Consider the following 56,376-nt stretch of genomic DNA (forward strand, 5'->3'; position numbering starts at 1 on the left):
GTGGTGGGGAGCTGCTGGAGCCGGTGCGGTTCGACGAGGAACTCGCGTGAACGTTGCAGCACGCGTTCCTTCTCGGAGATCCGGTCGGCGCTCCTGCCCCACTCCGTGGACGCGGTGAGGTCGCCCGCGAGGTCGGTGGGGGCGTCGTCGTGGCCCTCGTGGCCGTCCTCGACCTGGGCGATCGTGGAGGTGTAGCCGCCGTCGAGTCCCGGCAGCGTCTCGCTGATCGTCTCGGTGAGCTGGGCGAGTTCGAGCCGGTGCTCGGTGCCGACGTGCTCGCTGGCGACCCGGGCGTCCTCGGCGTTGCCGAGCCGCATGAACGCCACCGCCGCGTGCCCTCTGCCGAGCCGCTCGCGTACGGTCGGCGTGAGCGAGCGGTACGTCAGGACGAGCCCGGTACGCGAGGTCTCGCACGCGTCCATGAGCCGGTCGAGCACGTCGCCCCGGAGCTTGTCGGCGCCCGCCACGATGATCGTGTGGTACCAGGGCCGGTCGGAGGCGGGCGACTGGCGCAGGATGTGGGTCAGGGCGGTCGCGACGTACGTGCCGAGCACCCGGTTGCCGAACACGCCGGCCTGGCGGTCCATGCTCACCACGCGCAGCCGGGCGGGCGGCAGGCGTACCGCCTGGGTGCCGAGGGTCTCCAGCTTGCGTAACTGCGACTCCAGCGCCCACGCCCGCTCGATCACCACCCGGTCGCTCACGCCGCGGCCGAACAGCGTGCCAATGCGTTCGAGCTGGGCCGCGGTGATCAGGCCGAACCGCAGGTCGTCGCGCGGGTCGCCCACCTGGGCGAGGGCCCGCAGGGCGGCGGTGACCTGGCTGATCGTGGCGTTCTCGCCGAGCACCTCCAGCACGCGTTCGAGGATGGCGTTGTCGAAGCTGAGGTCGCGGGTGGTGCGGTGCTCCTCGCTGACGCTGACCACGTGGGCGAGCACGTCGGCGAACGCCTCGGGCTTCAGCGTGGCGCCGAGGTCGAGCTTGGGCAGGTCGACCGGCAGCACCCAGACCAGCGGCTCGTCGCCGCCCTTGCGGGCCAGCTCGATGAGGTCCTTGGCGATCGCGCCCTCCGACAGGTCGAGCACGGTCAGGTGGCCGCCGCTGTAGAGGCGGGTCGCGCCGAGCAGCGTGACGAGCGCCGACCAGCCGGGCAGGGTGCCGCCCGCCACGTCGATGCGGTCGATCTCGTCGGGCACCGCCACGGCGTACCAGGTGAGCTGTTTGTCGTGGCGGTCCTTGGCCTCCTGCCACTCGCGGTAGCGCCGGGCGTGCTCCTCCTGCGCCTGGAAGAGCTCCTGGTCGCGCTGCCGGCGCAGGCGTTCGTCCCTGGCCTGCTGCTCCTGGACGCGGTAGCGGACGGCCCGGTCGCCCTGGACCAGGGCGTAGCTGCAGATGCCCGCGACGCCGCCGGCCGCGACGAGCGCGACCGCGGCGAACTGCCAGGCGAGGTAGCCGGTCAGCGCCACCGCGAGGATCAGTACGGCGAGGATCAGCATGAACAGGCGGACGAGCCGTACCGGGCGGTTGAGCATGTCCTCCTGGAGGCGCTCGCGGCGCAGCAGCTCGGCGTCGGCGGCGTCGGGCTCGGACGGGCCGGCGCCCTCGGCGGGTGAGGGGCGTTTAGGGGGCGGCCCGGGATCGGGATGCAGCAGGATGTACTGCCAGCCCAGGTAGATGCGATCTGCCTGGAGCTGGGCATGCTCGGGATGCACGTCCGTCACGTGACCCTCCGGCTGCCGATATGTCATTAGGGGTGAGACGGGCCCTTTCCGCTCCGTGACAGCGTATGAGCTATACCCCCGGTAGCGGCAGGGTTCTCGGCAATTCCGCCATTCCGACGGGAACAATGCGGCAGATGGGACAAGCGATACCTATTACCATCCTTTGCCATGACGGAACCCGCCGGCAAGAGCCCTGAGCGGCGCACGCGTCCGGTAGCGGTGCCCGTGGCCGCCGTCCTGGTGGCCGCCGCCGTCGGCGTCACCGCATGGCTCGGCGGTCTGGACGACCGCCCCGAGCCGCCGCCGCAGCAGCTCAGGCCCGGCCAGCTGCTGGATCAAGGGTCGTTCGCCGTACGGTTCGTCGAGTCGAAACTCGTCGTCGAGCGCGCGAAGGACGACTTCGGCACGGACAAGCGCTACCTCGACGTGGTGCTCAACGTGACGAACAAGACCGACGAGACGGTCAACGTGGGCAGCCTGCCCTCCGGCAAGAGCTCCGGCTTCGGTTTCGGCAGCTCGTTGCTGACGATGACCCCGCACATCCCCTCGGAGTGGGGCGGAGAGCTGTTCGTGCTGTCCAAGGGCGTCAAGTCCGCGCAGCTCCACCCGGCGGTCCCCGCTACTGTGGTCGCCCGCTACGAGCTGCAGGGCTCGGCGCAGCCGCCCGACCGCGTCAGCTACGAGCTCGGCGCGTTCGAGAAGCTGCACAACGGCCTCGAGGACACGTCACGGTGGTTCCTCGAGACGGAGGGCGAAGCCCTGGAGGACGTGGAGAACCACAAGGTCGTCGCGACGATCACCCTGCCGGTCGAGTCACAGGGGGCCTGATGACCACCACCGAACTCCCCGCCAGCCCGCCGGTTCGGCGCGCGCCGGAGCGCCGTCGCGGGCGCGCGGCCGCGGGGCTGCACGTCGTCGTGGGGCTGGCGCTCGCCGCCGGGGCGATCTGGGTCCAGAGTTTCGACCTGACCGGCGACGAGCAGGCCATGCCGCTCACGTACGTGGGCGCGAAGGGCGAGGACGTCGACGCGGGCCGCTTCTCGGTACGGGTCGACAAGGTGTCCACGGCCAAGGCGGTGAAGGCCCTGGACGACACGGTGGCGACCGACCAGCTCTTCCTGGTGGTCGACGCCGCGGCCACCTCGCCCCGGACACCGCTGCACCTCGGCATGCCCACGCTGCTCACCGCCGACGGCAGGAGATTCGCGGCGACCGACAAGGTCAACAAGGACAGTACGCTCGCCTACTACTGGATCCAGCCCGGCTGGTGGTCCAAGGGCCGGTTCGTGTTCGAGGTGCCGGCGTCGGCGCTGCCCGGCGCGCAGGCCGTGTTCGGGCTGCCGGTCGCCGGCCTGTACACCGAGCCGCTGCCTCCGGAGGCCCAGATCGACCTCGGCATCGACGACGCCACCGCAGAGCGCCTCAGCTCCGCCCCCGCGGAGATCTTCGACCTGAACGAGAAACCATGAGCCAGAACGAGCCCGGGCGCGACTGGTTCGCCCCTCCCCCCGGCCAGCCGGACAACGAGCCGGCCGCGCCTCCCCGGCCCGTCCGCCCGCCGCAACCCCCGCGCCCGCGACCGCGCCGCCGACGGACCTTCCCCGACCAGCGGGTGTGGCCGCCGCCCGCGCCCGCCGAGTCGGTCGAGGGCGCCACGCAGCCCTTCCCCGCCCTGCCGGACACGCGTCCGCTGCCGCCGCGCGCGCCTGGCCCCGTCGGCGGGGTCGCCGAGCCGCCGCCGCGCCGGCCCAGGACCCTGCTCATGGGGGTGGCGGCGGCCGTCGCGCTGGTGCTGGCGGCCGGTGCGCCGACCGTGGACGCGTACCTGTTCTACAAGGGCGGCCAGCCGTCCGACATCGTGCACACGGTCGCGGCCGGCAAGGAGAAGACCTTCGAGCACGTGTCGTGGCAGGCGTCGATCGAGACCATGAAGGCGCCCCAGCCGACCCCGCCAGGACGGCAGTGGGTGAAGATCGTCGTCACCAGGAAGGGCGTCGACGCCACCGGCATCAGGCTCACCGGCCGGCCCGAGCTGGAACTGCGCGACCGCGCCGGCCGCGCGTGGGCGGTGGAGATCACCGAGGACGACGTGGCGATCGACGACGCCGTGGTCGGCAAGCCGTACACCTACACCGCCAACGCCGTGGTGCCCGAGGGGGTCGCCGGCGAGGTGGAGCTGCGCCTGCGGCCCGACACCACCTACCGGTCGGACACCCCGACCGACCAGCTCCTCGCCGTGCCGACCGACCCGGCGGAGCAGGAGAAGGCCAAGCACAAGGACGTGCTCGTGTTCAGGCGGTGATGTCCTCGCCGCGCAGCCGCGCCCGCGTGGCCGCGATGTCGAACGAGGCGGCCAGCACGCAGTACACGAGACAGGTGTGCAGCAGCGCCCAGAGGAAGCCGAGCGGTTTGCCCAGCACGAGCCACAGGAAGGGCACGTCGGAGCCGATCAGCGTGCGGACGGCCCGGTCGAGGTACTCGACGCCCACGGACACGCCCACGTAGAGCAGGCACGTGAAGCCGAAGAGCGCCATGCCGCCACGGAAGGTGATCCGGAAGGCGTTGAGCACGGGCACCCAGCGGTCCCTGATGCCGCCGACGAACCGGTCCACCGCCTGCTGGGTGTAGTCGTGGGTGCGCTCCAGCCGGTCGACTCCGCGCTCCAGCCGGGTGCCGCGCAGGGCGCGGCGGGTGTCGGCCACGGACGCGCCGAAGATCAGCGCGGCGATGGCCAGCCAGGTGAGCGGCTCGACCAGGGCCCGCGTGACGTGCGGCCAGACGTCCGCGGCCCAGTTCCAGAACGCCTCCCAGCCGGGGACGTTCTCCTTCGCGTGCTCCCACGCGTCCGTCGCGACCCCCACGACCTCGCGGTGCGAGGTCCAGTCGCCGCGCAGCTGGGCGAACGCGCCGATGGCGTTCAGGCCGCAGAAGACGAACGCGAACTCGGCGAAGGCCGCCGCGACCCCCGCGAACCGCCCCGAGCCCTTCTCCACCATGCGGGAGAAGAGCACCCGCAGCCCGAAGGTCACCACCATGGCGACCAGCGAGACCTTCCAGTCGAGGCCGATCAGCCCCATCCCGTACGTGATCTTCTCGTCGGTGCCGTTCGCCACGTTGTTCAGCAGGGGCGTGTAGAAGTCGTCGTCCAGGTTGTGGAACCTGTCCATGGCGTAGAAGTCGGCGGCGTCGCCGTAGTAGAGCTCCCAGGCGAGGTAGATCGCCGCGAAGGCGGGCGCCACGCGGTCGAGCGCCCCCCAGAACCTCTCGTCCTGCTGTCCGTCGCGTCTGCGGGCCGCCGTCTCCCACAGGGCGCCGCGCAGGGCCAGGAACATGCCGGTGGTGACCGTCATGGAGATGAGGATCACGACCGTGACGAGCGCCGTGGTCGCGACCAGGCGGGCCTGCCACCAGGAGCCGTGCGAGATCTCGGTGGCGGCGTAGAGCACGACCCAGCGGGCCAGCTCACCGGCGGAGAACCACAGGACGAGCGGCAGCGCGCACCTGCCCGCCAGGCGCATCGCGTGCAGGGGGAGCGCATACGGTGACGGCAGCCGCTGAGCCGGCGCAGGCCCAGGTCCTGCGGGTGACACCACGCCTGTCGAACCGGACATCCGTGGAATCGTAGCGTTACGCCACCTTGCAGCGCACCCGTACCGGATGTCACGAACGCGAAGGCCCGCGTCCAGGAAGGACGCGGGCCTCGTACGGAGGTACGGCCGTCAGACGGCGACCGCGAGCTGGGCGACCTCGCCCAGCTTCGCCTCGACCTGGACGTCGCGGGTCACGCCGCCGCCCGCGATGATGCGGACGGTCCAGTCGCCCGGAGCGGCGAAGAAGCGGAAGACGCCCTCGTCGGACACGACGACCTCGCCGGTGAACTCACCGGAGTGGTCGAGCAGCCGCGCGTAGGCGGTGCCGGCGCCGGTCACCACGCCCTGGATGACGGCCTGGTTGGTCAGATCGATCCCGGCGGGCAGCGCCACGGTCTGCTCCGGTGCGCCGCATCCCTGTGCAGGTGTGGTCATCGTGCCTCTCCAAGCTCGATCGGCACGCCCACGAGCGAGCCGTATTCGGTCCATGATCCGTCGTAGTTCTTCACGTTGTCCTGGCCGAGCAGCTCGTGCAGCACGAACCAGGTGTGCGCCGAGCGCTCGCCGATGCGGCAGTAGGCGATGGTGTCCTTGCCGAAGTCGACGCCGGCCTCCTGGTAGAGGGTCTTGAGGTCGTCGTCGGACTTGAAGGTGCCGTCGTCGTTGGCAGCCTTCGACCAGGGGATGTTGCGGGCCGTCGGCACGTGGCCGCCGCGCTGGGCAGCCTCCTGCGGCAGGTGGGCGGGAGCCAGCAGCTTGCCGGTGAACTCGTCGGGCGAGCGCACGTCGACCAGGTTGAGCTTGCCGATCGCGGCCACGACGTCGTCGCGGAAGGCGCGGATGCCGGCGTCCTGCTCGGTGGCGACGTACTGGGTCCTCGCGCGCTCGGCCACGTCGCGCACCAGCTCGCGGGAGTCGAGCTCCCACTTCTTGCGCCCGCCGTCGAGCAGCTTCACGTCCTGGTGGCCGTAGAGCTTGAAGTACCAGTACGCGTAGGCGGCGAACCAGTTGTTGTTGCCGCCGTAGAGCACCACGGTGTCGTCGTTGGCGATGCCGCGGTCGGACAGCAGGGCCTCGAAGCCCGTCTTGTCGACGAAGTCGCGGCGGACCGGGTCCTGGAGGTCGGTCCTCCAGTCGACCTTCACGGCGCCACGGATGTGGCCCTTGTCGTAGGCACTGACGTCCTCGTCGACCTCGACGAGGACGACCTTCGGGTTGTCGAGGTTGGCCTCGACCCAGTCGGCGTCCACCAGGGCGGCAGAGCGGCTCATTGAGAAACCTCCGTTGTGGCAGCGGGTAGCAGGCGACGGACGAGCAGGTACATCTCGCAGCCGAGGCAGAATCCGAAGGCTGCGTTGAGGAAGGCGGCGAGGAGTGCCGCGGCCGTGGCCACGAGGGCCAGCGGCGTGATCCCGGCGAGGTATCCGATCAACCCCGCGACCCCGAAGACCAACCCGACGCCCTGCGCGAAGCGGGGCGGACGGGAATCCTCGGTGTACGTCGGAGCGCTCCTGACCACCGCCATGAAGAGCAGCGCGTACGGCGAACGCCATACGACTCCGCACGCGAAGACCAGGACCTGGAAGGTGAGCAGCCCTGAACTCCCCGTCACCAGGACGGCGGCGAGAACCAGGGAGGTAACGGCCGCGCCGAAGCGCAGCGCTCTGGGGTCGGCACGCATCGCGGATGCTCCTGAAGGCTCGACGGGAGCGGAACGGATGTCCGCACGATCGTCCTCAGGCAGCGGGACAGAGCGCAGTGGCGACGCGGCAGAAATCAACCGCGCGTCGCTTGGTCAGCAGCTCTGTCGATGGTCCCACGGGGACGAGATTACTCGGCGTCTCGCCATCTGTCACATCTCGTCCGGTTGCTGAGATGGAACGGACGGACCGGGTCACCGGTCCTCCGACGTCGCGCCGGCCAGCGCGACCAGCACGTCCGCCTTGCGCGGCAGGCCCGCCGCCTGCTTCACCACGGCCCCTGTCGAGTCGAGGACGAGGACGGTGGGCGTGCGCACGACGCCCAGCCGGCGCACCAGGTCGAGCCGGGACTCGGCGTCGATCTCGATGTGGCTCACCCCCGGCACGAGGGCGCTCACGTCGGCCAGGATGCGCCTGGTCGCCCGGCACGGCTGGCAGAACGCGGTCGAGAACTGCACGAGCGTGGCCCGCTCGCCCAGCACGGCGCCGAGGTCGTCCGCCGACAGCCGCGTGCCGTCGCTGTCGCGTACGCGTCCGTCGCGGCGCAGCCTGATCACCCCGATCGTCGTCGCGAGCGCCGGCGTCGCCGGCGCCACCCACCAACCAGCCATCGTCGGGTGCAACCGCGCGGGCGCGCGATTGCTTCCCTACCGCTCCACCGGGATCTCGACGAGCAGGGCGCCCGTGCCGTCGACGACCTCGAACCTGTCGATGTCGCGCAGGGCGAGCGTCGTCCGCAGCTGGTAGGCGGCGTTGTCCTGGTAGCCCGCGGCGCCGACGACCCAGCTGCCGCTGGTGTCGTGCCGGCCGTCGCGGGCCACCACGACGAGCCGGCAGTTCGTGCCGGACGGCACCCCGCCGACCACCACGCCCAGCTCCGTGCCGGCCGCCGCGGGGAAGGCCGTCACGGTGGCGGTGTAGCCCTTGGGCCGGTTCGCTCCGGGGAACTCCTGGCCGGCGACCGCCTGCAGCTGCCGGTCCTCGGCGTTCGGCGACGGCACCGCCTTGCGCGCGAGCGTCTCGGGCGCCTGGTCGGCCTGGAAGGCGCGGCTTTCGGGCGCGGGCGGCGCCGAGGCCGCCACGACCGACGTCGAGCCGCCGCCGTGCGAGCTCTGGACGGCCGTCCACACCGTGCCGCCCGTCACCAGGACGGCGGCCGAGGCCGCCACGGCCAGCAGCGCGCGGGCCCGCCTCGTGCGCCTCGCGCGGTCGCTCAGCAGCCGCTCGAGCACCTGGCGCGGCGGGCTCGCCACCAGCTCGACGTCGCGCTCCGACACCTTGCCCAGGAAACCCGCCACGCCTTCGAGGTCGAGCAGCTCCGCCCCGCACGCCTCGCAGGTGGCGAGGTGCAGGTCGACCTCGGTCGCCTCGTCCTCGTCGAGCGCGCCGAGAGCGTGCGCGCCCAGCGCGATCCTGACCTCCTCGCATGTCATCACGGCGCCAGCCCCCGTTCCTCGAGCGCCAGTTTGAGCGCGCGCAGCGCGTAGTACGTGCGCGACTTGACGGTTCCTGGCGGTATGCCGAGCGTTTCCGACGCCTCCTTCACCGACCGTCCCCGGTAGTAGACCTCCTGCAGCACGTCGCGGTGCTCGGGCCGCAGCGCCGCCAGCGCCTCGGCCACCGCCCACGACTCGACGGCGCGCTCCAGCTCGTCCTCGGCCGGGACGACGGCGAGGGCCTCGTCGCCCGTCTCCGGCGGCCGGGACCTCCTGGCGCGATGCTGGTCGACGACGAGGTTGCGGGCCACCGTGAACAGCCACGCCCTGATCGGCCTTCCGGCCAGGGCCTCGGGATGCCGCCAGGCCCTCAGCAGGGTCTCCTGGACGACGTCCTCTGCCCGTCCTGAGTCATTGGTCAGTCGCAGGACGTAGCCGTACAGCGGCCCGGCGTGCTCGTCGAAGAGGGTCTTCACGAGTTCCTCGTCGGCGGTGCCCGCTGCGCTCACATCCCCATCACGTACGGCGGGGCGAAGCGGTTCGACCTCATCCACGAATCGGCACGTCAGTCGCCGTGGCCGTGAACTCGAGGCCCAGCGGCACGCTCCTGACCCGGGTGAGGCGCACGTCGAACGGTAGACCGTCGAACGGCAGGTCGAAGGTCATCAGCTGGGCGACCGCGTCGGGCACGCCCTCGACCTTCTCCGCCCGCAGTCTGATGCGGCCGTCGGTCACCTCGACGCGCATCGTGGCGTCGATCTTCAGCTTGTTCGCCCCCACCATGACCTCTCCCGACGCCGTCAGGCGCCTCCCGTCGCTGCCGATCTTGATGCCGTCGGGCGCGAACCTGTCGAGGGTCTGCTTCGTCAGCGTGCCGCTGACGGTGACCCGCCCGGCCCGGACGTCGGGACGGTTGCGCAGGATGTCGCCCAGCGGCGCCGTCACGTCGTAGGCCACGCCGCGCAGGTCGCGCACCGGCACACCACCGTACGTCAGCGTGCCGAGGTCGAACCGCACCTCCGGGTAGTGGCCGGAGAGCGCCTGGGTGAGGAACGGCACGCCCTCGATGGTCACCGTGGGCGTGCCGCTGAGGTCGGCGCTCGCGGCGATCCGGTTCGCCAGGTCGCGCTGGACCCCGGCCACGGCCACGCGGTCGAGCGCGACAAGGACGAGGATGAGCACGATCAGGGAGATGATCAGCTTCCGCATGGGGCTCCTGCTTCGGGCCGGGGGTGGCTGGGGTCACTCATTCCCGCGCGGGGCGCGCGTTCACCCGTGTCCGCCGGGCGCCGCGCGTCCGCCCAGCCTCCCACTCAGCCTCCCGCGAAGGGCGGCAGCACCTCGACCGTCACCCCGTCGGCGAGAATCACCTCGTCATGGGCCCTTTTGCCGACCGGGGCGCCGTCCACGAGGAACGAGCAGCGCTGCACGACGCGGGCGAGTTCGGCGCGGTCCTGTGTGATTTTGCTCATGAGATCGCGCAGGGTCTCCGCGTCGAACTGTTCCTCGGGAACACCGGCCGCATCCTTGGCCGCGGCCCAATAACGTACCTTTCCTATGGCCATGCCATCCTCACAATCTATATAGGCCTATTGTGCGTCCGCCTTAACGCATTCGTTTCAGCGGACGGGGTGTTCACCTGCTGGTCACGCAATGAGCGCTCCATACTCGTGGGATATCCTCACGGAGGGACCTGGGCAACGTAGCCCCCGGGTCCCTGCGCGTTTGAGGAGGCCGTGATGAGCAATCTGCTCCTGCTGACCAACGCCCTCGAGCCTTCTTCGGAGGTGCTTCCGGCGCTCGGTCTGCTGCTCCACTCGGTCCGCGTCTCACCGGCGGAGGCGTCCGCCCTCATCGACACCCCGCCCAGCGACGCGGTGCTCGTCGACGCGCGCAAGGAGCTCGCCCACGCCAAGAGCCTGTGCCGGCTGATCCGCACCACCGGCATCGACTGCCCGCTCCTCGTGATCGTCACCGAGGGCGGGCTGGCCGCGATGACCAGCGAGTGGGGCGTCGACGACGTGCTGCTCGACAGCGCCGGGCCGGCCGAGGTCGAGGCCCGCCTGCGCATGGCCACCGGCCGCATCTCGCAGGCCGCCACCGGGGACGTCCCCGACGAGATCCGCAGCGGCGACCTGACCATCGACGAGGCGACCTACACCGCGCGGCTGCGCGGCCGGGTGCTCGACCTCACGTTCAAGGAGTTCGAGCTGCTCAAGTACCTCGCCCAGCATCCCGGACGGGTCTTCACCCGCGCCCAGTTGCTGCAGGAGGTCTGGGGCTACGACTACTTCGGCGGCACCCGCACGGTCGACGTGCACGTCCGGCGACTGCGCGCCAAGCTGGGCAACGAGTACGAATCCCTCATCGGCACGGTCCGTAACGTCGGCTACCGCTTCGTTCCCGACCGCGCCGACACCGCCAACGTCTGACCCCCGTTTCGAGCCGTCGAGTCTTAACCCCGAATTTCCCCCATAAAGCGTAAATTCCTGGAATGCAGCCGAGCTCAGTCGAGCAGGCCGCGGCGGTAGGCCTCGGCCACGGCGGAGGCGCGGTCGCGCACGTCGAGCTTGGCGTAGACGTGCAGCAGATGGGTCTTGATACTGGCCTCGCTGATGAACAGCCTGGCCGCGGCCTCCCTGTTGGTGGCGCCGTCGGCGACGAGGCGCAGCACCTGGAGCTCGCGCGGGCTGAGCCCGCCTCTCGCGGGTTTCCTGACCTGCCCGACCAGCAGACCCGCGACCGAGGTCGCGAGCACCGTCTCCCCACGATGGGAGGCCCGTACGGCTCGCAGCAGCTCGTCGGTGGGCGCGTCCTTGAGCAGGTAGCCGGTCGCCCCCGCCTCGATGGCCGGCAGCACGTCGGAGTCGCTGTCGAAGGTGGTGAGCACCAGCACCCTGATCTCCGGCGCGCTCTTCCTGAGCCGCCTGATCGCCTGCACGCCGTCCATCTCCGGCATCCGCAGGTCCATGAGCACGACGTCGACGGCCAGCTCGCCCGCGAGCCGTACGGCCTGCGCCCCGTCGGCCGCCTCGCCGGCCACCTCGATGTCGGGGGCGGCGTTGAAGGCCGCGCGCAGCCCGTCACGCACGATCGGGTGGTCGTCCACGATCAGCACTCGGATCGTCGTGCTCACGTCGCCTCCTCGGTGCCGCCGGGGTCGGCCGGGATCGCCGGAACCGCGGCGGCCACGGCCGTGCCCTGGCCGGGCGCGCTCTCCACGGACAGCGTGCCGCCCACGCCCCGCACCCGCTGGGCCATGGTGTCCAGGCCGAAGCCCCCGCCGCGGGAGCCGCCGGCCGCCGGGTCGAACCCCGTCCCGTCGTCGCGCACGTCGAGCAGCACCGTGTCGTCGAGGTAGGACAGCGTCACCCCCACCCGCCGCGCACCGGCGTGCCTGGCGATGTTCGACAGGGCCTCCTGGGCGACCCGGAAGAGGGTGACCTCGACGGCCGAGGCCAGCACCCGCGGCGTGCCGGTCACCTCGACCTCGGGCACGACGCCGGACGACTCGCCCCAGCGGGCGGCCATCTCCGCGAGCGCGTCGGGCAGCCGGGCGTCCAGCAACGGGGCCGGGCGCAGTGCCCGTACCGACCGCCTGGCCTCGGTCAGCGCCCGGTCGGCCAGGACCGCGACGTTGTCCAGGTGGCGGCGCCGCAGCTCAGGGTCGTCGTCCGCGCCGGTCGCCGCGCGCACCTGGGTGACCAGCGCGACGAGGTCCTGGGCGATGGTGTCGTGGATCTCCCTGGCCAGCCGCTGCCGCTCGTCGAGCACACCCGCCTCCCTGGCCTGGACGACGAGCTGGGCGTGCAGACCGGCGTTCTCCTCCAGCGCCGCCTGGAGCCGTACGTTGGTCCGGTGCCGGCGTTCGCTCTCGGCGGTGAGCTGCCACCCCGCGAACAGCATCGGAAGGGCGATGCCGAGCAACGGGACGACGAGGTTGACCTGGCCCGCGCCGAGCGCGCCTGGGCCCGTCTGGGCGACGACCATGACGATGGCCGTGGCGGCGACCCCGGCCATCATTCCCCGCCTCGGCAGCATCGCCCCCGCCATCGGGTAGGCGACCGACAGGAACATCGTGAAGAACGAGCTCACCGTCACCAGGGCTCCGCCGAGGACCAGAAGCCCGGCGTAGTGGAGCACGGCGAGGCCCCTGCGCTCGGCCCGCCGCGGATAGATCCACACCAGCGACGCCACCCAGACGGCCGCCGGGACCGCCATCCAGCCAGCCTCGGCGGTGAGCCTCCCGGTCGCCCAGGCGCCCACGAGGCCCACGGCCAGCAGTCCGTACGCCACGGCCGGGAAGATCCACCGGCCGCGGCGCCCGCCGGGGTCGTCCGGCTCCGTCCAGATCGCCGCACTCCGCGCCACCTGTCACTCCCACCGGAAGAGCCGCGCGGCGAGCAGCCCGCACCCGAGCGCGTAGACGGCCGGCACCGCGAGGTGCAGCGGCTGCGGCCAGTCGCCGCCCCAGCTCGCCCGCAGCGCCTGCATGAAGGCCCCCACAGGCGTGTAGTCGCTCACCCGCAGGACGAACTCCGGCATCGTCTCCGCCGGCGTGAACACCCCGCCGAAGGCGATGCCGAGGAAGAACAGCGAGACGCCGATCCCGGTCGCCACCCGCGTGCTCGGCGCGACGGCGGCCACCAGCATGCCGATCGCGAAGATCGCCAGGACGCCCAGCGCGAACGTGGCCAGCGCCGCGACGACCAGCCCCGGCGGCTCGAACCCGAACGCCAGCACCCCCGCGACCACCGTGACCAGCGACGCCACCGCGCAGAGCACCCCGACCGCGAGTTGCGCCAGCAGCAACCGCGACGGAGGGATCGGTGTGGTGGCCATGCGTCGAAGTATGCCCTTCTCCCGGTATCCCGCCAGGGTCGTGGGCATGAGGTTGAGCCCGAGCTGGGCCAGGCCCAGGGTGATCGCCGCCGCCCGGGAAGTACGTCGCGATCGGGTCTGCCTCGATCGCGGGCTTCAGGATCAGGGCGAACACCCCGACGATGCCCACGGGCAGCACGAGGGTCACGATGATCGAGGCGGGGTCGCGCAGGAACAATCTCAGCTCGTAGCGGGTGAGCCTGGTCATGGCGTCCTCGTTCCGGTCAGGGCGACGTACGCGTCGTCCAGCGTGGGTCGGTCGGCTCTCAGGTCGGCGACCACGACGTGCCGCCCGGCCAGCACGGAGGTCACGGCGTGCAGCAGGTCGCCCGCCCCCGTGACCTCCACCCGCGACCCGGTCACGGTGACGGAGGCGACCTCGTGGAGACCGCTGAGCAGCTCCGCGTCGAACGGGTCCGACGTGCGGAACCGGATCCGCTGCGGCGGCACCGTACGCGCTGTCAGCCCCGCCGGGGTGTCCAGCGCGACGACCCGGCCGCCGTCGATGACCATGACGCGGTCGCAGAGGCGTTCTGCCTCCTCCATGAAGTGGGAGACCAGCACGACGGTCACGCCGCGTTCCTTGATGCGCTCGACCAGGTCCCAGGTGTCCCGTCTGGCGTGCGGGTCCAGCCCGGTGGTGAGCTCGTCCAGCACGACCAGCTCGGGGCCGCCGACCAGGGAGAGCGCGATGAACAGGCGCTGCTTCTGCCCGCCGGAGAGCTTGGCGAAGGGCCTGTCGCGAAGGTCGGCGAGCCCCCATTCGTCCAGCAGGGCCCGCGGGTCGAGGGGCGCCGGGTAGCAGGAGGCGTAGAGGTCGAGCGCCTCCCCCACCCGCAGCCGGTCGGGCAGGTGGCTCTCCTGGAGCTGCATCCCGACCCGCTGACGCAGCCCCGAACCGACGGCGGCCGGGTCGGACCCCAGCACCCGGACGGTGCCCGAGTCGGGACTCCTGAGCCCCGACACGCACTCCACCGTGGTGGTCTTGCCGGCTCCGTTGGGACCGAGGACGCCGAAGACCTCGCCGCGTTCCACGGTGAACGACACACCGTCGACCGCCACGCGCTCGCCGTACCTCTTGTGCAGGTTACGTACTTCGATGACTGTCATGGTGTCGAGGGTGCGGCAGCGGGGCCTCCCGCCGGATCGCCCGGGCGGGGGCTCGATCGGTGGATCCGCGGCATCAACCGATCGGTGGATGCCGGAGTGAGCTGGGATCATGGCGGGATGACGAGAGTGCTGAGCCGTGGCGACCTCGAAGCCGTGCTCGACCCCTCCGCGTGCCTGGCGGCGCTGCGCGAGGGGTTCCTGGTGGCCGACTCCGCGACGGTGTCCGGGCAGCGGGTGCGTACCGACCTGCCGTTCCCCGGCACCGCGACGGCGCTGATCCCCGGCCTGCTGCCCGGCGTCGAGGCGTACACCGTGAAGGTGAACGCCAAGTTCCCGCACGCGCGGCCGGCCCTGCGCGGGGTGATCTGCCTCCACTCCGGCGCCGACGGCGAGCTGCTGGCGCTGCTCGACTCGGCCACCGTGACCGCCTGGCGCACCGGCCTGGCCGCCGCGCTCGGCACCGACCTGCTGAGCCGTCCCGGCGCGGACGCCGTGATCGGGGTGGTCGGCGCGGGCGCGCAGGCGGAGCTGATGGTGCGCGGCCTGCGGGCGCTCGGCCGGCGCGGCGAGCTCGTCGTGCACGACACCGACCCCGACCGGGCCGCCGCCTTCGCCGACGACCACGGCGGGAAGGTCGCCGGGTCGGCCGCCGAGGTCGCGGCGGGCGCCGACGTCGTCCTGCTGGCGACCTGGTCGCGGGCGGCGCTGCTGGGGCTGGCCGACGCCCGTCCAGGGCAGCACTTCACCACGCTCGGCGCCGACGAGCCGGGCAAGCAGGAGCTGGCCGCCGACCTGCTGCGCGCGGCGCTGCTGGTGGTCGACGACCGCGACCTCGCCGCCTGCATGGGCGCGCTCGCCGCCGCCGGGCTGCCGGCCTCCGCCGCCGACGCCACGCTCGGCGAGCTGCTGCGCGGCGAGCACCCCGGCCGCGCGGGCGAGGCCGAGATCTCCGTGTACGCGCCCGTGGGGCTGCCCTGGCAGGACCTCGCCCTGGCCTGGGTCGCCTATCAGGAGGCCGAACGGCGCGGCGCGGGCGTCGGCGTGGATCTGCTCGCCTGAGCGGTCACAGGGCGGGGAAGGCGGCCTTGTGCGGGCCGGTGTCGGGGTTGAGCTCGTGGCGGATGCGGGCGCAGTCGTCGAGCAGCGCCCCGTGCAGCAGGCGCAGCTCGATCTGCCCGGTACGGGGGAGCAGCGCGGCCAGCTCCTCCTGGGTGCGTGCGCCGTCCCGCAGGGTGAGGCGCAGGTCGTCGAGGTCGGCCTTCGTCGCGCAGCCGTACTGGAGCAGGCTGAAGGAGCGGAAGGCGCGTGAGAGCACCGCGAGCTCGTCCGCCACGGGTTCCGGCAGGTTCGCGCCGTGCTCGCCGGGCAGGCCGCGTTCGCCGGCGATCAGGTCGGCGAGGCTCCGCGCGAGGTGCCTGAGCTGGTTGCAGGCGTGGTCGAGGCAGGTGGCGGCCTCGGCCACCTGGTGCAACCGTCCCGCGTAGCGTCTGCGGTGCGGCGACAGGCGTAGGGAGTCGGCGGCCGTCTCTGCGGCCTCCTCGCTGTGCTCCAGCCGCCGCTCCAGGGCACGCGCCCGGAAGAGCCATCCGGCGGCCATCGCGCCGTCCCACCCGTCGCGCAGGCCGGTGGACATGTCCTGTGCGAGGTCGGCCAGCTCGTCGGACAGGTTGCCCAGCTCGTGGGCGGCCTTGTCGACGAACCGGGGCGGCAGGGCGAGCAGGTTCACCGCGATCCCGATGCCGACGCCGACGAGCACGTCCATGAGGCGTTCCAGCCCGTACGTGTGGCCCAGCGTGAACACCAGCAGGCCCGTCACCGGGACCTGCACGTTCTGCGGGGGCAGGTTGAGCAGGCGGGTCAGCACCAGACCCGCCGCCACCATCATGGCCAGCGTCAGCGCGTTGGAGCCGAGCAGCCAGATCAGCACGGTGGCGGCCCCCACGCCCACGACCACGGCCCCGATCTGCTGGGCTCCCCGTACGAGGCTGCCGTAGGCGGTCACCGACATGGTCAGCAGCACGCCGATCGGCGCGAGCACCGGCAGCGGGACCCTGAGCACGTACGCGGCCAGCCACCAGGCCAGCAGGCACGCCCCCGTCATCTTGATCGTCTGGGTGAACGCCTCGCGCTCCGTGCGCAGCCAGCGTTCGAGGCCCAGGGTGCGCATGCGCCGCAGCGTCGCCTTCGTGCCGGACGCCACGCGTTCGAGCGGCGGTGCGGCGGCATGGCGCGCCTGGTTGTTATCCGAATCCACCGTTTTCCCCTGGAAAGACCTGTTCGTCCTTTTGGCATGCCCACCTTCGCGCCGGATAGAGCTGCTCGTCCCGGGTAGCGGCGGCTCAGGACGGGAGGTGCGGTGATGTCCGGTGACCTGGTCGTTCCCGACGGGGCCGTCGGGGTGGTGCTGTTCGCGCACGGCAGCGGCAGCGGCCGGCTCAGCCCGCGCAACCGCTACGTGGCGGGGGCGCTCAACGAGGCGAAACACGCGACGCTGCTGTTCGATCTGCTGACGCCCGGCGAGGAGGCCGACCGGGCGAACGTCTTCGACATCGAGCTGCTGTCGGAACGGCTGCTGGAGCGTACCGAGTGGGTACGGGAGCAGCCCGCCACGAAAGGGCTGCCGATCGGCTACTTCGGCGCCAGCACCGGGGCGGCGGCGGCGCTGTGGGCGGCGGCCGAGCCGCACAACGAGATCGCCGCGATCGTGTCGCGCGGTGGGCGTCCCGACCTGGCCGGGCCCCGGCTGGCCCTGGTGCGCGCCCCGACCCTGCTCATCGTGGGCGGTCGCGACCCGCTGGTGCTGAGACTGAACGAGGAGGCCGGACTGCGGCTGCGCACCGAGTGCCGGCTCACCGTCGTCCCCGGCGCCACCCACCTGTTCGAGGAACCCGGCGCCCTGGAGTCCGTGGCCGACCACGCCCGCACCTGGTTCACCACCCACTTCACCCCCTGACCCGCACACAGCAACGGCGGCGAGACCGACCGTCACACGGCGACGGTGGCGAGGATGCGGCCGTCCATGGTCTGGATGGTGAAGTGGTTGAGGTCGTCCTGGGTGAGGCTGGTGGCGCCGTGCAGGAGGAGCGGGTCGGGGGCGCCGGGGACGCCGTACCCCTTGTCGGGGACGCCCCAACTCGCCACGACCTCCGAGCGGCCGTCGTCGCCCACGGCCATCAGACGGCACTGCAGCGGCCCCTTGACGCCCCTGAGCTCCAGCGCCACGTGCGTGCCCCAGCCCTTGTCCTCCAGACCGACCCGACCGCTCACCCCGGTGGACGGGTCGGAGACGTCATAGGTGCGCCCGGTCAGCAGCAGGGCGGCGGCGGGGCTGTGGACGCTGTCGGGGTTCGGCCCCCGGGTCAGCGAACTGGCCGCGAGGAAGACGCCGGCCGCCACGACCAGGCACGCGGCGGCGGTCATGACCGCGCGGTGCAGCCCCCGGCGCCGGCGCTCGGCGGCGGCCCTGCGGACGAGGAGCGACTCCACCTCGGGGTCCTGCGGGTGGGGCAGGAGGTCGTCGGGATGCACGCCCCTCATCAGATCGCCCATCGCGGCGAACGAGCCCACCTCACCCGCGCAGGCGGCGCAGCCCTCCAGATGGCGCTCGAACGCGGCACGATCGTCCGCCCCGAGCAGGCCGAGCGCGTAAGCGGCCACGTCCTCGTGATGGACCTCCGTCATCGCGGCGTCACCCCCACCTCATCGTGACGCGCCTCGGTCACGGGAGCGTCACCCCCCTTTCCTCCAGCGCCACGCGCAGCGCGCGCATGGCGTAGTACACGCGGGACTTCACCGTGCCGACCGGCACCCCGATGGTCTCGGCCGCCTCCTGCAACGTCCTGTCCAGCAGGAACGTCTCGGTGAGCACCTGGCGGTGCGCGGGCGAGAGCGACATCATCGCATCGGTCACGACGATCTCCCGAAGTAATCGCTCGTCCTCGGCCGCCACGGGTGCGGCCCGGTCGCCCGCGTCCTCGACCGTGTCGAGCGGACGGGTCCCCGCGCGGCGGCGGTCGTCGATGACGACGCGGCGGGCGACGGTGGCGAGCCACGGCATGAGCGAGCCGGAGTCGGTGCGCAGCTCGGGAAGGTTGCGCCAGGCGCGTACCAGGGTCTCCTGGACGACGTCCTCGGCCCAGCGCCGGTCGCCGCCGGTGAGCCGGACGGCGAAGGCCATCAAGGGGGCGCCGTACTGGCGGTAGAGGGCCCGGACCATGGCCTCGTCGGTTACGCGGTGATTCACCAAAGGGCGGCTCCTCGCGCTGCGCATCTCACGAATAAGCCCAGTATGGGATTCAGATGCGGGAATGCCACTGTAACCAGGGAAAGCAGCCCGGTCAGGCTTTTCGCCACTCCCGGCAGCCGGCCATAAACAACGGGTCGCCCCGGCCGGCACTTGACCTTGACGCGACGTCAACGTTTCTCATGGAGTCCTTGATCCCATGACGAGAGGAACGCCGGTGATCGGAGCCGCGTGGCGCGTCCTGATGTTCGAACTGGCGGGGCTCGCGAGCGTCGGGCTGTGGATCGTCCGGCGCCGGCACGGCATCCCGGACGGCGCGACCGCCGTGACGTACGCCAAGGAGCAGGCGTTCCCGATGGGGCTCATGCTGTTCGCCATGGCGGTCGAGACGGTCGTCGTCGACCTGCTGCTGGTCTCGATCGGCGCCCCCGACTGGCTGCGCTACGGCGTGCTGCTCCTCGACGCGTACGGCCTGCTGTGGGGTCTCGCGACCGCGGCGGCCTGCGCGACACGTCCCCATGTGGTCACCCCCACCGAGCTGCGCATCAGGTACGGCGCCTACCTCGACGCGCGTGTCCCCCGCGACCGCGTCGCCTCCGTACGGGCCGGTCGCACCTACAACGAGAGCGGGATGGTCACGGTCAAGGACGGGCGGCTGACCGTGGCGGTCTCCTCGCAGACGAACGTCACGGTGGAGCTGACCGGGCCCGTCACCGTCACGCGTCCGCTCGGCGGCCGGGCCGAGATCACCTCGGTCCGCTTCTTCGCCGACGACCCGCAGCAGGCGGTCGCGGCGCTGCGCGCCGAGGTGACCCCGCTCCCGTGACGGACCTCAGCCGCTTCCAAGGCCTCAGCCGCCTTCCTGACCTCAGCCCTTGACCGCCTCGGCCGCCGGGTCGGGGGCGGTCCGCCGGGGGATGGAGCGCAGGCTGAAGGCGAGGCGGGCGGTGGCGTCGGCGATGGCGTCGGCGTTCACGTCGAGCGCCGTGGCGTTGTAGTTGGAGATCGTGTCGCACGCCAGGTGGTAGCAGTCGTCGTACGCCGCCCCGGCGGTCCCCCCGAACAGCTGGGCCTCCTGCGGCGTCTTGACGCCCTCCGCGCCCGTGAAGATGCCGCCCGCCGGGATGCCGGCCTTGACGAACGGGCCGTAGTCGGAGCGTCCGTCGAAGTCGGCGCCGACGGTGGCCAGGCCGCGCGAGCGGAAGAACGCTGTCAGCAGCTTCTCGATCCGGCCGGAGCCGGGCGGCCCGGCGGCCGAGCCGACGCCGTCGGAGTCGTCGCCGTCGTACACCTTGTAGGCGTAGTTCGGCGAGGCCACCATGTCGAAGTTCAGGTACGCCCGCACCCGGTCGCGGTCAGCGGGCGACAGCGCGGCGACGTACTGCTCCGAGCCGAGCAGGCCGGCCTCCTCCGCGGCCCAGAAGGCGAACCGGACCTTGTTCTTGACCGGGAACTTCGCCATCTCCTCGGCCACCTGGAGTACGGCCGCGCTGCCCGAGCCGTTGTCGTTGATGCCTGGCCCGGCGGGCACGCTGTCGAGGTGGGCGCCGACCATGACGACGTCGTCCGGGTCGCCGGCGCTGGTCTCGGCGAGCACGTTGTGGTTGGTGCCGAGCACGAGGTCGGCGTCGACCCTGAGCCGTACGGTGGTGCCGGGCGTGGCGGCGAGCTGCTGTCCGACGGCGAAGTCGGCGTACACCATCGGGATGCCGGCCCGCCAGTCGCCGATGTTCACCGGCTCCGAGTCCGTACGTCCCGGCTGGCCCTCGTTGAAGATGATCACGCCGGACGCCCCGGCGGCTGCCGCGTTGCCGACCTTCCGTACGAACGGGCAGGTGCCGCGCTGGACGAGCGCGATGCGGCCGGCCACGAACCCCTCGAAGTCGGCCGCCTCGCAGCCGCTGGTGGACGACGGCGTCGCGGACGGCGGCAGCGTCAGGTCGACGGCCTGGACCTGCTCCGTCACGTCACCGGCCGGTGAGGGCCGGAACGTGTGGAACTCCTGGTCGGGCGTGAAGGTCTTCTGCGTGGGCGCGGTCGACTCCAGGGTCGGCGGGGTGGTCTCCGTCCAGCCGCGGATGAAAGTGATCGGCTGCAGCGTGACGTCGTACCCGGCCTGGCGCAGCTTGCCCGCCACGTAGTCGCGGGAGGCGTCGTAGCCGGGCGTCCCGGCGGCGCGGTTGCCCCCGTTCGCGTCGGCGATCGCCTGGAAGGCCCGCAGGTGCTCGGCGACGTCCGCGCCTTTGACCCTCTTCACGAGCCGCTCGGCGTAGACGTCGTCGAGCCCGCGCGCGTGCGCGGGCGTGGGCGTGGTCGGTGCGAACGGCAGGATGAGCGTGACGAGGACAGCCACGAGACTGCGCATAAAGGTCCCCCCGGTGGACAAACGGCTATGCGCCACATTCCCCCGGGCAGCCATCAACAGCTCTTGTCGTGGCAAAACTCACTCGGCGCGGCGGGCGCGGGCCCTCCGCTTGCCCTCGTGCATGGCCTGGACGCGGGCGACCGGGATCGTGTGGCCCTCGTCGACGAGGTCACCGGGCAGGCGCTGCGGCTCGGGCATCCGCCGGGCCCACGGGTCGGTCCCCGCCAGCAGACCGGGCGCGGTCCGTACGGTGAAGTCGCCCGGCGCGACCTGGTCGAGGTCGTCCCACGACACCGGGAACGAGACGGGGACGCCCGGCCTGATGCGCGGGCTGTAGGCGGCCACCACCGTGGCGCCGCCCGCGCGGGTCGAGTCGATGAACACCTTGCCTGCGCGGTCGTCGCGGATGAACGCCGTGGTGGCGAGCGCGGGGTCGAGCCGCTCGGCGCGAGCCGCCAGGGCTCGGGTGGCCGCGGCCAGGTCGTCGGGCGCGATCCCCGCCTCGACGGGCACGAACACGTGCACGCCCTTCGCGCCGCTCGTCTTCACCGCCCCGGCGAGCCCGGCCTCGTCGAGCGCCCGGCGCACCAGGTACGCGGCCCGCACGGCCAACTCGAAGGAGCCGTCGCCCTCCGGCGGGTCGAGGTCGAGCACCAGGTGGGTGACGTGGTGCTCGGCGGGGTCTCCGGTGAACAGCGCGGGGTGGTACTCGACGGCCCGCTGGTTGGCGAACCACAGCAGCGTCCTGCGGTCGTCGCACAGCGCGTACGTCACCTGCCGGCGCGACGCCTCCGCCCAGTACGACACCGACCCGATCCACCCGGGGGCGTGCTTGGGCAGGTTCTTCTGCACGAACGGCTCCTGGCCTGGGCGTACCCGCATGACCGAGAGCGGGCGCCCGCGCAGGACCGGCAGGATGCGGTCGCGGACGGCGTCGAGGTAGTCGACCAGGTCGCGCTTCGTCGCCCCAGCGCCGTCGAAGAGCGGCTGGTCGAGGTTGGTGAGGGCGACCCCGTCGCGCGTCTCGTCAGCGGCCACCCGCCCCACGATGCCGGGGCCCGGACGTACGGTCAACGCGCCGTACGTCACCCGGTGAGAATTTTGGCCAGGTCTGCGGGGGCGGCCAGGTGCGGGAAGTGACCGCTGCCGGGGACGACGGTGATGCTCACCTCGGGCATGACCGACGTCAACCAGGTAAGGAAGACGGTGGCCGGTTCGTCGCCGGCCACGTAGTCGTACGTGGCGGCCTTGGCGCGGATGGCGCTCAGGTCGCGCGTCCGGCCCTCGGTGAGCTCCTCCGCCGGTACGGTGAGCAGCTCGTTCCAGTACCCGAGCAAGAGCTCCTGCGCCGGGGTGGCCGTCTGGACGAGCTGCCGCACGTCGTCCGGCAGCGCCTCGGGGCGCATCCCGGCGATCAGGAGGTCCCAGATCTGCCCGCGGTCCGGGCTGCGCAGCACCGGCTCGGCCCGGCGCAGCATCTCCGCGAACCCGCCCACCAGCAGCGGCTGGTCGACGTTCACGACGCCACGGACCGGGTACGTCGCGCCGTACACCGTCGCGAGGACGCCGCCGAGCGAGTGTCCGACCACGATCGGCGCGGTGAGCCCCGCCTCGGTCACCGCGCCGTGCACGACCGCGGCCACCTCGTCGAGGGCGTAGGAGTCGCGCCGTGGCGACCCGCCGTGCCCCGGCAGGTCGAGCGCGACCACCCGCCGCTCGGGGTCGAGCAGGGCGAGCTCCCGCAGGACGGGTCCCCACTGGCGCCGGTCGGCGCCGAGCCCGTGCAGGAGCACCACGGCGGGCCGGCCGTCGTTGATGCCCTGGCTGTCGGCGGCGAGCCCGCCGTAATAGGTGTCAGACATGTCAGTCTCCCGGGTGCTGAAGGTTCCACCCGGAAAGGCGTGCCTCGACAGTGCACGATTTGTACGTGACCCAGGTCACCTGGCGGTGCGTCAGACGTTCCAGCGGCCGGGGCCGCCTGGGGCGGGGTGGTAGCGCAAGAGGTGGCCGGTGCGCAGGGACGCGCGCAGGTGCGCACCGGCCCGTGGCGCCACCGCCTCCACGCGTTTGACCGCCGCCCACAGCGCCCGCGTCGCGTTGACACGGGCCCTCTCCGCCTCGCCGGACCGCCGTCGCGGGCGGCCGCCCAGCCCCTCGGCCCGCCGCAGCTCGTCCAGCAGGGCGGTGCGCTCCGTGTGGAGCTCTTCCGCGCGTACGGCGTCGCCCGCCCTGTCGGCCCCGGCGAGCTGCTCGTCGAGCACCCGCAGCCGCCGCCGGTAGGCCGTACGGGCGGCGGTGTCGAGCAGCGGCTCCTCTTCCGGAGGCCGCAGGCCGGCGCCTCCTGCGACGAGGTCCAGCGCCGCGACCTCCTGGCCTGGCGCGGCCAGCAGGGCGCGCAGGTACTCCATCCCGCGTCCGTCACGCAGCCTGGCCCGTTCCGCACCGGCCTCCAGCAGCCATTCGCCGTCGTCGCGGAGCAGGCGCCACTCGTCCGCCGGAGGGTCCAGCGCGGCGAGGACCGCCTTCAGCCCGAGCCGCTCCGCGATCTTCCGCGCCTGCCGCGTGTCGTCCTCGGCCTGGAGCCGGTCGTCCTCGCCACCGCGCGCGGTCAGGGCCCGCGCCCGTACGCTCAGCGTGCCCGCCAGCCAGGGCAGCGCCCCGATCCGCCGCTCCAGCGCGACGGCGGCGTCCAGGTGGGTCGTCGCGAGGTCGGGCAGGTTCAGCCGGACGGCCAGCCGTCCGAGGTAGTCGTCCACCGGCCCCGTGATCGTGTTCGCGCCGCCCCACACCACCAGACGTCCCCGGTACGGGAGCAGCGCGTCGTACAGGGCTCGCGCCGTCGCAGGTTCGCCCACCCGCGCGGCCACGAACGCCAGGTCGGCGCAGACTCCCAGCCAGCGCGGCCCTGACCCGGACAGCACAGCGGGCAGCAGCCGTTCCAGCTCCAGTGCGGCCTCGTCGCCGCGGCCCGCCCCGGCCAGCGCCCGGGCGGCGGACGCCTCGAAGAAGTGACCGGGCAGTCGCCGGGCGAGGCCCTGCCACGGGGCCACCAGCGACTCGTACTCGCCGCGCAACGAGGCGATCTCGCCACCCAGCGCCCCTGCCAGGCGGTCGGCGTCGCTCAGCCCGGCCTGCCTGCCCCGTACGCGCACCTCGGCGGCGAGCGCCTCGGCCGCCTCGAACCGGCCGCGTACGGTCGCCAGCATCGCCTGCCGTGCCAGCACCACCACGGCCGCGGCCGGGTCGCCGGCCAGTTCGCCCGCGCGGGCGTAGGCGGTGAGCGCCGCCTCGGCGGACACGAGCTCGCCCAGCTCCGTGAGGGCGGTGAACCGCCAGAAGAGCCCCCGCCGCTCGGCCTCGGCGTCACCGGCTTGCCGGGCCTGTTCCACGATCTCGGACGCGGTGGCCAGCCGCTCGCCTGCGGCGGCCGGGTCCCACAGCGCGTGCAGGCGGGCGTCGAGGACCTCGGCGATGGTGCCGGGGTCAGCGGACCTGCGGGCCAGCTGCACCGCCTCGTCGATCAGGTCGCGCCGCCGCGGCCCTGCCGAGGCGTCGCCCAGCAGCTCGCGGGCCAGCCTGGCCAGCACCCGAGCCCTGACGCCGGGCGGCGCTGGACGCTCGGCGGCCGCTTCCAGCAGCCGGATGAGACCGACGTCCAGGTCGAGGAACTCCGCCCGCGACGGCGCGGTGAGCGCCAGACGCAACACCGCGTCAACAGCGGGACCAACCCCGGCCGGCCCCATCGCGGGCCCGGCCACCTCCTCAGCCCGGCCGACCCCGGGGCCGGCCGGCTCGCCCGCCGGGCTCTGCGCAGGCCCGGTCAGTTCGCCGGCCTCGCCGATCTCAGGGCCGGCCAGTTCGCCCGCCAGGGCGAGCGCGGGCCCGGGCAGTCCGCCGGAAGCCAGCCACACCGCGTGGACCGCGTCGGGCGACAGGTCAGGGACCAGCTCGGCCAGCTCCGGCTCGGTCAGCCCGCGCAGGTACAGCTCCGGCGCGGGCCCGGCGGGCGCCGACGTGGTCGCGATCAGGGCGGTCGCGCCGCCCCCGAGGTGGGCGGCGAGCCGCGCGAGCAGGTCACCGGCGGGTCCACCGACCCGATCGGCGTCGTCGACCAGAAGCAGACACGGCTCACCCTCCGCGAGGACGTGCTCGAAAGACCGCGCTGTCCGCCCCGGGAGTTCGGTCGCGGGGTCCGTACCGGTGGCTCGGAACACCGGCATGTCGCGGGTGCGGGCTTGCTCCGCGGCGGCGGCGAGCAGCGCGGACTTGCCTGATCCTGGCGGCCCGGTGACGACCAGGCGGCCGCCGTCCCCCGCCATGGCGCGCTCCAGCAGCTGGGTGATCGCGACGAGCTCGCGGCGCCGTCCGACCAGGGGCAGGCGCGCCGCCCTGCCGGCGCGCGCGCCGGCGGCCGGGTCGGATCCGGTGTGGCCGTGGGGAGCGGTCATGCCTTCCCGATCGGTGAACGTGGACTTCCAGCGGACTCGCGGTCAGCGTACCCGCAGGTCGGCGGCCACGAGCGCGGCCAAGCCGGCACCCCGTCGCCCCGATCACCCGGAAGAGCATTCAGAAGTACGGCACAATGCCGTGATCGCGGATCGGACGACCGGAAGGCGGCACATGACCCGTTACCTTTATCTCGCCCGGCACGGGGAGGCGACCGCCGACGAGAGTGGGCTCACCGAGGCCGGGCGGCGGCAGGCCAGGCTGTTGGGCGAGCGGCTGCGCGACGTCCCGCTGGCCGCGATCCACCACGGCCCGCTCCCCCGGGCCACCGAGACGGCGCGCCTCGCCGCCGAGCAGCTCCCCGGCGTCCCCGTGCACGCCTGCGAGCCCGCCGGCGACTACGTCCCGTACGTGCCGGCCCGGGACGAGCTGCCCGCCGAGTCCGCCGACCACTTCCTCGGCTTCGTCGACCAGTTCCCGCAGGAGGAGGTCCGGCCCGACCTCGCCAAGGAGGCCGTCGCGCGCTTCACCGGCCCGTCCGACGGCATCCGTCACGAGCTGGTCGTCACCCACAACTTCCTGATCGCCTGGCTGGTCAGGGAGGCCATGGACGCGCCCGCCTGGCGCTGGCTCGGGCTCAACAACGCCAACACGGGCCTGACCGCCATCCGCTACGCGCCAGGCCGGCCGCCGTCCCTGATGTTCTGCAACGACCTGGGACACCTGCCGGAGGAGCTGCGCTGGACCGGATTCCCGCCCGAGATGCGCGCTTGATCCGTGTTACAGTCGGCCCGTTGACGCGGGGTGCCCGGCGATCGGGCTGAGATCACACCCGTCGAACCTGCTCTAGTTCGCACTAGCGAAGGGACGTCAGTGGCGAAGTTCTGTGACGACATGTGGCAGCGCACGGCCGAGCTGATGAAGGCCGTCCACGACCACCCGTTCAACGTCGCCCTCGGCGACGGCACGCTCGACCCCGACCGGTTCGCGTTCTACATCGTGCAGGACGGCCGCTACCTGGAGGCGTTCTCGAAGGCGCTGGCCACGGCGTCCGTGCGGGCCACCGACCCGGGCGAGGCGGCGTTCTGGGCGCAGAGCGCCCACACGGCGCTCGCCGCCGAACGCCTGCTGCACGCCGGTTACGTCGCCGACCTGGGCGCCGACACGGCGGGGGTCGCCACGTCGCCGACGTGCCTGGCGTACGCGTCGTTCCTGCAGGCGACCGCGCTCACCGCGCCCTACCCGGTGATCGCGGCGGCGGTGCTGCCGTGTTTCTGGATCTACCAGGACGTCGGCATGGCGCTGCTCGGCCGGGCCGGCGACCTCGACGGCCATCCGTACGGGAAGTGGATCGCCACCTACTCCGACCCCGGCTTCGCCGCCTCGGTGGAGCAGGCCAAGGCCATCGCCGACCGGCTCGCCGCCGCGGCCGAGCCAGACACCCGCGCGGCGATGGAGCGGGCGTACTGCCGGGCCGCGGCGTACGAGTGGATGTTCTGGGACAGCGCCTGGAGGCGCGAGACCTGGCCCACCGCCGGGTGGCTCGCGCCCTGAAGCGCTAACCCCCTGTCGTGGTCTTCTCCATCGCCTCCCGCTCCTCGCGGGTGGCGATGAGTCCGGACGGCGCGACGATCCTCGACTCCTGGTACGGCGCCTCGGAGCTCGGCAGCTCCTCCCGCGCCCGGATCGCCTTCACCCACACCCGTACGGCGTCGGCGAGCACCACGATGATCAGGACGGCGAACAGCGCCGCGAGCACGCCGTCGACCGTCGAGTTGACCACGATCTGCCGCATCGCGTCCTCCGTCCTGGCGGGCGCGAGCAGCTGTCCCTGGTCGAGCGCGGCCTGGTAGCGGTCGCGCTGGGCGAAGAAGCCGAGCCCCGGGTCGGGCGAGAAGATCTTCTGCCAGCTGGCGGTGAGCGTGACGGCGGCGTCCCAGGCCAGCGGGACGCCCGTCACCCAGGCCCACTTCAGCCGCCCGCTCTTGATCAGCAGGGTCGTCGCCACGGTGAGCGCCACGGCGGCCAGCAGCTGGTTGGCGATCCCGAACAGCGGGAAGAGCTGGTTGATGCCGCCGAGCGGGTCGTTGACGCCCTGGTAGAGGAAGTAGCCCCAGGCGGCGACGACGGCGGCGCTGGCCAGGTAGACGCCGGGCCACCAGCTGACCCGGCCCATCGGCTTCCACAGGTTGCCGAGGGTGTCCTGGAGCATGAAACGGCCGACCCGGGTGCCCGCGTCGACCGTGGTGAGGATGAACAGCGCCTCAAACATGATCGCGAAGTGGTACCAGAACGCCTGCAGCGCCTGACCGCCGAGGAACCCGGAGAAGATCTGCGAGATGCCCACGGCGAGCGTCGGCGCACCGCCCGTCCTGGCGATCAGCGTCTCCTCCTGCACGGCCGCCGCCGCTGCCTGCAGCTGCTCGGGCGTGATGACGAAGCCCATGGCGGTGACCGCCTCGGCGGCGCTCTGCACGGTCGTGCCGACGACGCCGGCGGGGGCGTTCATGGCGAAGTAGAGTCCGGGCGTCAGCACGCAGGCCGCCGTGATCGCCATGACGGCCACGAACGACTCCATGAGCATGGAGCCGTACCCGATCATGCGGACCTGGGTCTCCTTCTGGATCATCTTGGGCGTCGTGCCGGAGGAGATCAGGGCGTGGAAGCCCGACAGCGCGCCGCACGCGATGATGATGAACACGAACGGGAACAGCGACCCGGCGAACACCGGCCCCTCGCCGTTGAAGGCGAAGTCGGTGAAGGCCGTGGTCTGCAGCGCCGGCATGGTGACGGCGATGCCGATCGCGATCAGCACGATCGTGCCGACCTTCATGAACGTCGACAGGTAGTCGCGCGGCGCGAGCAGCATCCACACGGGCAGCACGGCGGCGACGAACCCGTACGCGATGAGCCACAGCGCGATGGCGGACGGGCTGAGCGTGAAGAACGGCGCCCAGCTCGACTCCTGCACCCAGCCGCCGGCCACGATCGACAGCAGCAGCAGTACGACGCCGATCACGGTGGTCTCGACGACCTTGCCCGGCCGGATCATCCGCAGGTAGAAGCCCATGAACAGGGCGATCGGGATGGTCATCGCGATCGAGAAGACGCCCCACGGCGACTGCGCGAGCGCGTTCACCACGACGAGCGCCAGCACGGCGAGCAGGATGATCATGATGGCGAAGACCGCGACGAGCGCCGCGATCCCGCCGACCGGCCCGATCTCCTCGCGGGCCATCTGGCCGAGGCTGCGCCCGTTGCGGCGCATGGAGAAGAACAGCACCACCATGTCCTGGACGGCGCCGGCGAAGATGACGCCCGCGACGATCCAGATGGTGCCGGGCAGGTAACCCATCTGGGCGGCCAGCACCGGCCCTACCAGCGGACCGGCCCCGGCGATGGCCGCGAAGTGGTGGCCGAACAGGATGCGCCGGTCGGTCGGCTGGTAGTCGATGCCGTTGTCGAGCCGTTCGGCCGGGGTGGCTCTGCTGTCGTCGGCGCGCAGCACCTTCCTGACGATGAAGCGGGCGTAGAACCGGTAGGCGATGGCGTACGAACCGAGCGCGGCGCACAGCAGCCACACCGCGTTGACGTTCTCTCCTCTGGACAGTGCGAGCACCGCCCAGCCCACGGCGCCGACGACGGCGACCGCGGTCCAGACGAGGATGGAACGCAGCTTCACCGGTACCTCCTAGGTGGGGGGTCCATAGAGGGGGCGGCCCAGGCAGCAGCGCAGTCCGGCGTCCGGCGGCAGATCGGAGGTGAAGCGCCGCCAGCGCCACAGCGGGCGGCAGTCGATCGTGACGGGGAGTTCGGTGAGATGCACCCAGGCGGTCGGATGGGCGTACACGAGGCCGGTCGCCCCGAGGGGGCGCGCACGCCGGGGCAGGCGGAGCCGGCGCAGTGGCCTGACGGAGAACTCCCCCGCGTCCGCGCAGCACAGGCCGGTCACATGCCAGTCGAAGAACACCACTTCATCGCCGCGCAGAGCGTCACGCGCGGCCGGCGTGAGCGAGATACGGGACATCTGTGGGCTCCTGTGGAACAGGCAGCTCAGAAATCAACGTCGGCCTTACCCGCTCTTGAGGACCTTGAAACGTTTTCTTGCCTTTGTAGCGGCATGTCGTCACATTCTTGTCACATGCGAAAATGCGGAGGCCCCGCGCGAGAAATCTCGCGCAGGGTCTCCGCCGAACCGCATGTACGGCCGATCACAGGAACAAGCCGGTCAGCCCCACTCGATGTCACGACGGATGCGCATGGGCACCCCCTCTCCCGCTACCGGAAACGCGACGAATCAGCCCCATACGACGTCACGACGGATACGCATAAACACCTGCTCTCGCTGCATCGAACCCGCTCCTGCTCAGCCCCACTCGATCTCACGACGGATACGCACGAGCACCCCCTCACCTGCCACGATGAAACACACTGCGACCATCGCACTGGGACGATCAGGTGTCTTTGGGGCTGAGTGCCACGTACTTGCGAATACGCGTCATCTTCGGCGCATGCGCCGTACGACCGGGTCGGGTTTGCGCAGGCATGCTCTTTCGACGCCCGGCTCGAGACGCGGGCAGGACGACCAGGGGTGCGGAGTGTCAGTCCGCCAGCGCGGAGGGCTCACGCGACGTAAGGCCCTGCCGGGCGCGATGCCACCCGATCGCGGGGAGCAGGCCCACGAGGCACCCCGCCGCACCGAAGACCGCGATGGCCTCGGCGACGCCGACGCGGTCGGCCAGGAGACCGCCGAGGAGCATGCCGAGCCCCTGGCTGCTGATCAACAGCGCCGAGGCAAGACCGAGCGCCTGGCCGCGCCGGTCCTTGGGGACGATCCGTACGAACTCGGTGTTGGCCGTCACCTGGTACGCGCTGAGCATGCCGACGAGGACCCACAGAATCATGGAGACGACGAATCCCGGGTGCAGCGCGGAGAAGACGAGGGGTAACGAGGAGACGACCGCGAGCGGGCCCAGCCAGCGCAGCCGGGCCTCGGAGGGAACCCAGCGGGTGTAGAGGAAGACGCCCAGCACGTTGCCCACCGGCATCGCGGCCAGCAGCAGCCCGACCTGCGCGCTCCCCATCCCCAGTGAGGCGGCGTACGGCGCGGCGAGCGCCTCGGGGGTGACGTAGAACCCGGCGAGCATGGCCGCGGCGATGAGGTTGCGCAAGGGCGGACTGCCCATGATGAGCTGCCAGCCGCCGCGGAAACCGCTCCCGCGACCGGCGCCCTCGGACTGGGCGGCCGGCCGATGCTGAAGGCCCAGCCTGACGATCACTCCCATTCCGGCGAAGGCGACGGCGGTGACGAGCAGCGCGTTGTTCGGGCCGGCCATCGCCACCAGCACACCACCGACGGGGAACGCGACCAGGCTCACGATCTGGTTGGTGAGGGCGACGGCCGCCACACCCAGCGGGTAGAGCGAGCTGTTCAGGATGTCCGGGAGAAGCGCCATCTGCGCCGCTTTCGCCGGGGCGTCGATCGCCTGGATGACGAACACCAAAGCACATAAGACCGGCAGCGGGATTCCGGGGATCGCGACGAAGAGCACCAGGATCGCGCGCAGCCAGGCGCATACCGTGAGGACCGTCCTGCGCGGGTACCGGTCGGCGAGCACGCCGAGGAACGACCCGCCGACGATCGCGGGCAGCGAGGTGAGCGCGTAGACGAGCGCGGTGACGGCCGGCGACCCGGTCCGCTGGAACGTCAGCAGCGCCAGCGCGACGCGGGCCAGTTCGCCACCGCCTCGCGACAACACGACGCTGCACCACAACGCCCTGAATTCCGCAACGCGAAATACCTGGGCATAAGTCCCCGAACGGGTTTCGCCGGCCATCTTCTCCCTTTTTCGGTAGGTACGGAGTCTCCCATACGAGCCCGGACTCGCCCACCCACTGAGCGCCCTCGTCGTTCACGGCCTCAATACCGGGCGCAGCCCTTGAGCAGAGGAGAATTCCCTCCCAGGGACAGCCGGATCACGGCGTCGCCAAGTCGCCGAATCAGACCCGGACATAGCCCTTGAGCACGGAGAAGTCCCTTTCCAGGAATCGTGGAACACGCTGCGACAATCGCGTGCGCGGCGGCACGGCGTCATTGAGTCAGAGCCCCACCCGGTTGACCGTGGGTGCCATGTTTCCGGCCGGCGCAGACGGACACCTCGCCCGGGTCCGCGCGACACAACCCGGTCACATTCGTCACTGGCGAAAATGCGGAGACTTCCGCGTGAGGGAGCCCGGCGCGCACGGTCTCGCGATCACCAGGAGTCAGGCCAAGGGCTGGACGCGGGCCGTCACTCCCCCTGGCCGGAGCCGTACTCTCCGATGACGGTGACGGCCGGCGACCCCGTCCGCTGGAACGTCAGCAGCGCCAGCGCGACCCGGGCCAGTTCGCCACCGCCTCATGACAACACGACGCTGCACCGCAACGCCCGAACTCCGCGGCACCGAAACCCCGGCGTACGTCCCGCACGGGTGTCGCCGGCCGTCCCCTTTCGCATAGGTACGGACTCTCCCGTACAAGCTGTCACCGTTCACGGCCTCCATGCCAGGCACGTCACGGCGTCACCCGGTCAGCCCCAGCTGTAGTCCTTACGCACGAGAACACCCCCTTCCCTCGAAGAAAGCACCCCCTTTCGGGGATTGTGGAACACGCTGCGACAATCGCATGCGCGGCGGCCGGGCGTCGTTGTGGCACAGCGCCACCATGGTGGGAATGCGTGCCAGCTTCCGCACCGCCTCGGGCAGGCCGAACGGTCACTCGCCGGGGCCGTACTCCCCGATGAGGGCATGGACGCGATCGGCTTCCGGCGTGCCGATGTCGGCGAAAAGCGTGAGGGCCTCCCGCCAGTGCTCGACGGCCACGCCTGGGCCACCACGGCGCAGCAGCGCGTGGCCGAGGACCATCAGGGCACGGGCCTCACCGAGGCGGTGTCCCGTCTCGCGATGCAGGCGGATCGCGTGTGTGGCATGGTCGGCCGCTTCGTCGATGTCGCCCCGGCCAAGGCAGACCTCGGCCAGCGCGGTGAGCGCCTGGCCTTCCCGGACGCGGAAACCCGCCTTCTGGGCGAGGGCGAGAGCGTCGCGGGCGTGGGCCGCCGCCTTGGGATGGGCGCCGAGGTGGGTGTGTACCGTCGACAGGCCGATGAGCGCCTCCGTTTCTTCGTAACGGACACCGGCCTCCTGTGCCAGGCGAAGGGCCCTCGAGAAATAGGCGATGGCGTCCTGGTGCCGTCCGAGACGGTGGCAGCAGGCGGCGAGAGCGTTGCACGCAGCCGATTCCTTCTGGCGGTGCATCAGCTCCTCGCTCAGGCGCAGGGCGCTTCGAGCAGCGTCGAGGGCCTCGGACAACCGTCCCACGTCGAGGTCGATGCGGCTGAGCGTGGACAACGCCTTGGCCTCGCCGGCGTTGTCACCGATCCGCCGGGCCAGCCTCAGCGCCTCACGCAGGTGCTCGGCACCGACAGTGAGTCTTCCGAGATCGTGACAGGCCTGGCCGAGGCTCTCCAGGGCCGAGGACAGGCCGGTCCGAACACCGGACTGCCGCGATGTCTCGAGAGCGCGGCCGAGGTAACCGGTGGCCTCCCGGAGCCGCCCACGGACGCGATCGAGGTTTCCGAGGTTGTTGAGGGTGATGGCCGACGAGTGGGCCGCGCCGATCTGCTCCCAGAGGCCCAGCGCCCGGAGGAGGTTGACGTGGGCGTCCTCCAACCGCCCCAGGTCGCTGTACACGGAGCCGATGTTTCCCAGCCCCACCGCCCGGCCTTCGGCCCACCCCGCCTTGTCGGCCAGTTCCACCACCTGCCGGAGATGACCGATGACCTCGTGGTCGTGGGCGAGGTTGTTGTGCGCGTGCGCGGTGCTGAGGTGCAGAGCCGCCTGGCCGAGCAGGTCGCCCTCCGCCAGGGCGGCGGACATCCCCGCCTCGGCCACGGTGAACCAGTGGACGGAGTGCCGACGGCGCGCGAGGTAGCCGCGCAGGCCGTCCGCGATCAGCCATGCCGCAGGACGCGGCCCATGCTCGGCCGCGTGGGTGATAGCGGCGACGAGGTTGACGTGTTCCACGTCCAGCCAGGCCAGCGCGCTCGCGTGCCCGTCCAGGGCGACGGGCGCCGGGTCGGCGGGCAGAGCGCGCTGGGGCAGCATGATCAGGTTCGGGTACAGCAGCCGGCTGGCCGCTCTCGTGGTGTGCGCGTAGTGGTCGTACAGGCGCTGTGCCGCGGCCGTGCGCTCGTCGTCGTCCTCTTCGCGGTTGCGTTCAGCTGCGTACAGACGCAGGAGGTCGTGGAAGGCGAACCGGCCGACCACGTGCTCGGTGAGCAGGTTCGCACGGCACAACTCGGCCAGCAGCGGCCGGACGCGGGTCTCGCTCGTGCCGGCCAGGCGGGCGACCGCGCCGACACCGATGTCAGGACCAGGGTTGATCGACAGCAGCCGGAACAGCCGGGCCGCCTCACCGCTCAGAGTGCGGTACGACCAGGAGAAGACGGTCCTGACGTGGGTGGCCGGGTCACCGCCTGAGAAGGCGTCCAGGCGATTTCCCGCCTCGCGCAACTCGTCGGCCATGGCGGCCAGGGAGAACCGGGGATTGGTGACCGCCCTGGCCGTCACGATGGCGAGCGCCAGGGGAAGCCTGGAGCACTGGGCGATGAGTTCGTCGACCGCTCCGGGCTCGGCATCGGCCCGCTCGGCACCGAGGCGGCGGGCCAGCAGTTCACGTCCCTCAGCGGCGGACAACAGGTCCAGCGTCAACGGGTAGGCGCCTTCGATGGCGACCAGACCGGACAACTGGTCCCGGCTGGTCACCACGACGAAGCAGGTCGGCGCCCCGGGGAGCAGCGGCCGGACCTGCTCGGCGTCCCTGGCGTTGTCCAGCACCAGCAGGATCCGGCGGCCGGTCAGAAGGCTGCGGTACAGACCCTTCTGCGCCTCGGAGGTCTCCGGGATCCGCTCGGGCGGCACGCCCAGTGCGTCGAGGAAGCTCCGGATCGCCTCCGCCGGTTCCATCGCCGGCCCCGTCGCATCGAAGCCGCGCAGGTTCACGTAGATCTGTCCGTCGGGGAACCGGTCACGGACGCGGTGGGCCCAGTGCACCGCCAGCGTGGTCTTGCCGACGCCGGCCGTGCCGGACAGGGCGGCGACGGTGAGGGCGCTGGGATGCTCGGCCGCGGTGGCCAGCAGGGCGTCGAGCCTGGCCAGCTCGGACAGGCGCCCGCCGAAGCCGCGGGCATCGAGCGGAAGCTGCCGCGGTGGCTCCGCGCTCGGGGCGAGCTGAGCGACGTCCTCGCCGCCCGAGCCGAGCCCGGGGAGGCGCTGACGGAGGACCTGCAGATGGGCGGCTCTCAACTCATGGCCGGGCTCGATGCCGAGCTCGTCGGCGAGACGCCGGCGGACGTCGGCGAACAGGCGCAGAGCACCCGCCTGGTCTCCGTCCCTGGCCATCGCGAGCATGAGGCGGGCATGCAGTCCTTCGTGCAGGGGCTCGGCCGCGACGAGCCCCTGCAACTGCGCCGCCACGCTCCGGTGGTTCCCACCTTCGAGCCCGAGATCGGCGAAGGCAAGGGCGGCATCCATGCGGCGCCGGTCAATGGCGACGGCGACCGGATGGTGCCGCACCCAGGGTCCGGCGCCGGCGAGCACGGGGCCTCGCCACAGACACAGGGCCCGTCCGAACAGCTCCTGCGTCCCCACGAGGTTCTCCCGGGACCGAGCGGCCCGAGCGCCCTGGACGAGGTCGTCGAAGTGGACGAGGTCGAGCCGCGCGCCCTCCGGCGCCAAGGTGTATCCGCTGTGCTCCAGCGTCGCGATGGAGGCCGAACCGCGCCCTCCGCGCCCGGGCCGCAACAGCCTGCGCAGGGCGGCCACGTGCCCCTGGATCAGGTTCAGGTAGGTCTTCGGCGGCCGGTCGCCCCACAGCACGTCGACGATCTCCTCCCGCGAGACCCGCTGTCCGGGCTGCAGGGCGAGCAGGCCGAAGATCTGACGCTGCATGGGCGATCGGATCTCGACGGGCTCGTCACCGTACCGGACGAGGAGCGGGCCCAGCACTGCGATGTGGAGCGTGCGTGGGTCGGCCCGTCCGCCCGCCTGTACGGCCTCCAGCAGAACGGACAACTCGTCGTCGGTGACGTCGAGCGCGGTCGCCAACCGGCGCAACGAGGACGCCCGGGGGCGGCTGACGTGGCCGGTCTCGATGTCACGTAACGACCGCACGCTCACCCCCGCGAGGTCCGCCAGTTCCTGTTGGCTGAGGCCCGCGTGCAGGCGACGGTGACGTATCAGTCCCCCCGGAGTGGACCCCACTGGCTGCATAGAGAAGAACGTACAGAACGATGCACGTATCGGAATCTGCCGATCGATCCGCCACTTTCTGCCGCCACGCCCGCCACCGCTCCGCCGCGGGGCCCGCCTGCGCCCCCATCGTTCCAGGCCAGGAGGAGCACGGCCCTCGGTCGCCGCCCCGGGCATCCGCAAGGGCGGGACCGGGCCACGACCATGGCGTCGCCGCTGTCACCCCTGCCTAGCGTGGTGCGCGACGACAGCTGGAACCCAGCCTGACGTACGGTTCTCCACGCTTCGAGGGGGAAACTGGTGGAACTGGTCATGTCGACCGACGGGTTACCCGTGGCCGACCGGTTCGAGGTCTGGCGCGAGCACGTATTGCGGACGGTGGAGCCGGTCACGATCACCTGCGACGATCCCGCCCGGTTCACGGCGAGGTTCAGCACCATGGTTCTCGGCCCGGTCCGGATCTCCGCACATACGGTCTCCGGCCTCGCGGGGCAACGGACCCCGCGCCTGATCCGCCGGTCAGATCCAGAGACGTTCCAGCTCGTGCTCACCATGCGCGGGCGTGCCACCCTGGTGCAGGACCAGAGGGTAGCCGAGCTGGGGCCGTCGGATCTGACGCTGTATCACACCTCCCGGCCCTACCGGTGGCTGGCCGGCGGTCATGAGTCCAGCGACGCGCTCTTGATGAGCTTCCCCGGCGCTCTGCTGCCGTTCGCCCGGCACCAGGTCGAGCGGCTCACCGCCACGGCCTTCTCCGGACGTGACCACATCGGCGGGCTGCTCGCGAACGCCCTCACCACTCTGGCCGACGACCGGACCACCTACCGGGGGCCGGATGCCGTCCGTCTCGGGACCGTGCTCATGGACCTGGTCACCGCGCTGCTCGCCCATCGCCTCGACGCGGAATCGGTCGTGTCGCCGGCCTCCGCGCGGCGGACCCTGCTCATGCGGATCCAGGCGTACATCGAACGCGACCTGACGAATCCGCGTCTGTCCCCTGCCGCGATCGCCGCCGCCCACAACATCTCCATCCGCACCTTGCACCGGTTGTTCACCACCGAGAACGTCACCGTCGCCGCGTGGATCCGCGCCCGGCGGCTCGACCGTTGCCGACGCGACCTGGCGGACCCCGCGCTCGCGGGCAGGCCCGTGCACGCCACGGCGGCCCGCTGGGGCTTTCCCGACGCCGCCGGCTTCACCCGCGCCTTCCGCGCCGCATACGGGCTGAACCCGGTGGACTACCGCGCCGTGCACGGTCGATCGAACGGGAACTTCTCAGGACCGGACGAGCTGTCCAGGGCGGCGCCCCTCCGCGCGACAGCACCACGGTGAACCACAACGCACGGGAGCACCCCCTTCCGGGGGATCGGGAACACGCTGCGACAATCGCATGCGCGGCGGCATGGCGTCATTGCGGCACGGCGTCACCCTGTTGGCGATGCGTGCCATCCACCGCGCCGCCTCGGCGCGGCACAGGCCGGTCACCTGCCGGTCGAGGAACACCACTTCATCGCCCCGCGATGTGCGGAGACCCCGCGCGAGGGAGGTCGCGCGGGGTCTCGTTGGCTCCTGATGGGTCAGGACCAGGGGTGGAAGTAGGCCACGGTGACCGCGTCCATCTCCGTGAAGTCGGGCGGGGTGCCGCCCGTGCCGCTGCTGCCTGTCACGAACACGCGGACGCCGTCCTTCTCGGTGGCGTCGACGGCCAGGCCGTTGGCGACGTCGGAACTGGCGACCTCACCGTCGTAGCGTCCGGTCCAGACCGGCTCGCCGGTGACGGCGTCGTAGGCGATGGTCACGTAGTCCGCGCCGCGGTCCGCGACGTCCGTGCTCTGGCCGGCCACGACGACCTTGGCGCCGTCGGGCGTCACCCGGACGTGCCAGGCGTAGTCCTCGTTGTGCGCCGCGCCGTCGAAGCGCTGCAGCCACAGCCGCTCACCCGTGGCCGGGTTGTAGGCGATCGTTGTGTAGTCGCCGCCGGTGCCCTCGCCGGTGGTGTTGCCGGTGACGTACACCGTGCCGCCCGGGGCGACGGTGATGTCGTGCGGCGTGTCGCTCTCGTGCGACGGACCGTCGTAGCGGTCCTTCCAGAGCTGCTGACCGGTGGCGATGTCGTAGGCGACCGTCTCGAAGTCGGTCAGCGAGTCGGGGTTGCTGGTGACGCCGGTCACGACGACCGCCTTGTCGTCGGCGGTGACCGCCAGGGCGGAGGGGATGTCGAGGCCGTTCTCGTCGCCGTTCACGTTGGCGTCCCAGAGCTGCTGACCGGTGGCGGCGTCGTAGGCGACGGTGCCCCAGTCGGTCAGACCGGTGCCCGCGGGCCCGGCGGTCTGGCCGGTGATGACGAGCTTGGAACCGTCCGCGGTGAGGACGATCTTGCGCGCGTCGTCGGTGCTCGCGCCCTTGCCGTCGTACAGGACGCGCCACTTCTGCTCGCCGGTGGCGGTGTCGTACGCGGCGGTGAAGTAGTCGTTCTTGTCCTCAGGGCCGGGCGACACCATGCCGGTGACGTAGACCGTCTTGCTGTCGGGCGAGACGACCGCGTCGTTGGCGTGGTCGGAGTACGCGCCCTCCTCGGTGTACCGCTGCGTCCACAGCTCGTTGCCTGAGGCGCTGTCGTACGCGATCGTGACGGCGTCGACGCTGGAGCCGTCGCCGCTGCTGGCGCCGACGACGAAGAGCTTGCTGCCGTCAGGGCTGACCTTCATGCCGAACGGCTCGTCGTACTCCTTGCCCGGGCCGACGTAGGTCTTGCGCCACACCTCGACGCCGGTCGCGGCGTCGTAGGCCATCGTCACCATCGACGGGCTGAACAGGCCGGACCCGGCCGCGAAGCTGGTGCCGGTCACGTAGACCCGCTCACCGGCGGGGTCGAGGGCGACGATCTCGCCGGAGTCGTTGCCGCCGGCGACACCGTACGCGGCCGCCCAGCTCTCCTGGACCGGGCGCACCACCAGCGGGATGCGGACGGAGTGCTTCTTCTTCTCGTTCCAGGTGAGGTAACCGCCCACGTACGCGTTCAGCGCCGCGTCGGTGCGCGTGAACGTGACCGTGAACGACTTGGTCTCGCCCTTCTTGAGCTGCAGCCGGCTCGGCGACACCTCGGCCTTGATGCCGGGCAGGCCGATGACCGAGGGGGTGTAGGTGGCGGTCGAGCCGCCGACGTTGGTGACCTTGCGGGTCACCGTCTGCTTGCCGGACAGGCGGCCGACGGCGATCGAGGGGACGTTCATGTCGCTCGCCTCGAACGAGTGACCGTCGCTCTTGAGCTCCTCGCACGCCTCCTCGCGGACGCCGTGGGTGGAGCCGCACAGGAAGGCGATCCAGTCGTCGATGTCGCTGTCGTAGACGAGGCCGGGGTCGGCCGCGTCGTTCGGGTTGGCGTGCCCGGCGCCCTGACTGAAGATCACCGACGGGTCGGTGGCCGGGCCGTCCTTGACGTCGGTGCCGGTCGTCATGAGGGCCGACTTGATCGCCATCGGCGACCAGTCGGGGTGCAGGTCCTTCAGCAGCGCGGCGAGGCCCGCGATGTGCGGGGCGGCCATCGAGGTGCCGCTGGAGAGGTTGAACTCGAGCCCGTTCGCGCCCGGAGGGGCGAACGCCGCGAGGATGTCCTGACCGGGCGCGATCACGTCCGGCTTGAGGAGGTCGCCGCCGGCGGCGGTGAGCGGTCCGCGCGAGGAGAAGTCGGCCGTGTACGGCGCGGCGGCGTCGGTCTTGACGACGGCCTTGCCGATCGTGGCCGTCGCGCCGCTGGTGGCCGCGTAGTCCTTGATCGCCTGCCGATCCTTGTTCGCGACGTGCACGGACGGGATGACGGTCAGGTCGGTGTTGAGCGTCTCCTCGTCGGCGATGTTGACGAGCACGGCGCCGACGCCGCCCGCCTCCGACACCGCGACGCTCTTGTTGACGCGGGGGGTCACGCCACGGTCGCAGAGCACGATCTTGCCCTTGACCTTGGCCGGGTCGAGCACCGCCGTGCCGCCGTTGTCGCGGGCGGCCCAGCACTGGGCCACCATCGCCGGGTCGGCGCCGGGCAGCGCCGCAGCGGAGGCGTCGATGAGCGGCGCGGGTCCGACCGCAGCCGGGGCCAGCGAGGCGCCGGTGAGCGTGGTGCCGTTCCCGAGCTGCACCGAGCCCTCGGTGGTGCGGTTGTGGGTGCCGGCGGCGACCGTGGTGATCCACGGGGACGGGTGCGCCACGGTGGACACGGCCGGTCCGTCGTTGCCGCCCGCCGCGGAGACGAACACGCCCGCGTCGGCGGCGGCCAGGAACGAGATCTCGGCGGGGTCGAGGAAGTCGGAGTTCGTCCCGGACACCGAGTAGTTGATGACGTCCACGCCGTCGGCGACCGCCTGGTCGATGGCGGCCACGAGGTCGGAGTTGTAGCCGTTGGCGGTGGCCGCGTCCTCGGTGGAGTACAGGGCCTTGTACACGGCGATCCGGGCGCGCGGCGCGATGCCGCTGATCTTGCCGAAGCCGGCCGCGGGGCCGGTCACCGTGACGTCGTGGTTGCCGGCGGCCGTGGAGGAGGTGTGCGTGCCGTGACCGTTGTAGTCACGCGGCGACGCGAACTCCCACGGCGCGAACTCCTTGAGTCCCTGGTCGCCGCCCCAGCCCTCGTTGAAGTGCCGAGCCCCGACGATCTTGCCGTTGCACAGGGAGCCGTTCCAGGAGTTGTCCGGGCTGTCCTGGTCGCAGGTGCCGGTGAAGCCGCTGGTGAGCTGCCCGTACGCCTTGCCGTCCGGGGCGGGGTTGGTGAAGCTGGCGCTGTCGGCCCAGATGCCGCTGTCGATGACGCCGATGACGAGGTTCTCGCCGGCGCCGTCCTTGTTCTTCTTGCCGTCCGGGCCGCCGAGCTGCTCCCAGAGGCCCTTGCGGGCGTCGAGGCCGAGGAACGACGGCGTCGAGGACGTCGCCACCGACACCTTCTTGTCCTCGGTGACCGTCACCACGTCAGGTAACGTGCGCATCTTCGCCGCCTCGGTGGCGGTCATGCGGGCCGCGAACCCGCCGAAGGAGTACACGTAGTCATAGATCTTCTTGCCGCCGGCCTTCTTCAACGCGGCGTCGTGCCGACCCTTCAGGTGGTCGACGTAGTCGCGCACCTTCGCGGCCCGGGGCGAGATCTTCTCGCCCTGCGCGGGCTTGGTCCTGGCCAGCCCGGCCACGTCGCCCTCGTAGGCGACGACCGGCTCTGCGGCCATCTGCACGATATAGGTCTTCGGCTGCTCGGCGGCGGCCGTGGCGCCGGCCGGCGCGGGCCACGCCAGCCCTGACGCCGCCAGTGCCGTCAAGGCCGCGGTCACCGCCAGGCGCTTGGGGATGCCCGGGGATATGGACTGATGCATCGTCGCCCCTCTGTACGTCTCCGCGCGTCGCGCGGACGATCGCCGAGGCTAAGGAGCGGTACACGTATGTGGCATCCGTACCGGATACGGATTTTTGGTCGTTACTTAACGGAAGCAAAAGATCCGGTAACCTGTTTGGGCTGGTAACGCCGCCATTAGTGCAGGTTGGGGGTGGCTGCATGCCCTCGGGCCCCGCCCCCACGGGCTCGCTCTCGGACATCCTCGTCGGGCGTCGTACGGAGCTCGCCGTCCTGCGGGCGGTCGTCGGCTCCCGCCCCTCGCTCGCCCTGGTCGAGGGCGAGGCGGGCATCGGCAAGAGCCGCCTGGTCGCCGAACTGCTCGCGACGCCCGACCTCGCCGGGACGCGGCGGCTCGTGGGCCAGTGCGAGCAACTCCAGGAACCGCTGCCGCTGTCGCCACTGCTCGACGCGTTCCGCCAGGCCGCGCTGACCCGCTCCCTTCCACCGAACCCCGTCGTGGGGGCGCTCGCGCCGCTGCTGCCCGAGATCGCCGCGCACCTGCCCCCGCCCCTCCCGCCGCTGCCGGACCAGCGGGCCGAGCGGCACCGCGTGTTCCGCGCCGCCGTCGCGCTGCTCGACCACCTCGCGCCGCTGGTGCTCGTCCTGGAGGACGTGCACTGGGCCGACGGCGGCACCCACGACTTCCTCGCCTTCCTCGCCGCGCACATGCCGCGCGACCTGACGGTGATCCTCACGGTCCGTACCGAGTCGGGCGTGCTGCCGATCCGCGAGGCGTTCGCGCGGGCGCCGTCCGGGCCCGCGCGCACCATCAGCCTCGCGCCGCTGACCCCGCCCGAGGTGGAGGAGCTCGCCCGCGGCATCCTCAGGGCCGACCTGCCCCGTACGTTCGCAGAACCGCTCTACGAGAAGACCGGCGGCATCCCGTTCGTCGTGGAGGAGGTGCTGCGCACGCTGCTGGAGCGCCTGCCCGCGAGCGAGATCCCGGCCCACCCCGACGTGCTGGCCGAACTCGCCGTGCCGACCGTGCTGCGCGACGTCGTCCTGCAGCGGCTGTCGTCCCTCGACGACCCGGCGCGCGACATCCTCACCGCCGCGGCCGTCATCGGCATGACGCCGGACGACCGGGTCCTCGCCGAGGTCAGCGAGCACAGCCCGCCCGAGGTCGCGCGGGCGCTCGCCGAGGCGCAGGCCGTCGGGCTGCTGCACGAGGAGGACGGCCGCTGCCGCTTCCGTCACGCGCTGGCCAGGCAGATCGTCTACGAGTCGATCCCCGTGTCCGGCCGCCGCTGGCTGCACCTGCGCGCCGCGCGGTCCCTGGAGTGCGGCGGGGGGCCGCGGCCGGTGGCCCGGCTGGCCCACCACTTCCGGCATGCCGGACGCACCGCCGACTTCGTGGCCAACGCCGAGGCCGCCGCCGACACCGCGCGCTGCCACGGCAACGACGCCACCGCGGCTCGGTTCCTGCTCCAGGCGCTGCGCGTGCGCGAGCTCGCGAGCGACGTGCGCGTGCGGCTCGCCGTCAAACTCGGCCGTACGGCGGTCGACGGGCTGGCGCACGCCGAGGCCGTCCCCATCCTGCAGCGCCTGCTCGCCGCCGAGGTCCTGCCCGCCCCCGTACGGGGGGAGCTGCGCTTCGCGCTCGGCCGGCTGCTGCGCCAGCACGGCGAGGCCCGCGCCGGCTACCTGCAGATCGAGCAGGCGATCGACGACCTCGGAAGCCGGCCCGCGCTGCTGTCGCGCGCGCTCGCCGTGCTGGCGGCGCCCGAGACGGTCGCCGACCGGCACCTCAGCGAGCACGCCGCCCGCTGCGACCAGGCCGAGGAGGCCGCCCACCGCAGCGGCGACGGCGAGGCCCTCGTCTCCGTACGGATCGCGCGCGCGTCACTCCTGGTCGAACAGGGCGATCCGGACAGCTGGCGGCTGATCGACGACCTCCTGCGCGACGAGCGGCTCCGGGCGAACCCGCGTGAGCACGCCCGCGCCTGCCTCAACTGGGCCCAGGCCGCGCTGCACATCGGCCGGCTCGACCGGGCCGCGGCGCTGCTCGCCGAGGGCCGGCACGTCGCCGACCAGGCCGAGTACCTGCGGGTCACCCAGGTCGTCGAGCTGGTGAGCACCGCCGTCGAGCACGCTGCCGGGCGCTGGGGCGGCCTCGACGACCGCACCTCCCGGCTCGTCGCGACCACGGCCGCGTTCCCCGCCGCGGCGCTCGACTCCCGGCTGTTGCGCGGCGCGCTGCGCACCGCGACCGGCCCTGCCGAGGAGGCCCGGGCGTGCCTGGACGAGGTGGTCGAGGTCGCGGAGCAGGTCGGGGCGGTCTACCCGCTGGTCGCCGCGCGGTCCGCGCTGTCGCGCCTGGCGCTCACCCTGGACGACGCCGCCGGCGCGGTCGCGCACGCGTCCACCGCGCTCGCCGTCGTCCGCGCCAAGGGCGCCTGGGTGTGGGGCGCCGAGAGCGTGCTGTGCCTGGTGGAGGCCCTCGACGCGCTCGGCGGCTCCGACCGGGCCGCGGCGGTGGTCGAGGAACTGAGCGCGGGCATCAAGGGGGCAGACGCGCCGCTCGCGCGGGCGGCGCTGCTCACCGCCCGCGCCGTCCTCGCGGGCTCCTCGGACGCCGACCGCGTCGACGCGCTCCTGGACGAGGCCCGTACGGTGCTGCGGGAGGCCGGGCTGCGCTACGAGGAGGCGCTGGCCGGCGAGCGCCTCGGCCGGCGGCAGTGCGAGCGCGGCACCCCCGGCGGCGGACCGCTCCTGGAGAGCTCGCTCCGCACGTACGGCGAGCTGGGGGCCGACCGCGACATCGCCCGAATCTGCCGGGTCATGCGCCAGAACGGGGTCCCGATCCCGTACCCGTGGCGCGGCGGTCGCCCGTCGCACGGACAGACCCTGTCCGCGCGGGAGCGCGAGGTGGCCCAGCTGGCGGCGGCCGGCAAGACGAACCAGGAGATCGCCGACATCCTGTTCCTGTCCCGACGCACGGTCGAAAGCCACATCGCGAACGCCCTCCGCAAACTCGGCCTCCCATCCCGCCGAGAACTACGCAACCTCCCCGACGCCTGACACGATGCGCCGAGGCGGGGCCAACCATACTTTTTGATGATTTAGATCCATACCGTTCGGCTTGTCCTCCCGGCGGATCGTGGCGGCCACCCCTACGATCGGGTGCACCGTGGCAGGGCTCGCGAAGGGAACGACGGTTGACCTCCGACTCCGTGGCGTCGTGCACGTGCCGCGACCGCGTGACCCGATTCCGCCTCCCCGACCCCGTGGCCGCCATGGACCCGCGCGACCTGGCGGCGCGCCGCTGGGGCAACGACGTGATGATGGCGGTCGAGGGGATGGGCGCGTTCGTCAGGTGCCTCCTCCAGGTCCGGCTCTCCGACGGCCGCTCCGCCACCTTCGCGCCCTGGCTCGCCGTCCGGCCTTCCGACCTGCAGACCGCCTACGACGTGTGGACGACACCCGAGTACATCGACCTCGAACTACCGGGCCACATCGCCAACGCCATCGAACCGTGGGGCGCCGACCTCCTCGCCGCGCCGGCCCACGCCGTGGTCCGAGACCCCGAACACGCCCCGTACATCATCAGCACGCCCCACCCGCTGCTCACCCAGGTCCTCACCACCGAATGGCCCGCAGCCCACATCAGACCGTGCACATGCCCAGCAACCACCTGACTGGTGTCGGTTCTGTACATGACGGGGGCTGGCCGGGCTCGTAGTCTCGTGGGGTGCCGGAGCTCTTCCGGAAACATCCTGAGGAACGGAACCATGGGCAAGATCATTTCGAGTTTCTTCATCTCCCTCGACGGCGTGGTCGAGTCGCCGGACAAGTGGCACTTCCCGTACTGGAGCGACGAGATGGGCGCGGCCGTCGGGGCGGGGATACAGCGTTCGGCGGCGATGCTGATGGGCCGCCGGCTGTACGACGAGTGGTCCTCCTACTGGACGACCACCGAGGCCGACCCCGAGATCGCCACCGCGTTCCTGAACGCCCCCAAGTACGTCCTGTCGAACACGCTGAAGACCGCCGACTGGGAGAACACCACCATCATCTCCGGCGACGTGGCGGCCGGAGTCCGCGAGCTCAAGGAGCGGATCGACGGCGACATCACGATGTCCGGCTCCGCGACGACCGTGCGCTGGCTCCTCGCCAACGGGCTGCTCGACCGGCTCGACCTGCTCGTCCACCCGATCGCCGTCGGCAGCGGGCAGCGGCTGTTCGAGGACACCCCGACCCACCCGCTGAAGCTGGTGTCGTCGGAGACCTTCCGGACCGGCGTGCTGAACCTCTCCTACGTCCCCGACGCCGGCTGACATTCGGCGTCCGATTTCAGCGGGAGTTGCCCGTCCGATCGGCGCCAGCCCTCGTGACACCGCGGTCCGTAACGTTCTCGCACGTCAGCACACCGTATGAGGGAGTACGTCATGGATCTCCAGCTTTCCGGGAAGGTCGCCGTCGTCACCGGCGCCTCGCAGGGCATCGGCCTCGCCGTCACCCGCACCCTGCTCGCCGAGGGCGCCCGCGTGGTGGCCGCCTCCCGCAGGCGCAGCCCCGAGCTCGACGCGTTGGAGGGCGACCTGCTCCACGTGCCGGCCGACCTCATGGACCCCGAGGAGCCCGGCCGGGTCGTCGCACGGGCCGTGGCCGAGTTCGGCGGGCTCGACATCCTGGTGAACAACGCGGGCGGCCCGCCGCCCGGCGTCGACCTGCCGCGTTTCTCGTTCATGGCCCCCACCGACGACGACTGGCGGGAGATGTTCGAGTTCAACCTGTTCTCGGCGGTACGCGCCATGCGGGCCGCCATCCCGCCGATGCTGGCCCGCGGCGGCGGCGCGATCGTCAACGTCTCCACGGGCGGCGCCCGTCTGCCCGCCCCCATGAACGTCGACTACAACGCCGCCAAGGCCGGGCTCACCAACCTGGCCAAGGCCGTGTCGGAGGAGTACGCGCCCCAGGGCATCCGGGTGAACACCGTCTCCCCCGGCCCGGTGCGTACGGCGTGGTGGACGAAGAGCGGCGGCGCGGCCGACATCATCGCCGCCGCGACGGGCAGCGACCGCGACGACGTCCTCACGAAGGTCGCGCCCGAGATGATGGCGCTGTCCACCGGCCGCCTGGTCGAGCCGCAGGAGATCGCCGACGTGGTCGTCCTGCTCGCCTCCCCCCGCTCGGCCAGCACGACGGGCGCCGACTTCGCCGTGGACGGCGGCTTCCTCAAGCAGGTCTGACCGCGCTCAGCGGTCCTGGATGAGGCCGAGGACGTTGCCGTCGAGGTCGGTGACGGTCGCCACCAGCCGGCCGCCGCCGACCTCGTGCGCGGCCTCCTTCACGACGGCCCCCGCGGCGGTCACCTCGGCCAGCTTCGCCTCGATGTCGTGGACGTGCCAGTAGGCCACCGGCGAGGTCATGCCCTGCGGCCCGCCGCCCGGCACCAGCCCGATGTGCTGGCCTTCGGCGTCGAAGCCGACGTAGTAGGGCGAGTCGGTCTGCGGCGCGACGCCGAGCAGGGCCGCGTACACCTCCTTGGCCTTGGCCAGGTCGGACACAGGGTGCAGCACGGTCTTGATGCCCTGGGTGGTCATGGTCGCTCCTGTCGGTCGTTGCTGTGTGGATGTGGACAGTTTTGCTCCCGGCCTGGCGAACCCACATCCGTGGTGACCACGGAACCGTCCACGGATGCCGATCCGGCTGTGGACACGGGACCAATTCCTGCAAACTTGGACGATGCAGACAGCAGAAGTAGAGATCTCGCCTCGGGAAGCCGAGGTGCTGGAACTGGTCGCGGCCCATTTCAGCAACGCCGAGATCGCGGCACGGCTGTTCATCTCCGTCCGTACCGTGGAGAGTCACGTCTCCTCGCTGCTGCGCAAGCTGGAGGTGCCCGACCGGCGCGCGCTCGCGCGACGCGCGCCCGAGCCCGCGGACGGCGCCGCCGCGCCGTCGCATCCGGCACCCGTCCTGCCCGCCCCGCTGACCTCCTTCGTCGGACGGACGGGCGAACGCGCCGAGCTGGTCGAGCTGCTCAGGACGCATCGCCAGGTGACCGCCGTCGGCCCCGGCGGAGTGGGCAAGACCCGGCTCGCGCTGGCGGTGGCCGCGGAGGCGGCGGGCGACCACCCCGACGGTGTCTGGTTCGCCGACCTCGTCCCGGTCACCGACCCCGACCTCGTCGCCACCGCGGTCTCCGGGGCGATCGGCCTCGGCGAGCAGCCGGGCCGCGACATGACGGAATCCGTGCTCGCCGCGCTGGCCGACCGCCGTGCGCTGCTCGTGCTGGACAACTGCGAGCACGTACTGGACGGGGTGGCGCTGCTGGTCGAGCGGCTGCTGGCCGCGTGCCCCGGGGTGACGGTGCTGGCGACCAGCCGGGCGCGGCTGATGGTGCCGTTCGAACGGGTGTATCCGGTCCCGCCGCTGTCGCTGCCCGCCGACGGCGAGTCGGACGCGGTCGCGTTGTTCATGGACCGGGCCGCGGCGGTGGGCCGTCCGCTCGACCCCGAGGTGCGTGACCAGGTCGCCGCCATCTGCGAGCGTCTGGACGGGATGGCCCTCGCGATCGAGCTGGCCGCCGCCCGGTGCCCCACGCTCGGGCTCGACGGCATCACCGCCGCGCTGTCCCACCCGCTGCGGATGCTGACCGGCGGCTCCCGCGCCGACGAACGGCAGCGTTCCGTGCGCGGGGCGCTGGACTGGAGCCACGCCCTGCTGGCGCCGGACGACCGGGCGCTGCTGCGCCAGGTGTCGGTGTTCGTGGCGCCGTTCACGGCCGCGGCGGCGGCGGAGGTCGCCGGGGGCGAGGAGGGCATCGTCGCCGAGGGACTGGCCAGGCTGGCGGAGCAGAGCCTGCTCGTGGTGACCGCGTCGGCGGGCCGGACCGAGTACCGGGCCCTGGAGACCATCCGCCAGTACGCGATGGAACGGCTGTCCGAGGCCGGGGAACTGGCCGCGACCCGGTCCCGTCACGTCGGCTGGTGCCTGGCCAGGGCGGCCGAACTCGCGGTGACGCGGGACGGCTGGCGGGCCCGCTTCGACGCGGTGGCCGACGACCTGCGCGCCGCCCTGGCATGGGCGGCCGACCAGCAGGACCGGCGCGCGGACGCGTACCGCCTCGCCGCCTGCCTGGCCGAGCTGGCCTTCACCCGGCACCTGATCGGCGAGTCCCAGGGACGCTACGAGCAGGCCGCCGCGCTCGCCGACGACGCTGCCGCCGCCGCGTCCATGCTCCGGCAGGCCGCGGCGGTGGCCGGCTGCCGGATGCACGGCGACGACATGTACCGCCTCTACCACGCGGCCGCGGACGCCGCCCGCCGCGCGGGCGACGCCGCCGGCGCCGCCTGCGACCTGGCGACCGCCGCCGCCCACGCCTACCGCTTCTCCGGCAAGTTCGTACGGGAACTGCCGCAGGAGGAGCTGCTCGCGTGCGTCGCCCAGGCGCGGGAGACCGCCGGCGACGACCCGGCGGCCCGGGCCGCGGTGGCGCTGGCCGAGGCCGGTCAGGCGCTCACCGAGCTCGCTGATCACCTCGACGACGCCACGGTCCGGGGGACGATCGCACGCGCCGGACACGCGGTCGAACTGGCTCACCGCACGGGTGACCCGCTCGCCGAGTCGGCCGCGCTCGACACGCTCACCTGCGCCCAGAGCTGGGCCGGCGACACGTTCGCCGCGGCCGGCACGGCCCGGCGCCGGATCACGCTGCTCTCGTCCGCGCCCGGCACCCCGGCCGCCACCCACGAGCTCGTCGAGGCGCTGGGCGAGGTCATCGAGGCGTTCCTCGGCACCGGCGACCTGCCGGGCGCCCGCCGGTGGGCGCGGCAGCTGGCGGACCATCCCCTGCTGTCGGAGGTCGGCGATCGCGCGACGGGCTGGCTGCTCGTGGCCGACGCGCTGGCGGGCGACGTCGAGGAGGTGCCGGCCGGCAGCGTCCGGTTCCTCGACGCGTGGCAGCGGGCCGGCAGCCCGGCCAGATCCGTCCTCGGCCCGCCGGCGGCCGCGGTGGCGATGACCCACGCGCTGCGCGGCGACCACGACGCCGCGCGCGACTGGCGCGCGGTGCTGGCCCGGCTCGACCCCTCACCGCGGAACACCCACGGCTACGGTGCCGTCTTCGACGCGATGCTGCTGCTGCACCAAGGGCGGGCGGCGGAGGCGCTCGACCGGCTGGCGCCGGAACCGCGCGAGGTCTGGCAGTGGGTGACCTGGATCTGGCATCACTGGTACGTCGCGCTGCGCGCCGAGGCCGCCGTACTCGCCGGCACCCCCGACGCCCACGACCGCGTCGCCGAGGCCCGGACCGTCGTGTCCGGCAACCCGGTCGCCACCGCCCTGGTCGACCGAGCCGCCGCCCTCCTCACCGGCGACCGGAAGGCACTACTGGAGACAGCAGCCGCCTTCACCACCGCCGGCTGCCCCTACCAGTCCACCCGAACCCTGCACCTCGCCGACGCGACCACGACCGCGAGGTGATCTCGTGCCCCTCACCACCGAGGTCTACCGGACCCCGGCCGGCCAGCAGGCCGTCGCCGAGTGGTGCGCCGCGCGGCTCGACCGATGGCCGGTCGCGCACGAGCGGCAGCTCATCCCCACCAGCGCGGGCGAGACCCACCTGACCACCGCCGGGACCGGCTCGGACCTGGTCGTGCTGCTGCCGGGCACCAACGCCAACGCCGCCACCTACCTGCCGCCGGCCGCCGCGCTAGCGCGGCGCGGGCCGGTCGTCATCGCCGACCTGCCCGGCCGGCCCGGGCTCAGCGCCGCGAGCCGTCCCCGCCGCGACCGCCTCCAGTGGTACGGACGCTGGCTGGCCGACGTCCTCGAACAGATCGGCGACCGCCAGGCCGTCGTGCTCGGCCACTCCCTCGGCGGGGCGATCGCGCCGGCCTGCGACTCGCCCAGGATCGCGGCCCGGGTCCTGGTCTCCACCGGCGGCCTGACCCGGCTGCGGGTCGGCCCGGCGCTGCTCGCCGCCACCATGAGCTGGTTGGCGCGCCCTACCCCAGCCCGCAGCGCGGCCCTGCTGGGCCACTTCGTCGCACCCGGCCACACCGTGCCGTCCACGCTCGTCGACTGGTACACCCTCGTCGCCCGCCACTGCCGGTCCACCCTCGCGCCACCACCGCTACCGGCCGAGACGCTGCGGCGGTGCGGGGCCGTACCGTGCCTCGTGGCCACCGGCGAGCACGACGTCTTCCTCCCGCCCCGGCGCCTGCGCCCAGCGGCCCGACGCCACCTGGCCACCGCGCTGCACGTCATCCCCGACGCCGGACACCTCGTCACCGACGAACACCCCCACCGGATCACGGCCCTACTCGACGAGATCCCACCCCGCCCCTGATCAGGTGAGCCGGCCGCGCTTGGACGCCATGACGATAAGGTCGCGTTCATGGCAGATTGGGAGCTTCGCCCGGCTTCGGCGGCGGACGTCGAGAGGGTGGCGGAGCTGCGGGCCGTGGTGCTGAGGCCGGACCTCGAACGCCTCGGACGCTACGACGAGCAGCGCGTACGCCGGCGGCTCCGCGACGGGTTCGCTCCGGAGCACAGCTGGCTGATCACGGTAGGCGGCTACTTCGCCGGCAGCGTCGCCCTGCGTCCGGACGGGGACACGTACTGGCTCGAACACTTCTACCTCACCCCCGAGACGCAGGGCGCGGGAATCGGCTCCGCCGTCCTGCGCCACCTCCTGGACCGGTGCGACCACGAGCACACGCCGGTCCGCCTGAACGTCCTGCAGGGCAGCCCGGCCCGCCGTTTGTACGAACGCCACGGGTTCACCCCGGAGACCCAGGACGAGGTGGACGTCATCATGCTCCGCACCCCACCCCCGGCAGAGAAGGGCACCTCGGACGCGCGCTGACCCGACGAGCCCGCCCCAGGCTCATGCTCGACTGGCCAGGCGCATCCAGTCGCGCTGCTCATGGCTGCCGGCTGGTTCCAGCTCGTGCGTCTCGTGCGATTGTGGGTTCGCTGCCGGTGAGGAGTGCTTCGGCGACCGCCGTGCGGGCGTACAGGACGTATCGGCCCGTGCGGTGGGCGGTGCAGAGGCCGGCGCGGCGTAGCGCGGTGAGGTGCTGGTTCGTGCCCGCCTCCGACAGCCGCAGGCGGGCGGCGAGGGCCCGGGTCGAGGCGGGCTGGGTGAGTTCTGCGAGCAGCCTCGCCCTGGTCCTGCCGAGGACGGCGGCCAGCGCGGCGGGCACGTCGCCGTCGCCGCGCTCCCACAGCGTCGCGATGCCGGGCGGCGGGTAGCGGACGGCGGGCTGCCCTGGCGGCGACGTCACCGAGAAGATGCGTGGCCAGCTGAACACCGACGGCACCAGCAGCAGTCCGAGCCCGCGCAGCGGCCTGACCCCCGACACGTACGCGTTGGGCAGCCGCAGCGTGTGCCCGTTCCAGCTCACCGCCGGGTCGAGGTCGGCCAGCATGCGTCGCACCCCACCCGCCGCGAGCAGCCGCGCGCGGCGGAGCACGTCACCTTCGAGCAGCCCGGCGACGCGCGGCCAGTAGGGGGCCATCGCCGCCTCCCAGTAGTCGGCGATCTGCCGGGCCAGCACCTCCAGCCCCTGGTCGGGGTCGGCGTAGAGGAATTCCGTCCGTTTCGTCAGCGGCACGCCCCACCCGTCGAGGTCGTCCCTGACCCGATGGGCGAGACCCCGCATGGTGGCCAGCTCGACCTCCAGGTCCGGCACGGCGGTCGACGGCGGCGGGCACACGAACCCCACGATCGACACCGTCGGAACCGGCACCAGATCGGACAACAGCCGCCAGTCGACGTCCGCCAGCCGCCTGCGGACCTGGTCGGCCCACGGCCTCAGCACGGCGTGCGCGGCGGGGTTCTTCAGCACCCGCACGCTGGCCACGACCTCCCAGAGCGGCGAGATCGCGAAGCGGGTGCTGGCGATGTCCTGGGCGGTGAAGGCGAGTTCGAGGCCGATCGATTCGCTCCTGACGTGATTCATGGCGCGATGTCCCGATGGTTGCCCATCGTGTGCCTCATGACAAGGACGAACCTTCTGCGCGACGCGGCCTTCCGCAACGTCTACCTGTCGAGCTCTGTGAGCGCGTTCGGCAGCCAGGTCGGTTACGTGGCGCTCCCGCTGGTCGCCGTCCTGGCGCTGCACGCGGGTCCGGGCGAGGTCGGCCTGCTCAGCGGGCTCGGCACCCTGGCGGTGCTGGTGGCCGGCCTGCCCGCCGGGGCGTGGGTGGACCGGGTGCGGCGGCTGCCCGTCATGATCGCGGCGGACCTGGCACGTGCCGCGCTGTTCGCCTCGGTGCCCGTCCTGTGGTGGGTGGGTGAGCTGACGATGGGACAGCTGTACGCGGTGGCGATCACCGCCGGGATCTGCACGCTCTTCTTCGACGTCGCATCCCAGAGCCTGGTGCCCCAGCTGGTCGGGCGCGAACGGCTGACCGCCGCCAACTCCTTACTCGTCGGCACGAACGCCGCCATGGACATCTCGGGCCGGAGCTTCGCCGGCGTGCTCGTCGGGGTGGTCGGCGCACCGTCGGCGATCGCGCTCGACGCGCTGAGCTACCTGTGGTCGGCAGCCTTCCTCGCACGCCTGCGCAGCCCCGGCCCGCCGCCCGCCGCACCGGGTGAACGCGTTGCCCGGCGCATCGGAGACGGCCTGCTGTTCGTCTTCGGCCACCCGATCCTGCGGGCCGCCCTGCTGCAGGGCACGATGGTGAACCTCGGCTTCCCCCTGTACGCCGTCCTGTTGCCCGTTCTGCTGGTATCCCAGCTGGGTCATCCCGAATGGGTGCTCGGGGCGTACCTTTCCATCGGCGGGCTCGGGACGCTCGCCGGCTCCGCCACTGCGCATCTCGTGGGCAGGCGGCTCGGCAGGGGCCGCGCGGCCTGGATCGTCAGCCTCATCACCACCCCGGCGGCGCTCGTCGTCCCGTTCGTCGGCGACGGCGCCTGGACGTGGATCGCCGCGGCGGGGTGGTTCGTCCTGACGTATCGGACGGGGTTGAACAACGTGCTGCTGGTCAGCTTCCGGCAGGAGGTCACGCCGGACGCGATGCTGGGCCGGATGACCGCCACGACGCGCCTGCTCCTGATGGGCGCGGTGGGGGCCGGCGGGCTGCTCGCCGGCCTGATCGGCGAGGTGTGGGACGTACGGACGGCGATGTGGGCGGGGGCGGCGTGCATGTCGCTGAGCTGGCTCCCCATCTTCCTGTCCCCCCTCAGACAACACCACTGAGCACAGCACCACTGAGCACGGCACCGCAGGCCCACAACTCCCGCCCTTCGACGGCCGTTCTTTCCCGGCCGCCCGTGCCACTCGCGGGGAGGGCCCGTCCCACGCGCCGACGTGACGAATGCCGTGGCGAACGGATTCGCCACGGCATTCGTCATCTTGCGGACGGGAACGACCTTCTCGACCGCTGGTCGTGATGCTGGAAACTGCTTCCGGCGTCAGAGCCAGATGCGCTCGCGCTCGTCCCGGCCGTGACTGTCACGGGTGTCGCGCATGCGGTCCTGGCCCTTCTCGCTCTGGAGCCACCAGTCGTTGTCACGGGTGTCGCCGTCACGCTCCTGGCCCCACTCGTCCTGGTCCCAGTCGTTGCGGCCCCACTCGTTGCGGTCGAGCCCGTCCTCCTCGCGCCCGTCGCGGTCCCACTCGTTGCGGTCGAGCTCGTTCCGGTCCCAGCTGTTGCGGTCCCACTTGTCGTGGTCGCGCTTGTTCTGGTCCTCACCGTCGAAGATCCACTCGTTCCGGTCGCGGCCATCCTGGTCGCGCCCGTCACGGTCCCACTTGTTGCGGTCCTCGGCGTCGCGGATCCACCTGTTGCGGTCCTCGGCGTCGCGGATCCACCTGTTGCGGTCCTCGGCGTCGCGGATCCACTCGTCGCGGTCGAGCCTGTCCTCGGCGCGCCCGTCCTGGTCGCTCCGGTTCTGGTCCCACTCGTTGCGGTCCCAGCCGTCATGGTCGCGTCCGTCGTCGCGCCACTTGCCGTGGTCCACCTTGTCGTGCTCGACCTGGTCGCGGCCGGACTCCTCGTGCCACCTGTCCTGCTGCCACTCGTCGAACTTCTCGCGATCCGCCTCTTCGTGGTGCCGGTCCTCGTGGGCCTGCCCGTCGAACCCGTCGTGGGCTACCTCGCTACCCCGGTCATGGTGCCATTTTTCGTATTTGCCGAAGATGAGGTGGCCGTACAGGAATTCCCCGCGCTCGCCGTCTTCGCGATCCCAATTGCTGGAGGCGCTGTGGTCCTGCTTGTCCGACTTTTCCTCGTGGTGACCATCGTCGTGGTGCTCGTGGCCGTGGTGGTTCCTTGTGTGGAGATTTGACCAGAGAGGTCCGCAGATTGGCGGAAAGAGCATGAGGCAGCCCACGCCCATCCCGGCGTTGGCGGGAACGGCGCCGGCACTCGTCGCCCCCTGGGCGGCCGGTGCGAAGAGAAGGCCGGCTGCGAGAGCAGCCACGGGGAGCGTGGCGACACGCCTGCAACGCAGACGCGACCGCTGGATTTCAGTGTTCACGTGCCTTTTTGTCCATTCGTGGGATCGACTGTTGCGGTGGCATAAGGACCGAAACAGACATACCCAGAAGGATCATCTCGGTTAACTTAATGAATCCAAACAACCCGCCAAGCATAATCACCCCAAAAACCCCATCCCCCAACAAGGATTTTAGGCTTGTTTGCGTGACACACCCCGTCCAACAACACCTACTTCCATCAATTCCCATTCAGCCGCCTATAACCGACGCAGACCCCGTACCATCCCGAAAACCACCCCCACCGACCGCGCGTCGCTCGCTCTGCGACCTTCCTCGCTCCGCCCAAGTACGCGAAGATCCCGTACGGCCCGTCATACGGCGAGCAATCATGGCGAATGAGGAGATGAAGGACGATGGGTGACTTCTTCGAGCGAATCATCGACATCGAGGTGACCGCCGAGGCGGCCGGAGCGCTCGCCGACCAGGCGGTCGACTGGATGGTTGCCGAAGGCCTCATAACCCGCGAAACATCCAGCATCGGGATGTACAGCCTCCAGGTTGACAAGGGGTACAAGCCCGGCCCCAACTGGGAACAGGCCTGCGCCGACAGGGAGGACCCGCGGTGGCGTCCGGGCCCGGTCGCCGTCATCGTCGGACGGGACCAGCACGTCGGAGGCCAGGGCTCGGACGAGGCCGACTCCGCGACCTGCCCCCGATGCGACGCGAGAACCGTGATCATCAACTACCCGGAGGAGTGGGAGCCCGACGAGGAGGCCTGGCAGCCGTTCAGCGACGCCATCGAGAGCTGGAAGGAGACCGGCGAAGGAAGCGTCACCTGCCCCTTGTGCGGAGCATCCGTCCCCGTCACCGAGTGGCGGTTCGGGTCCGGCTTCACCCTCGGAGCACTCGCGTTCGACTTCTGGGGCTGGCCACCCCTCAACACCCGCTTCCACGCGGAGATGAGCGCCCGCCTGGGCCACGCCATCGAAACCCAAACAGGCAAGTTCTGACACCCACGGTGGTGCAGTCAGCGACCCGAAAAATTAAAGTCGACTCCAACTATGGAGTTCAGTTAAAGTTCTTCTCATGTCCGAAGGGCTACGGGAACGCAAGAAGCGCGAGACGCGGCGGCACGTCAGGGAGACGGCCCTCGGGCTGTTCGTCGAGCGGGGCTTCGAGCACGTCACGATCGCCGAGGTCGCAGCGGCCGCCGGGGTGTCGGCCAACACCGTCTACAACTACTTCGAGACCAAGGAGAACCTCGTCCTGCCGCCCGACGAGGCGTCCCCCCAGCGGCTCGCCGACATGGTGCGCGGTCGCCGGCCGGGCGAAGGAGCCGTACCGGCCGTGCTGCGGACGCTGCGCGGCGAGGTGCGGAGCCGCGACCGCAAGCTCGGGCTGACCGACGGATTCGGCCGCGTCCTCGAGATGATGCGCGCCGCGCCCACGCTGACGGCCAGGCTCGAGGACCTCGGCCGGCAGATGACCGACGCGCTCGCCGCCGTACTCGCCGAGGAGACCGGCGACTCCCCCACCGCGCCGCTGCCGCGCGTGGTGGCCGCGCAGGTCGGCGCCCTGCATTCACTCGTGTACGCCGAGATCGGCAGGCGTACGGCCATCGGCGAGGAACCCGACACCGTCGCCGCGGCCGTCCTCGACATCCTCGGAGCCGCCGAGGAACTGCTCGGCGGCCACATCCTCACCTACGCCCGCGGAAAGGACCCACAGTGTTCAGAGTGATCATCTCCGGCAGGTTCGGCGATCTCGACGACGCCGGGCGCGCGGCCGTGCTCGCTGCGTCCGAGGTGGCCTTCACCGAA

51 protein-coding genes and 1 riboswitch (2 of these 52 only partly in view) are annotated in these 56,376 nt (G+C 71.9%); of the genes, 22 read left to right on the plus strand and 29 right to left on the minus strand.

The features are described from left to right. Positions 1-1,721 carry the 5' portion of a hypothetical protein gene (locus BLR04_RS22420; protein WP_090768663.1) on the minus strand. 217 nt of this gene lie to the left of the window's left edge, so 1,721 of the gene's 1,938 nt are visible here — the first part of the coding sequence; it begins with the start codon at positions 1,719-1,721; the stop codon falls past the left edge of the window. 168 nt (positions 1,722-1,889) lie between these two features. Here BLR04_RS22420 and BLR04_RS22425 point away from each other — a divergent pair, with 168 nt between their 5' ends. From BLR04_RS22425 to BLR04_RS22435, 3 genes are read left to right on the plus strand one after another with little or no spacing between them, the layout of a single operon-like run. Continuing rightward, positions 1,890-2,549, plus strand: a complete 660-nt coding sequence (locus BLR04_RS22425) for a hypothetical protein (protein ID WP_090768665.1) — start codon at positions 1,890-1,892, stop codon at positions 2,547-2,549. Further along, positions 2,549-3,190 (plus strand): hypothetical protein, encoded by a 642-nt coding sequence (locus BLR04_RS22430; protein WP_090768667.1) that lies wholly within the window; start codon positions 2,549-2,551, stop codon positions 3,188-3,190. Before BLR04_RS22425 ends, BLR04_RS22430 begins: the two co-directional genes overlap by 1 nt. Beyond that, complete coding sequence (locus BLR04_RS22435; protein ID WP_090768669.1) at positions 3,187-4,023, plus strand: hypothetical protein; 837 nt, start codon at positions 3,187-3,189, stop codon at positions 4,021-4,023. Before BLR04_RS22430 ends, BLR04_RS22435 begins: the two co-directional genes overlap by 4 nt. Here BLR04_RS22435 and BLR04_RS22440 read toward each other — a convergent pair. The 9 genes from BLR04_RS22440 to BLR04_RS22480 all read right to left on the minus strand — a co-directional run bounded on the left by BLR04_RS22440 (position 4,013) and on the right by BLR04_RS22480 (position 10,012). Continuing rightward, positions 4,013-5,332 (minus strand): hypothetical protein, encoded by a 1,320-nt coding sequence (locus BLR04_RS22440; RefSeq protein ID WP_143022144.1) that lies wholly within the window; start codon positions 5,330-5,332, stop codon positions 4,013-4,015. The two genes, BLR04_RS22435 and BLR04_RS22440, sit on opposite strands and share 11 nt — an antisense overlap. A gap of 108 nt (positions 5,333-5,440) precedes the next feature. Further along, positions 5,441-5,746, minus strand: coding sequence for a DUF1416 domain-containing protein (locus BLR04_RS22445; protein WP_090768672.1), 306 nt, complete (start codon positions 5,744-5,746; stop codon positions 5,441-5,443). Beyond that, positions 5,743-6,582 (minus strand): sulfurtransferase, encoded by an 840-nt coding sequence (locus tag BLR04_RS22450; RefSeq protein ID WP_090768674.1) that lies wholly within the window; start codon positions 6,580-6,582, stop codon positions 5,743-5,745. The genes BLR04_RS22445 and BLR04_RS22450 overlap by 4 nt, the downstream gene beginning before the upstream one ends. Further along, positions 6,579-6,992 carry a DUF4395 domain-containing protein gene (locus tag BLR04_RS22455; RefSeq protein WP_090768676.1) on the minus strand — a complete coding sequence of 138 codons (414 nt, stop codon included), beginning with the start codon at positions 6,990-6,992 and terminating at the stop codon, positions 6,579-6,581. Before BLR04_RS22455 ends, BLR04_RS22450 begins: the two co-directional genes overlap by 4 nt. A gap of 213 nt (positions 6,993-7,205) precedes the next feature. Beyond that, positions 7,206-7,622 carry a thioredoxin family protein gene (locus BLR04_RS22460; protein ID WP_090768678.1) on the minus strand — a complete coding sequence of 139 codons (417 nt, stop codon included), beginning with the start codon at positions 7,620-7,622 and terminating at the stop codon, positions 7,206-7,208. 36 nt (positions 7,623-7,658) lie between these two features. Continuing rightward, entirely contained in the window at positions 7,659-8,444 is a 786-nt protein-coding gene (locus BLR04_RS22465) for an anti-sigma factor family protein (protein ID WP_090768680.1), read from the minus strand. Continuing rightward, positions 8,444-8,956, minus strand: coding sequence for a sigma-70 family RNA polymerase sigma factor (locus tag BLR04_RS22470; RefSeq protein ID WP_090768682.1), 513 nt, complete (start codon positions 8,954-8,956; stop codon positions 8,444-8,446). The genes BLR04_RS22465 and BLR04_RS22470 overlap by 1 nt, the downstream gene beginning before the upstream one ends. Positions 8,957-8,993: 37 nt before the next feature. Further along, positions 8,994-9,656: an LmeA family phospholipid-binding protein gene (locus BLR04_RS22475; protein WP_090768684.1), complete on the minus strand. Its 663-nt coding sequence runs from the start codon at positions 9,654-9,656 to the stop codon at positions 8,994-8,996. A gap of 104 nt (positions 9,657-9,760) precedes the next feature. After that, positions 9,761-10,012, minus strand: coding sequence for a MoaD/ThiS family protein (locus BLR04_RS22480; RefSeq protein WP_090768686.1), 252 nt, complete (start codon positions 10,010-10,012; stop codon positions 9,761-9,763). Between the two features lie 174 nt (positions 10,013-10,186). Here BLR04_RS22480 and BLR04_RS22485 point away from each other — a divergent pair, with 174 nt between their 5' ends. Beyond that, positions 10,187-10,879, plus strand: coding sequence for a winged helix-turn-helix transcriptional regulator (locus BLR04_RS22485; RefSeq protein WP_090768688.1), 693 nt, complete (start codon positions 10,187-10,189; stop codon positions 10,877-10,879). A 74-nt stretch (positions 10,880-10,953) separates the two neighbouring features. On the opposite strand, the gene BLR04_RS22490 is transcribed toward BLR04_RS22485, so the two are convergent. The 4 genes from BLR04_RS22490 to BLR04_RS22505 all read right to left on the minus strand — a co-directional run bounded on the left by BLR04_RS22490 (position 10,954) and on the right by BLR04_RS22505 (position 14,438). Further along, positions 10,954-11,583 carry a response regulator gene (locus BLR04_RS22490; RefSeq protein WP_090768690.1) on the minus strand — a complete coding sequence of 210 codons (630 nt, stop codon included), beginning with the start codon at positions 11,581-11,583 and terminating at the stop codon, positions 10,954-10,956. Beyond that, positions 11,580-12,818, minus strand: a complete 1,239-nt coding sequence (locus BLR04_RS22495) for a sensor histidine kinase (protein ID WP_090768692.1) — start codon at positions 12,816-12,818, stop codon at positions 11,580-11,582. Before BLR04_RS22495 ends, BLR04_RS22490 begins: the two co-directional genes overlap by 4 nt. Before the next feature lie 3 nt (positions 12,819-12,821). Next, positions 12,822-13,373, minus strand: a complete 552-nt coding sequence (locus tag BLR04_RS22500; RefSeq protein WP_342672292.1) for an ABC transporter permease — start codon at positions 13,371-13,373, stop codon at positions 12,822-12,824. Between the two features lie 159 nt (positions 13,374-13,532). After that, positions 13,533-14,438, minus strand: coding sequence for an ABC transporter ATP-binding protein (locus tag BLR04_RS22505; RefSeq protein WP_090768696.1), 906 nt, complete (start codon positions 14,436-14,438; stop codon positions 13,533-13,535). A gap of 117 nt (positions 14,439-14,555) precedes the next feature. Here BLR04_RS22505 and BLR04_RS22510 point away from each other — a divergent pair, with 117 nt between their 5' ends. Further along, positions 14,556-15,497: an ornithine cyclodeaminase family protein gene (locus tag BLR04_RS22510; RefSeq protein ID WP_090768698.1), complete on the plus strand. Its 942-nt coding sequence runs from the start codon at positions 14,556-14,558 to the stop codon at positions 15,495-15,497. A gap of 4 nt (positions 15,498-15,501) precedes the next feature. On the opposite strand, the gene BLR04_RS22515 is transcribed toward BLR04_RS22510, so the two are convergent. Then, a complete protein-coding gene (locus BLR04_RS22515) occupies positions 15,502-16,692 on the minus strand; it encodes an FUSC family protein (RefSeq protein WP_143022146.1) in 1,191 nt (396 codons plus the stop codon). Between the two features lie 105 nt (positions 16,693-16,797). Here BLR04_RS22515 and BLR04_RS22520 point away from each other — a divergent pair, with 105 nt between their 5' ends. After that, the gene (locus BLR04_RS22520) at positions 16,798-17,391 is read left to right on the plus strand and encodes a dienelactone hydrolase family protein (protein ID WP_090768809.1); all 594 of its coding nucleotides are present in this window, start codon (positions 16,798-16,800) and stop codon (positions 17,389-17,391) included. A gap of 32 nt (positions 17,392-17,423) precedes the next feature. Here the strand turns inward: BLR04_RS22520 and BLR04_RS22525 are convergent, their stop codons facing one another. Beyond that, positions 17,424-18,119, minus strand: coding sequence for an anti-sigma factor family protein (locus BLR04_RS22525; RefSeq protein ID WP_090768702.1), 696 nt, complete (start codon positions 18,117-18,119; stop codon positions 17,424-17,426). A gap of 37 nt (positions 18,120-18,156) precedes the next feature. Next, the gene (locus BLR04_RS22530; RefSeq protein WP_245740415.1) at positions 18,157-18,681 is read right to left on the minus strand and encodes a sigma-70 family RNA polymerase sigma factor; all 525 of its coding nucleotides are present in this window, start codon (positions 18,679-18,681) and stop codon (positions 18,157-18,159) included. Positions 18,682-18,880: 199 nt separating this feature from the next. Between BLR04_RS22530 and BLR04_RS22535 the strand changes: the two genes are divergently transcribed. Further along, entirely contained in the window at positions 18,881-19,507 is a 627-nt protein-coding gene (locus BLR04_RS22535; RefSeq protein WP_090768704.1) for a hypothetical protein, read from the plus strand. 42 nt (positions 19,508-19,549) lie between these two features. On the opposite strand, the gene BLR04_RS22540 is transcribed toward BLR04_RS22535, so the two are convergent. From BLR04_RS22540 to BLR04_RS22555, 4 genes are all read right to left on the minus strand, one after another. Next, the gene (locus BLR04_RS22540; protein ID WP_090768707.1) at positions 19,550-21,046 is read right to left on the minus strand and encodes a M28 family metallopeptidase; all 1,497 of its coding nucleotides are present in this window, start codon (positions 21,044-21,046) and stop codon (positions 19,550-19,552) included. A 78-nt stretch (positions 21,047-21,124) separates the two neighbouring features. Beyond that, entirely contained in the window at positions 21,125-22,135 is a 1,011-nt protein-coding gene (locus BLR04_RS22545; RefSeq protein WP_245740416.1) for a DNA polymerase domain-containing protein, read from the minus strand. Beyond that, positions 22,132-22,908, minus strand: coding sequence for an alpha/beta fold hydrolase (locus tag BLR04_RS22550; RefSeq protein ID WP_090768709.1), 777 nt, complete (start codon positions 22,906-22,908; stop codon positions 22,132-22,134). The genes BLR04_RS22545 and BLR04_RS22550 overlap by 4 nt, the downstream gene beginning before the upstream one ends. Before the next feature lie 90 nt (positions 22,909-22,998). Then, a complete protein-coding gene (locus BLR04_RS22555; protein WP_090768711.1) occupies positions 22,999-25,494 on the minus strand; it encodes an ATP-binding protein in 2,496 nt (831 codons plus the stop codon). A 172-nt stretch (positions 25,495-25,666) separates the two neighbouring features. On the opposite strand from BLR04_RS22555, the gene BLR04_RS22560 reads away from it, so the two are divergent. Together BLR04_RS22560 and BLR04_RS22565 are read left to right on the plus strand one after the other, a co-directional pair. Beyond that, positions 25,667-26,266, plus strand: coding sequence for a histidine phosphatase family protein (locus BLR04_RS22560; RefSeq protein WP_090768713.1), 600 nt, complete (start codon positions 25,667-25,669; stop codon positions 26,264-26,266). A gap of 16 nt (positions 26,267-26,282) precedes the next feature. Then, positions 26,283-26,377: riboswitch (TPP riboswitch) on the plus strand. Next, a complete protein-coding gene (locus BLR04_RS22565) occupies positions 26,366-27,046 on the plus strand; it encodes a TenA family protein (protein WP_245740417.1) in 681 nt (226 codons plus the stop codon). Its footprint overlaps the riboswitch before it by 12 nt. 4 nt (positions 27,047-27,050) lie before the next feature. Here BLR04_RS22565 and BLR04_RS22570 read toward each other — a convergent pair whose 3' ends face one another. The 4 genes from BLR04_RS22570 to BLR04_RS22585 all read right to left on the minus strand — a co-directional run bounded on the left by BLR04_RS22570 (position 27,051) and on the right by BLR04_RS22585 (position 35,956). Then, a complete protein-coding gene (locus BLR04_RS22570) occupies positions 27,051-29,174 on the minus strand; it encodes a carbon starvation CstA family protein (protein ID WP_090768715.1) in 2,124 nt (707 codons plus the stop codon). Positions 29,175-29,183: 9 nt separating this feature from the next. Further along, entirely contained in the window at positions 29,184-29,519 is a 336-nt protein-coding gene (locus tag BLR04_RS22575; RefSeq protein WP_090768717.1) for a hypothetical protein, read from the minus strand. 574 nt (positions 29,520-30,093) lie between these two features. After that, positions 30,094-31,329 carry an MFS transporter gene (locus BLR04_RS22580; protein ID WP_090768719.1) on the minus strand — a complete coding sequence of 412 codons (1,236 nt, stop codon included), beginning with the start codon at positions 31,327-31,329 and terminating at the stop codon, positions 30,094-30,096. Positions 31,330-32,245: 916 nt separating this feature from the next. Beyond that, positions 32,246-35,956, minus strand: a complete 3,711-nt coding sequence (locus tag BLR04_RS22585; protein WP_090768721.1) for a tetratricopeptide repeat protein — start codon at positions 35,954-35,956, stop codon at positions 32,246-32,248. Positions 35,957-36,079: 123 nt separating this feature from the next. On the opposite strand from BLR04_RS22585, the gene BLR04_RS22590 reads away from it, so the two are divergent. Beyond that, positions 36,080-37,111, plus strand: a complete 1,032-nt coding sequence (locus BLR04_RS22590) for an AraC-like ligand-binding domain-containing protein (RefSeq protein WP_090768723.1) — start codon at positions 36,080-36,082, stop codon at positions 37,109-37,111. Positions 37,112-37,356: 245 nt separating this feature from the next. On the opposite strand, the gene BLR04_RS22595 is transcribed toward BLR04_RS22590, so the two are convergent. Then, on the minus strand, positions 37,357-41,130 hold the full coding sequence (locus tag BLR04_RS22595) for a S8 family serine peptidase (RefSeq protein ID WP_090768725.1): 3,774 nt from the start codon (positions 41,128-41,130) through the stop codon (positions 37,357-37,359). A 179-nt stretch (positions 41,131-41,309) separates the two neighbouring features. On the opposite strand from BLR04_RS22595, the gene BLR04_RS22600 reads away from it, so the two are divergent. The 4 genes from BLR04_RS22600 to BLR04_RS22615 all read left to right on the plus strand — a co-directional run bounded on the left by BLR04_RS22600 (position 41,310) and on the right by BLR04_RS22615 (position 46,342). Further along, positions 41,310-44,171 (plus strand): ATP-binding protein, encoded by a 2,862-nt coding sequence (locus tag BLR04_RS22600; protein WP_090768727.1) that lies wholly within the window; start codon positions 41,310-41,312, stop codon positions 44,169-44,171. 137 nt (positions 44,172-44,308) lie between these two features. Continuing rightward, positions 44,309-44,788, plus strand: coding sequence for a hypothetical protein (locus BLR04_RS22605; protein ID WP_090768729.1), 480 nt, complete (start codon positions 44,309-44,311; stop codon positions 44,786-44,788). Between the two features lie 93 nt (positions 44,789-44,881). Next, the gene (locus tag BLR04_RS22610; protein ID WP_090768731.1) at positions 44,882-45,427 is read left to right on the plus strand and encodes a dihydrofolate reductase family protein; all 546 of its coding nucleotides are present in this window, start codon (positions 44,882-44,884) and stop codon (positions 45,425-45,427) included. Between the two features lie 111 nt (positions 45,428-45,538). Further along, positions 45,539-46,342: an SDR family NAD(P)-dependent oxidoreductase gene (locus BLR04_RS22615; RefSeq protein WP_090768733.1), complete on the plus strand. Its 804-nt coding sequence runs from the start codon at positions 45,539-45,541 to the stop codon at positions 46,340-46,342. Positions 46,343-46,348: 6 nt separating this feature from the next. On the opposite strand, the gene BLR04_RS22620 is transcribed toward BLR04_RS22615, so the two are convergent. Continuing rightward, positions 46,349-46,696, minus strand: a complete 348-nt coding sequence (locus tag BLR04_RS22620; RefSeq protein WP_090768735.1) for a VOC family protein — start codon at positions 46,694-46,696, stop codon at positions 46,349-46,351. Positions 46,697-46,838: 142 nt separating this feature from the next. On the opposite strand from BLR04_RS22620, the gene BLR04_RS22625 reads away from it, so the two are divergent. The 3 genes from BLR04_RS22625 to BLR04_RS22635 are packed head-to-tail and all read left to right on the plus strand — an operon-like array spanning position 46,839 to position 50,967. Beyond that, positions 46,839-49,580, plus strand: coding sequence for an ATP-binding protein (locus BLR04_RS22625; RefSeq protein WP_090768738.1), 2,742 nt, complete (start codon positions 46,839-46,841; stop codon positions 49,578-49,580). Between the two features lie 4 nt (positions 49,581-49,584). Beyond that, a complete protein-coding gene (locus tag BLR04_RS22630; RefSeq protein WP_090768739.1) occupies positions 49,585-50,448 on the plus strand; it encodes an alpha/beta fold hydrolase in 864 nt (287 codons plus the stop codon). Between the two features lie 48 nt (positions 50,449-50,496). Continuing rightward, a complete protein-coding gene (locus tag BLR04_RS22635; protein ID WP_090768741.1) occupies positions 50,497-50,967 on the plus strand; it encodes a GNAT family N-acetyltransferase in 471 nt (156 codons plus the stop codon). A gap of 58 nt (positions 50,968-51,025) precedes the next feature. On the opposite strand, the gene BLR04_RS22640 is transcribed toward BLR04_RS22635, so the two are convergent. Beyond that, the gene (locus tag BLR04_RS22640) at positions 51,026-52,066 is read right to left on the minus strand and encodes an ArsR/SmtB family transcription factor (protein ID WP_090768744.1); all 1,041 of its coding nucleotides are present in this window, start codon (positions 52,064-52,066) and stop codon (positions 51,026-51,028) included. Between the two features lie 36 nt (positions 52,067-52,102). Here BLR04_RS22640 and BLR04_RS22645 point away from each other — a divergent pair, with 36 nt between their 5' ends. Then, complete coding sequence (locus BLR04_RS22645) at positions 52,103-53,314, plus strand: MFS transporter (RefSeq protein ID WP_090768746.1); 1,212 nt, start codon at positions 52,103-52,105, stop codon at positions 53,312-53,314. A gap of 215 nt (positions 53,315-53,529) precedes the next feature. On the opposite strand, the gene BLR04_RS22650 is transcribed toward BLR04_RS22645, so the two are convergent. Then, positions 53,530-54,078 (minus strand): hypothetical protein, encoded by a 549-nt coding sequence (locus tag BLR04_RS22650; RefSeq protein ID WP_090768749.1) that lies wholly within the window; start codon positions 54,076-54,078, stop codon positions 53,530-53,532. Between the two features lie 6 nt (positions 54,079-54,084). On the opposite strand from BLR04_RS22650, the gene BLR04_RS22655 reads away from it, so the two are divergent. From BLR04_RS22655 to BLR04_RS22670, 4 genes are all read left to right on the plus strand, one after another. Beyond that, the gene (locus tag BLR04_RS22655; RefSeq protein ID WP_090768751.1) at positions 54,085-54,405 is read left to right on the plus strand and encodes a hypothetical protein; all 321 of its coding nucleotides are present in this window, start codon (positions 54,085-54,087) and stop codon (positions 54,403-54,405) included. Between the two features lie 564 nt (positions 54,406-54,969). Beyond that, positions 54,970-55,566 carry a hypothetical protein gene (locus tag BLR04_RS22660; RefSeq protein WP_090768753.1) on the plus strand — a complete coding sequence of 199 codons (597 nt, stop codon included), beginning with the start codon at positions 54,970-54,972 and terminating at the stop codon, positions 55,564-55,566. A 76-nt stretch (positions 55,567-55,642) separates the two neighbouring features. After that, positions 55,643-56,296, plus strand: a complete 654-nt coding sequence (locus BLR04_RS22665) for a TetR/AcrR family transcriptional regulator (RefSeq protein ID WP_090768755.1) — start codon at positions 55,643-55,645, stop codon at positions 56,294-56,296. Continuing rightward, positions 56,284-56,376, plus strand: the 5' end (the start) of a protein-coding gene (locus BLR04_RS22670; RefSeq protein WP_176903227.1) for a DUF6204 family protein. The gene runs 201 nt beyond the window's last position; 93 of the gene's 294 nt are visible here — the first part of the coding sequence; the start codon lies at positions 56,284-56,286; its stop codon lies off the right edge, out of view. Before BLR04_RS22665 ends, BLR04_RS22670 begins: the two co-directional genes overlap by 13 nt.

The sequence above is a fragment of the Nonomuraea maritima genome (genome assembly GCF_900100395.1).
In the GTDB taxonomy this organism is placed as follows: Bacteria; Actinomycetota; Actinomycetes; order Streptosporangiales; family Streptosporangiaceae; genus Nonomuraea; species Nonomuraea maritima.

Coding starts and splice junctions, on each gene's coding strand:
- BLR04_RS22425 (WP_090768665.1), top strand. CDS start 1,890: ATGACGGAACCCGCCGGCAAGAGCCCTGAGCGGCGCACGCGTCCGGTA.
- BLR04_RS22430 (WP_090768667.1), top strand. CDS start 2,549: ATGACCACCACCGAACTCCCCGCCAGCCCGCCGGTTCGGCGCGCGCCG.
- BLR04_RS22435 (WP_090768669.1), top strand. CDS start 3,187: ATGAGCCAGAACGAGCCCGGGCGCGACTGGTTCGCCCCTCCCCCCGGC.
- BLR04_RS22440 (WP_143022144.1), bottom strand. CDS start 5,332: ATGTCCGGTTCGACAGGCGTGGTGTCACCCGCAGGACCTGGGCCTGCG.
- BLR04_RS22445 (WP_090768672.1), bottom strand. CDS start 5,746: ATGACCACACCTGCACAGGGATGCGGCGCACCGGAGCAGACCGTGGCG.
- BLR04_RS22450 (WP_090768674.1), bottom strand. CDS start 6,582: ATGAGCCGCTCTGCCGCCCTGGTGGACGCCGACTGGGTCGAGGCCAAC.
- BLR04_RS22455 (WP_090768676.1), bottom strand. CDS start 6,992: ATGCGTGCCGACCCCAGAGCGCTGCGCTTCGGCGCGGCCGTTACCTCC.
- BLR04_RS22460 (WP_090768678.1), bottom strand. CDS start 7,622: ATGGCTGGTTGGTGGGTGGCGCCGGCGACGCCGGCGCTCGCGACGACG.
- BLR04_RS22465 (WP_090768680.1), bottom strand. CDS start 8,444: ATGACATGCGAGGAGGTCAGGATCGCGCTGGGCGCGCACGCTCTCGGC.
- BLR04_RS22475 (WP_090768684.1), bottom strand. CDS start 9,656: ATGCGGAAGCTGATCATCTCCCTGATCGTGCTCATCCTCGTCCTTGTC.
- BLR04_RS22480 (WP_090768686.1), bottom strand. CDS start 10,012: ATGGCCATAGGAAAGGTACGTTATTGGGCCGCGGCCAAGGATGCGGCC.
- BLR04_RS22485 (WP_090768688.1), top strand. CDS start 10,187: ATGAGCAATCTGCTCCTGCTGACCAACGCCCTCGAGCCTTCTTCGGAG.
- BLR04_RS22505 (WP_090768696.1), bottom strand. CDS start 14,438: ATGACAGTCATCGAAGTACGTAACCTGCACAAGAGGTACGGCGAGCGC.
- BLR04_RS22510 (WP_090768698.1), top strand. CDS start 14,556: ATGACGAGAGTGCTGAGCCGTGGCGACCTCGAAGCCGTGCTCGACCCC.
- BLR04_RS22520 (WP_090768809.1), top strand. CDS start 16,798: ATGTCCGGTGACCTGGTCGTTCCCGACGGGGCCGTCGGGGTGGTGCTG.
- BLR04_RS22525 (WP_090768702.1), bottom strand. CDS start 18,119: ATGACGGAGGTCCATCACGAGGACGTGGCCGCTTACGCGCTCGGCCTG.
- BLR04_RS22535 (WP_090768704.1), top strand. CDS start 18,881: ATGACGAGAGGAACGCCGGTGATCGGAGCCGCGTGGCGCGTCCTGATG.
- BLR04_RS22540 (WP_090768707.1), bottom strand. CDS start 21,046: ATGCGCAGTCTCGTGGCTGTCCTCGTCACGCTCATCCTGCCGTTCGCA.
- BLR04_RS22550 (WP_090768709.1), bottom strand. CDS start 22,908: ATGTCTGACACCTATTACGGCGGGCTCGCCGCCGACAGCCAGGGCATC.
- BLR04_RS22555 (WP_090768711.1), bottom strand. CDS start 25,494: ATGACCGCTCCCCACGGCCACACCGGATCCGACCCGGCCGCCGGCGCG.
- BLR04_RS22560 (WP_090768713.1), top strand. CDS start 25,667: ATGACCCGTTACCTTTATCTCGCCCGGCACGGGGAGGCGACCGCCGAC.
- BLR04_RS22575 (WP_090768717.1), bottom strand. CDS start 29,519: ATGTCCCGTATCTCGCTCACGCCGGCCGCGCGTGACGCTCTGCGCGGC.
- BLR04_RS22580 (WP_090768719.1), bottom strand. CDS start 31,329: ATGGCCGGCGAAACCCGTTCGGGGACTTATGCCCAGGTATTTCGCGTT.
- BLR04_RS22585 (WP_090768721.1), bottom strand. CDS start 35,956: ATGCCCGGGGCGGCGACCGAGGGCCGTGCTCCTCCTGGCCTGGAACGA.
- BLR04_RS22595 (WP_090768725.1), bottom strand. CDS start 41,130: ATGCATCAGTCCATATCCCCGGGCATCCCCAAGCGCCTGGCGGTGACC.
- BLR04_RS22600 (WP_090768727.1), top strand. CDS start 41,310: ATGCCCTCGGGCCCCGCCCCCACGGGCTCGCTCTCGGACATCCTCGTC.
- BLR04_RS22610 (WP_090768731.1), top strand. CDS start 44,882: ATGGGCAAGATCATTTCGAGTTTCTTCATCTCCCTCGACGGCGTGGTC.
- BLR04_RS22615 (WP_090768733.1), top strand. CDS start 45,539: ATGGATCTCCAGCTTTCCGGGAAGGTCGCCGTCGTCACCGGCGCCTCG.
- BLR04_RS22620 (WP_090768735.1), bottom strand. CDS start 46,696: ATGACCACCCAGGGCATCAAGACCGTGCTGCACCCTGTGTCCGACCTG.
- BLR04_RS22625 (WP_090768738.1), top strand. CDS start 46,839: ATGCAGACAGCAGAAGTAGAGATCTCGCCTCGGGAAGCCGAGGTGCTG.
- BLR04_RS22635 (WP_090768741.1), top strand. CDS start 50,497: ATGGCAGATTGGGAGCTTCGCCCGGCTTCGGCGGCGGACGTCGAGAGG.
- BLR04_RS22640 (WP_090768744.1), bottom strand. CDS start 52,066: ATGAATCACGTCAGGAGCGAATCGATCGGCCTCGAACTCGCCTTCACC.
- BLR04_RS22645 (WP_090768746.1), top strand. CDS start 52,103: ATGACAAGGACGAACCTTCTGCGCGACGCGGCCTTCCGCAACGTCTAC.
- BLR04_RS22660 (WP_090768753.1), top strand. CDS start 54,970: ATGGGTGACTTCTTCGAGCGAATCATCGACATCGAGGTGACCGCCGAG.
- BLR04_RS22665 (WP_090768755.1), top strand. CDS start 55,643: ATGTCCGAAGGGCTACGGGAACGCAAGAAGCGCGAGACGCGGCGGCAC.